The sequence below is a fragment of the Streptomyces sp. NPDC059743 genome, assembly GCF_042732975.1.
GTDB lineage: Bacteria > Actinomycetota > Actinomycetes > Streptomycetales > Streptomycetaceae > Streptomyces.
Genome location: NZ_JBHWGS010000029.1, coordinates 1 through 54,926 on the forward strand (window position 1 = coordinate 1; position 54,926 = coordinate 54,926).

General features: G+C 68.9%; 54 protein-coding genes and 1 pseudogene. 22 read left to right on the forward strand and 33 right to left on the reverse strand.

The annotated features are described in order from the left end of the window. The first annotated feature begins 186 nt into the window (after positions 1-186). Positions 187-744, forward strand: coding sequence for a GNAT family N-acetyltransferase (locus ACFV6H_RS36050; RefSeq protein ID WP_385550892.1), 558 nt, complete (start codon positions 187-189; stop codon positions 742-744). Positions 745-784: 40 nt separating this feature from the next. Here ACFV6H_RS36050 and ACFV6H_RS36055 read toward each other — a convergent pair whose 3' ends face one another. After that, positions 785-1,384 (reverse strand): NADPH-dependent FMN reductase, encoded by a 600-nt coding sequence (locus ACFV6H_RS36055; RefSeq protein WP_385550894.1) that lies wholly within the window; start codon positions 1,382-1,384, stop codon positions 785-787. A gap of 128 nt (positions 1,385-1,512) precedes the next feature. Between ACFV6H_RS36055 and ACFV6H_RS36060 the strand changes: the two genes are divergently transcribed. After that, the gene (locus ACFV6H_RS36060) at positions 1,513-2,187 is read left to right on the forward strand and encodes a TetR/AcrR family transcriptional regulator (RefSeq protein ID WP_385550896.1); all 675 of its coding nucleotides are present in this window, start codon (positions 1,513-1,515) and stop codon (positions 2,185-2,187) included. A gap of 57 nt (positions 2,188-2,244) precedes the next feature. Here ACFV6H_RS36060 and ACFV6H_RS36065 read toward each other — a convergent pair whose 3' ends face one another. The 6 genes from ACFV6H_RS36065 to ACFV6H_RS36090 form a co-directional block, all read right to left on the reverse strand. Continuing rightward, a complete protein-coding gene (locus tag ACFV6H_RS36065; protein WP_385550898.1) occupies positions 2,245-3,915 on the reverse strand; it encodes a type IV secretory system conjugative DNA transfer family protein in 1,671 nt (556 codons plus the stop codon). 1 nt (position 3,916) lies between these two features. Next, a complete protein-coding gene (locus ACFV6H_RS36070; protein WP_093600758.1) occupies positions 3,917-5,368 on the reverse strand; it encodes an ATP-binding protein in 1,452 nt (483 codons plus the stop codon). Between the two features lie 131 nt (positions 5,369-5,499). Beyond that, positions 5,500-7,053 (reverse strand): SCO6880 family protein, encoded by a 1,554-nt coding sequence (locus ACFV6H_RS36075; protein WP_385550901.1) that lies wholly within the window; start codon positions 7,051-7,053, stop codon positions 5,500-5,502. Continuing rightward, complete coding sequence (locus ACFV6H_RS36080; protein WP_385550904.1) at positions 7,050-8,429, reverse strand: hypothetical protein; 1,380 nt, start codon at positions 8,427-8,429, stop codon at positions 7,050-7,052. Before ACFV6H_RS36080 ends, ACFV6H_RS36075 begins: the two co-directional genes overlap by 4 nt. Continuing rightward, positions 8,419-9,273: a hypothetical protein gene (locus tag ACFV6H_RS36085; RefSeq protein WP_384792746.1), complete on the reverse strand. Its 855-nt coding sequence runs from the start codon at positions 9,271-9,273 to the stop codon at positions 8,419-8,421. The genes ACFV6H_RS36080 and ACFV6H_RS36085 overlap by 11 nt, the downstream gene beginning before the upstream one ends. A gap of 242 nt (positions 9,274-9,515) precedes the next feature. Then, a complete protein-coding gene (locus ACFV6H_RS36090; protein ID WP_003985768.1) occupies positions 9,516-9,824 on the reverse strand; it encodes a hypothetical protein in 309 nt (102 codons plus the stop codon). Between the two features lie 537 nt (positions 9,825-10,361). On the opposite strand from ACFV6H_RS36090, the gene ACFV6H_RS36095 reads away from it, so the two are divergent. The 5 genes from ACFV6H_RS36095 to ACFV6H_RS36115 all read left to right on the forward strand — a co-directional run bounded on the left by ACFV6H_RS36095 (position 10,362) and on the right by ACFV6H_RS36115 (position 15,480). After that, complete coding sequence (locus ACFV6H_RS36095) at positions 10,362-10,838, forward strand: hypothetical protein (RefSeq protein WP_385550906.1); 477 nt, start codon at positions 10,362-10,364, stop codon at positions 10,836-10,838. A gap of 104 nt (positions 10,839-10,942) precedes the next feature. Continuing rightward, positions 10,943-12,772 carry an alpha/beta hydrolase gene (locus tag ACFV6H_RS36100; protein WP_385550908.1) on the forward strand — a complete coding sequence of 610 codons (1,830 nt, stop codon included), beginning with the start codon at positions 10,943-10,945 and terminating at the stop codon, positions 12,770-12,772. Then, complete coding sequence (locus tag ACFV6H_RS36105; RefSeq protein WP_385550910.1) at positions 12,769-13,383, forward strand: hypothetical protein; 615 nt, start codon at positions 12,769-12,771, stop codon at positions 13,381-13,383. Before ACFV6H_RS36100 ends, ACFV6H_RS36105 begins: the two co-directional genes overlap by 4 nt. A gap of 107 nt (positions 13,384-13,490) precedes the next feature. Beyond that, positions 13,491-14,462 (forward strand): bifunctional lytic transglycosylase/C40 family peptidase, encoded by a 972-nt coding sequence (locus ACFV6H_RS36110; RefSeq protein ID WP_093596712.1) that lies wholly within the window; start codon positions 13,491-13,493, stop codon positions 14,460-14,462. Positions 14,463-14,751: 289 nt separating this feature from the next. Next, the gene (locus ACFV6H_RS36115) at positions 14,752-15,480 is read left to right on the forward strand and encodes a phosphatase PAP2 family protein (RefSeq protein ID WP_384792758.1); all 729 of its coding nucleotides are present in this window, start codon (positions 14,752-14,754) and stop codon (positions 15,478-15,480) included. 17 nt (positions 15,481-15,497) lie between these two features. Here ACFV6H_RS36115 and ACFV6H_RS36120 read toward each other — a convergent pair whose 3' ends face one another. The 4 genes from ACFV6H_RS36120 to ACFV6H_RS36135 all read right to left on the reverse strand — a co-directional run bounded on the left by ACFV6H_RS36120 (position 15,498) and on the right by ACFV6H_RS36135 (position 19,490). Next, positions 15,498-16,136 (reverse strand): sortase domain-bontaining protein, encoded by a 639-nt coding sequence (locus ACFV6H_RS36120; RefSeq protein ID WP_385550913.1) that lies wholly within the window; start codon positions 16,134-16,136, stop codon positions 15,498-15,500. An 89-nt stretch (positions 16,137-16,225) separates the two neighbouring features. Beyond that, positions 16,226-17,320: a hypothetical protein gene (locus ACFV6H_RS36125; protein ID WP_385550915.1), complete on the reverse strand. Its 1,095-nt coding sequence runs from the start codon at positions 17,318-17,320 to the stop codon at positions 16,226-16,228. A 175-nt stretch (positions 17,321-17,495) separates the two neighbouring features. Further along, positions 17,496-19,160, reverse strand: a complete 1,665-nt coding sequence (locus ACFV6H_RS36130; RefSeq protein WP_385550917.1) for an FAD-binding oxidoreductase — start codon at positions 19,158-19,160, stop codon at positions 17,496-17,498. Positions 19,161-19,241: 81 nt separating this feature from the next. Beyond that, complete coding sequence (locus ACFV6H_RS36135) at positions 19,242-19,490, reverse strand: hypothetical protein (protein ID WP_385550919.1); 249 nt, start codon at positions 19,488-19,490, stop codon at positions 19,242-19,244. A 176-nt stretch (positions 19,491-19,666) separates the two neighbouring features. On the opposite strand from ACFV6H_RS36135, the gene ACFV6H_RS36140 reads away from it, so the two are divergent. Both ACFV6H_RS36140 and ACFV6H_RS36145 read left to right on the forward strand, forming a co-directional pair. After that, positions 19,667-20,494, forward strand: a complete 828-nt coding sequence (locus tag ACFV6H_RS36140; protein WP_385550921.1) for a hypothetical protein — start codon at positions 19,667-19,669, stop codon at positions 20,492-20,494. A gap of 214 nt (positions 20,495-20,708) precedes the next feature. Beyond that, complete coding sequence (locus ACFV6H_RS36145; RefSeq protein ID WP_385550923.1) at positions 20,709-20,942, forward strand: hypothetical protein; 234 nt, start codon at positions 20,709-20,711, stop codon at positions 20,940-20,942. A gap of 145 nt (positions 20,943-21,087) precedes the next feature. Here the strand turns inward: ACFV6H_RS36145 and ACFV6H_RS36150 are convergent, their stop codons facing one another. Then, entirely contained in the window at positions 21,088-21,441 is a 354-nt protein-coding gene (locus tag ACFV6H_RS36150; RefSeq protein ID WP_093601902.1) for a metal-sensitive transcriptional regulator, read from the reverse strand. A 252-nt stretch (positions 21,442-21,693) separates the two neighbouring features. Between ACFV6H_RS36150 and ACFV6H_RS36155 the strand changes: the two genes are divergently transcribed. Together ACFV6H_RS36155 and ACFV6H_RS36160 are read left to right on the forward strand one after the other, a co-directional pair. Further along, positions 21,694-22,314, forward strand: coding sequence for a DUF47 domain-containing protein (locus tag ACFV6H_RS36155; RefSeq protein WP_066946263.1), 621 nt, complete (start codon positions 21,694-21,696; stop codon positions 22,312-22,314). 5 nt (positions 22,315-22,319) lie between these two features. After that, on the forward strand, positions 22,320-23,318 hold the full coding sequence (locus tag ACFV6H_RS36160; RefSeq protein WP_385550925.1) for an anion permease: 999 nt from the start codon (positions 22,320-22,322) through the stop codon (positions 23,316-23,318). Positions 23,319-23,413: 95 nt separating this feature from the next. Here ACFV6H_RS36160 and pstB read toward each other — a convergent pair whose 3' ends face one another. The 8 genes from pstB to mshD form a co-directional block, all read right to left on the reverse strand. Then, positions 23,414-24,190, reverse strand: a complete 777-nt coding sequence (gene pstB, locus ACFV6H_RS36165; RefSeq protein ID WP_093601908.1) for a phosphate ABC transporter ATP-binding protein PstB — start codon at positions 24,188-24,190, stop codon at positions 23,414-23,416. 52 nt (positions 24,191-24,242) lie between these two features. Further along, positions 24,243-25,322: a phosphate ABC transporter permease PstA gene (gene pstA / locus ACFV6H_RS36170; RefSeq protein ID WP_385550927.1), complete on the reverse strand. Its 1,080-nt coding sequence runs from the start codon at positions 25,320-25,322 to the stop codon at positions 24,243-24,245. Next, the gene (gene pstC, locus ACFV6H_RS36175) at positions 25,319-26,311 is read right to left on the reverse strand and encodes a phosphate ABC transporter permease subunit PstC (RefSeq protein WP_384792785.1); all 993 of its coding nucleotides are present in this window, start codon (positions 26,309-26,311) and stop codon (positions 25,319-25,321) included. The genes pstA and pstC overlap by 4 nt, the downstream gene beginning before the upstream one ends. Before the next feature lie 121 nt (positions 26,312-26,432). After that, positions 26,433-27,563: a phosphate ABC transporter substrate-binding protein PstS gene (pstS, locus tag ACFV6H_RS36180; protein ID WP_093601914.1), complete on the reverse strand. Its 1,131-nt coding sequence runs from the start codon at positions 27,561-27,563 to the stop codon at positions 26,433-26,435. Between the two features lie 282 nt (positions 27,564-27,845). Further along, positions 27,846-28,283: an NUDIX hydrolase gene (locus ACFV6H_RS36185; RefSeq protein WP_385551023.1), complete on the reverse strand. Its 438-nt coding sequence runs from the start codon at positions 28,281-28,283 to the stop codon at positions 27,846-27,848. Between the two features lie 116 nt (positions 28,284-28,399). Further along, complete coding sequence (locus ACFV6H_RS36190) at positions 28,400-29,500, reverse strand: CHAD domain-containing protein (protein ID WP_385550930.1); 1,101 nt, start codon at positions 29,498-29,500, stop codon at positions 28,400-28,402. Further along, a complete protein-coding gene (locus ACFV6H_RS36195) occupies positions 29,487-31,712 on the reverse strand; it encodes an RNA degradosome polyphosphate kinase (protein WP_385550932.1) in 2,226 nt (741 codons plus the stop codon). The genes ACFV6H_RS36190 and ACFV6H_RS36195 overlap by 14 nt, the downstream gene beginning before the upstream one ends. Positions 31,713-32,114: 402 nt before the next feature. Further along, the gene (mshD, locus tag ACFV6H_RS36200; protein ID WP_385550934.1) at positions 32,115-33,035 is read right to left on the reverse strand and encodes a mycothiol synthase; all 921 of its coding nucleotides are present in this window, start codon (positions 33,033-33,035) and stop codon (positions 32,115-32,117) included. Between the two features lie 247 nt (positions 33,036-33,282). Here mshD and ACFV6H_RS36205 point away from each other — a divergent pair, with 247 nt between their 5' ends. The 3 genes from ACFV6H_RS36205 (at position 33,283) to hemC (ending at position 37,225) form a co-directional block, all read left to right on the forward strand. Then, positions 33,283-35,094, forward strand: coding sequence for a bifunctional metallophosphatase/5'-nucleotidase (locus ACFV6H_RS36205; protein ID WP_385550936.1), 1,812 nt, complete (start codon positions 33,283-33,285; stop codon positions 35,092-35,094). A gap of 204 nt (positions 35,095-35,298) precedes the next feature. Beyond that, positions 35,299-36,186: a phosphatidylinositol-specific phospholipase C gene (locus ACFV6H_RS36210; protein WP_385550938.1), complete on the forward strand. Its 888-nt coding sequence runs from the start codon at positions 35,299-35,301 to the stop codon at positions 36,184-36,186. 103 nt (positions 36,187-36,289) lie between these two features. After that, entirely contained in the window at positions 36,290-37,225 is a 936-nt protein-coding gene (gene hemC, locus ACFV6H_RS36215) for a hydroxymethylbilane synthase (RefSeq protein ID WP_384983045.1), read from the forward strand. Positions 37,226-37,301: 76 nt separating this feature from the next. On the opposite strand, the gene ACFV6H_RS36220 is transcribed toward hemC, so the two are convergent. Continuing rightward, positions 37,302-39,275, reverse strand: a complete 1,974-nt coding sequence (locus tag ACFV6H_RS36220) for an Ig-like domain repeat protein (RefSeq protein ID WP_385550940.1) — start codon at positions 39,273-39,275, stop codon at positions 37,302-37,304. A 1,572-nt stretch (positions 39,276-40,847) separates the two neighbouring features. Here ACFV6H_RS36220 and ACFV6H_RS36225 point away from each other — a divergent pair. Beyond that, positions 40,848-41,381, forward strand: coding sequence for a hypothetical protein (locus ACFV6H_RS36225; protein WP_385550942.1), 534 nt, complete (start codon positions 40,848-40,850; stop codon positions 41,379-41,381). 81 nt (positions 41,382-41,462) lie between these two features. On the opposite strand, the gene ACFV6H_RS36230 is transcribed toward ACFV6H_RS36225, so the two are convergent. Together ACFV6H_RS36230 and ACFV6H_RS36235 are read right to left on the reverse strand one after the other, a co-directional pair. Further along, positions 41,463-41,678 (reverse strand): hypothetical protein, encoded by a 216-nt coding sequence (locus ACFV6H_RS36230; RefSeq protein ID WP_385550944.1) that lies wholly within the window; start codon positions 41,676-41,678, stop codon positions 41,463-41,465. A gap of 8 nt (positions 41,679-41,686) precedes the next feature. After that, entirely contained in the window at positions 41,687-42,067 is a 381-nt protein-coding gene (locus tag ACFV6H_RS36235; RefSeq protein WP_385550946.1) for an ATP-binding protein, read from the reverse strand. 323 nt (positions 42,068-42,390) lie between these two features. Here ACFV6H_RS36235 and ACFV6H_RS36240 point away from each other — a divergent pair, with 323 nt between their 5' ends. From ACFV6H_RS36240 to ACFV6H_RS36250, 3 genes are all read left to right on the forward strand, one after another. Continuing rightward, on the forward strand, positions 42,391-43,242 hold the full coding sequence (locus tag ACFV6H_RS36240; protein WP_385550948.1) for a helix-turn-helix domain-containing protein: 852 nt from the start codon (positions 42,391-42,393) through the stop codon (positions 43,240-43,242). A gap of 14 nt (positions 43,243-43,256) precedes the next feature. Continuing rightward, complete coding sequence (locus ACFV6H_RS36245) at positions 43,257-43,451, forward strand: DUF397 domain-containing protein (protein ID WP_385550950.1); 195 nt, start codon at positions 43,257-43,259, stop codon at positions 43,449-43,451. Positions 43,452-43,552: 101 nt separating this feature from the next. Then, a complete protein-coding gene (locus ACFV6H_RS36250) occupies positions 43,553-43,747 on the forward strand; it encodes a DUF397 domain-containing protein (RefSeq protein WP_385550952.1) in 195 nt (64 codons plus the stop codon). A 19-nt stretch (positions 43,748-43,766) separates the two neighbouring features. Here ACFV6H_RS36250 and ACFV6H_RS36255 read toward each other — a convergent pair. Both ACFV6H_RS36255 and ACFV6H_RS36260 read right to left on the reverse strand, forming a co-directional pair. Next, positions 43,767-43,901: pseudogene (locus ACFV6H_RS36255) on the reverse strand (ISL3 family transposase); the annotation flags it as partial. Between the two features lie 69 nt (positions 43,902-43,970). After that, entirely contained in the window at positions 43,971-44,339 is a 369-nt protein-coding gene (locus ACFV6H_RS36260; RefSeq protein WP_384983022.1) for a VOC family protein, read from the reverse strand. A gap of 63 nt (positions 44,340-44,402) precedes the next feature. On the opposite strand from ACFV6H_RS36260, the gene ACFV6H_RS36265 reads away from it, so the two are divergent. Then, entirely contained in the window at positions 44,403-44,855 is a 453-nt protein-coding gene (locus ACFV6H_RS36265) for a MarR family winged helix-turn-helix transcriptional regulator (protein ID WP_385550954.1), read from the forward strand. Between the two features lie 74 nt (positions 44,856-44,929). Here ACFV6H_RS36265 and ACFV6H_RS36270 read toward each other — a convergent pair whose 3' ends face one another. Both ACFV6H_RS36270 and ACFV6H_RS36275 read right to left on the reverse strand, forming a co-directional pair. Further along, complete coding sequence (locus tag ACFV6H_RS36270; protein WP_385550956.1) at positions 44,930-46,465, reverse strand: esterase; 1,536 nt, start codon at positions 46,463-46,465, stop codon at positions 44,930-44,932. Positions 46,466-46,685: 220 nt separating this feature from the next. Continuing rightward, positions 46,686-47,264 carry a DUF4328 domain-containing protein gene (locus ACFV6H_RS36275; protein ID WP_385550958.1) on the reverse strand — a complete coding sequence of 193 codons (579 nt, stop codon included), beginning with the start codon at positions 47,262-47,264 and terminating at the stop codon, positions 46,686-46,688. Between the two features lie 104 nt (positions 47,265-47,368). Between ACFV6H_RS36275 and ACFV6H_RS36280 the strand changes: the two genes are divergently transcribed. From ACFV6H_RS36280 to ACFV6H_RS36290, 3 genes are all read left to right on the forward strand, one after another. Beyond that, positions 47,369-47,593, forward strand: a complete 225-nt coding sequence (locus tag ACFV6H_RS36280; RefSeq protein WP_385550960.1) for a hypothetical protein — start codon at positions 47,369-47,371, stop codon at positions 47,591-47,593. 161 nt (positions 47,594-47,754) lie between these two features. After that, positions 47,755-48,156: a hypothetical protein gene (locus ACFV6H_RS36285; RefSeq protein WP_385550962.1), complete on the forward strand. Its 402-nt coding sequence runs from the start codon at positions 47,755-47,757 to the stop codon at positions 48,154-48,156. Between the two features lie 54 nt (positions 48,157-48,210). Beyond that, a complete protein-coding gene (locus ACFV6H_RS36290) occupies positions 48,211-48,729 on the forward strand; it encodes a hypothetical protein (protein ID WP_385550964.1) in 519 nt (172 codons plus the stop codon). Between the two features lie 39 nt (positions 48,730-48,768). Here the strand turns inward: ACFV6H_RS36290 and ACFV6H_RS36295 are convergent, their stop codons facing one another. The 6 genes from ACFV6H_RS36295 to ACFV6H_RS36320 form a co-directional block, all read right to left on the reverse strand. Further along, positions 48,769-50,190 carry a sensor histidine kinase gene (locus tag ACFV6H_RS36295; protein ID WP_385550966.1) on the reverse strand — a complete coding sequence of 474 codons (1,422 nt, stop codon included), beginning with the start codon at positions 50,188-50,190 and terminating at the stop codon, positions 48,769-48,771. Beyond that, positions 50,187-50,999, reverse strand: coding sequence for a response regulator transcription factor (locus ACFV6H_RS36300; RefSeq protein WP_385550968.1), 813 nt, complete (start codon positions 50,997-50,999; stop codon positions 50,187-50,189). Before ACFV6H_RS36300 ends, ACFV6H_RS36295 begins: the two co-directional genes overlap by 4 nt. Before the next feature lie 86 nt (positions 51,000-51,085). Continuing rightward, positions 51,086-51,403 (reverse strand): hypothetical protein, encoded by a 318-nt coding sequence (locus tag ACFV6H_RS36305; protein WP_385550970.1) that lies wholly within the window; start codon positions 51,401-51,403, stop codon positions 51,086-51,088. Positions 51,404-51,429: 26 nt separating this feature from the next. Next, complete coding sequence (locus ACFV6H_RS36310; RefSeq protein ID WP_385550972.1) at positions 51,430-52,473, reverse strand: S1C family serine protease; 1,044 nt, start codon at positions 52,471-52,473, stop codon at positions 51,430-51,432. Positions 52,474-52,597: 124 nt separating this feature from the next. Then, positions 52,598-53,620, reverse strand: coding sequence for a LacI family DNA-binding transcriptional regulator (locus ACFV6H_RS36315; protein WP_093594895.1), 1,023 nt, complete (start codon positions 53,618-53,620; stop codon positions 52,598-52,600). Between the two features lie 24 nt (positions 53,621-53,644). After that, positions 53,645-54,535 (reverse strand): response regulator transcription factor, encoded by an 891-nt coding sequence (locus ACFV6H_RS36320; protein WP_385550974.1) that lies wholly within the window; start codon positions 54,533-54,535, stop codon positions 53,645-53,647. Between the last annotated feature and the right edge of the window lie 391 nt (positions 54,536-54,926).

A 54,926-nucleotide genomic window follows, 5' to 3' on the forward strand; every position in this document is an offset into this window, starting at 1 on the left:
CCCGGAAGCTAAGCCTCACAGCGCCGATGGTACTGCAGGGGGGACCCTGTGGGAGAGTAGGACGCCGCCGAACAATCTTTGACGGGAATGCCCTGTGCCAGGTATCTGGTACAGGGCATTTCTGCGTTTACGACCCCTCGCGAAAACCGCCTTGCGAGTGGTGGCCCGCGCGCGGAGTATCGGTGCATGAACCATGTGATACGGGCCGTACAGCCCGACGAATGGGCCAAGGCCAAGGAGATCCGGCTCGCCGCGCTCAAGGATCCGGCCGCGCCGGTGGCGTTTCTGGAGACGTACGAGCAAGGGCTCGCGCACCCCGACTCGTTCTGGCAGCAGCGTACCGCCGACGCCTCGCCCCGGAACGGCGCCCGCTCGGGACAGTTCATCGCCGAGGCCCCGGACGGAAGCTGGTCCGGTTCTGTGGCCGTGCTGATCGAGGAGGCCGGCGGCAGCGACTTCTTCGGCTCCGCCATCACCCAGGCACAGGGACATCTCGTAGGTGTCTATGTGCGTCCCGAGCAGCGTGGCAGCGGGCTGCTCGGAGCGCTGGTCGCGGAGGCGCTCGACTGGGCGTGGTCGCGGCAGGAGCCACAGCTGTCCCGAGTACGGCTCTATGTCCATGAGGACAACCCACGGGCGCGAGCGGCCTATCGCAAGCTCGGCTTCGTGCCGACCGGGACCGTCGTACCGTTCGAGCTCGATCCGCTCGCCAAGGAGCTGGAGATGGCCATCGAACGCCCTTAGCCGCGCAGGTTCCTGAACGTTCTTCGGCTGCCGGGCCTTTTTATCCGTACGGGTGCGCCGCGCGGGCCGTCCGTAGTGCGTGGGCCCACCAGCCGAGCTGGTCGAGCATGGTCTTGGCGGCGCCGGCCGCGCCTTCCGTGTCGTATGCGGGGCCGTCGGCGGCGAAGACCTCTGCGGTGACCTTGTGGAAGCTGACGGTCTCGCGCACGGTCGCGCAGTGCAGCTCGGCGAAGACCAGCCTGAGCTGTTCGACGGCCCGCAGTCCGCCGCCGACGCCGCCGTACGAGACGAAGCCGACCGGCTTGGCCTGCCACTCCTCGCGGTGCAGATCGATGAAGTGCTTCAGGACGGCGGGAAAGCTGTGGTTGTACTCCGGTGTCACGACCACGAACGCGTCCGCGGCGCCGATCCGGGCGGTCAGCGCGGCGAGGGCCGGCGTCGGCTCCGTACCCCAGTCGGGGTGGACGGCGGGCAGTTCGGCGTCGGCGAGGTCGATCAGGTCGACCTCCGTGTTGCCGTGGGCCGAGGCCAGGGCGGTGAACCAGCCGCCCACGGTGGAGCCGAGACGGCCTTCCCTGGTGCTGCCGATGATGACGGCGAGGCGTATCGGGTCCGTGGACATGATCGGGGCGGTGGACATGGCGGACTCCTCAGGCGAGTTCATCCCGTGAGAGGGCTTCGGCGGCACCTGTACCCGTCGGGCATACGGGTAAAGTACAACGTGCATGGCAATGATTGCAACGATCGTTGTAGTTTCTGGGAGGTGCGATGCAGGAGCGAGGCGCGGTGCGGACGGGCGGTACGGCAGAGAAGCCGCCGCGCAAAGGGCTGCTGGAGAAACGGCGGGCCATCGAGCGAGGCGCGCGTACGGTCTTCGGTCAGGAGGGCTATACGCGGGCGAGCATCGACGCGATCGCCGCCGCCGCCGGTGTCTCCACGCGCACCATCTACAACCACTTCACCGACAAGGAAGAGCTGTTCCGTACGGTCTTCCTGGAGAGCGCCGCTTCTGTGACAGCGGGGCTGGGCGAATTGTTCGCGCAGCACTTCCGGCGCTTCAGGACGACGGCCGACATCGAGTCGGAGCTGCTCGCTCTTGCGCGTGAGTGGGCGGAGCACACCGTCCAGCACCCTGAACACTTCGCCCTCGTACGGCAGATCATCACCGAAGCGCCGCGGATGCCGGCCGATGTGATCGAGGAGTGGCAGCGCGTCGGGCCTCGGGCGGTGCGCGCGGAGCTGGCGGAGTGGCTGCGTACGCTCGCGCGGCAAGGGCTGCTGGACATCGACGACGCGGATGTGGCGGCACGGCATTTCAGCCTGCTCGTCGGCAGCATCACGCTGGAGTCGTTCTTCGGTGCCGTACCGGTGAGCGCGGACGAGGCGGAGAGCCTTGTGGTGAGCGGAGCTCGGGCGTTTCTGAAGCTGTACGGGGCGTCCTGAGGGAGATTCAGGGAGTTTCGCTCCGTCCGGCCCGGGAAGGCGCCCGCTATGCCTCGGCTATGCCTCGTCCGACAGGCTCTGGATGTCGGCGTCGGGCCAGCGGGCCCGGCCCTGTTGCCGTGAGCGGAGCAGGACCAGAGTCGGCAGTCCCTGGTCCTGACCGGTGGCCAGCAGCTCCGGGAGCTGAGGGAGCGGGGCCACGGCGGCGACGTCATCGAGGACGAGCGTCATTGGTGGGTCGAGCCGACCGTCAGATGACCGTGCGGCCATGCGGCGGCCGTGCTCGACCACGCTTGAGGTGAGTGCGGTGAGCAGAGGCATCGCACCCGGGCGGGAGCGCGGATCTTCGATCGGCTCTCCCACCACATACAGAGTGCCCCCCTCGTTCACAAAAGAATCCAGCGTGAGCGTATCGGTTCGGTTCGGTGTGCAGGCGTCCCGGATATGGACCGAGGAGAGGGCGGCCAGCGCACGGGCCGTCAACTGCTGGGCCACTTCCCGGCGTTCGGGATGCGCGGTGAGCGCGGACTCCAGGAGGCCGGCGAGGCCCGAGGTGGCCTTGGGGTGGGTACGGAGGATCCGTACCGCCTCGTGCGCGCTGCCGCCCTGCGCCCAGCGGTGCACCTGTTTGAACGGCCGCCCGTCGACGGCCGCGGCGTGCAGCCAGCACCGCAGGAGCGTTTCCGCCGTGTCCGCCATGGCGGCGTCGAGCAGGGCGTGCGGGCGTACGGGCGCGAGCAGCGCGGTCGCGCGGGCGGCGGCGGTGGCCGCGTCCTCGCATCCGGCGGTGGGAGACCAGTGGAGACGGGCCGGAGTGTCGCAGAGATGGCCCGGGTCGTAGAGCAGGACGGGACCGAGCTTGGCCCGCGTGTCCTTCGTCTCCGCCCATACCGTCGGGTCGGAGGTGACGACGAGCGCGGGACCTTCGGCGTCCAGGACGGCCTGCACGGAGATGGGCCGACGGGTGAGCGGATCGCCGTACCGTACGCGCGGCGCGGTACGTGGGCCGGGCACGACACCGGCGGACGCGGACGCGAGGGTGGTGTCGGAGGCGACGGGCGTGGGTACGGCCATGGGCGCAGCAGCCGGGGCCGGTCCCTGGGCGGCGGCGGTCCACCTCTGCGCCCGGGCGTGGGCCTCGACCTGGGGCTGGGGCTGGGGCTGGGCGTGAGCCTGTGTCTCGGCGGCCGTCGGTACGGAAGGTCCTGGACCGGGCCCTGGACCCGGTCCGGCCATCGCGGCGACGCCTGGCCGGACCTCCTTGGCGAGCATGTCGCGCGCGTCGCGGCTGCCTGCGGCCTGTTCCCGCTCGTCACGCAGCTGTTCGCGCCGACGTGCTCGTACCACTCGGTACCGCGCCGTCACTCCCAGGACGAACACCGCGAGGACGGTCAGCACCATGAGCTGGCTTATCAGCAGTCCCCAGAACAGCCCGTACCCGGAGAGCTGCGACGACGGCGTGTCCGGCCAGGCGCCCGCCACATCGTGCGGTGCGGAGGCGAGCTGACGCATCGCCAGCGGCGTACGGCCGTAGGTCACTCCGTCCGGCCAGGCGCCGTGCGTGAAGAGACCGGCCAGCCCGGTGGCCGTCCAGACCAGCAGCGACAGTCCCAGCACGAAGCCCAGCAGGCCGAGCAGCAGTCCGTCGGGGATTCCGCCCCGGCCGCCCTGGGCCTGCCCGTAACCCTGTCCCTGCCCTTGCCTTTGCCCGTCGTGGTGGCGCGGCATCTCACGCCACCGTCGACTCGGAGGACTCGTTGAACTGCCGTTGCCGCTCAAGGAGGATCGCCCGCTGCTCGGCCTCCCACTCCGCCGCCTGCATGTCCGCGGGCAGTCCCGCGGCCAGGGCATCGGCGGCGTCGGCCGCGTTCGACGCCTGGGAGTTCTCCGTCATGGCCCGGTCGGTGAAGACCAGCGGCCGTTCGGCCTCCGTCACGAGATGTTTGACGACCTGGACATTGCCGTTGACGTCCCAGACCGCGATTCCCGGTGTGAGCGTCGGGATGATCTCCACCGCCCAGCGCGGCAGTCCGAGCACCCGGCCGGTCGCTCTCGCCTCGTCGGCCTTCTGGGCGTAGATCGTCCGCGTCGAGGCCATCTTGAGGATGGCCGCGGCCTCGCGGGCCGCCGCGCCGTCGACCACGTCCGAGAGATGGTGGACCACGGCGACGAAGGAGAGCCCGAGCCGCCGGCCGAACTTGAGCAGCCGCTGGAAGAGCTGGGCGACGAAGGGCGAGTTGATGATGTGCCAGGCCTCCTCGACCAGGAAGATGCGCTTCCTGCGGTCGGGGCGGATCCAGGTGTGCTCCAGCCAGACGCCCACGATCGCCATCAGGATCGGCATCGCGATCGAGTTGCGGTCGATGTGCGAGAGGTCGAAGACGATCAGCGGCGCGTCGAGATCGATCCCGACGGTCGTCGGCCCGTCGAACATGCCCCGGAGGTCACCGTCGACCAGCCGGTCCAGGACCAGCGCCACATCCAGGCCCCAGGCCCGTACATCGTCCAGGTCGACATTCATCGCCTCGGCCGACTCGGGCTCTGGATGGCGCAGTTGCTCCACGATGTCCATCAGGACGGGCTGGCGCTCGACGATGGTTTCGTTGACGTAGGCGTGCGCGACCTTGAGCGCGAAGCCGGAGCGCTCGTCCAGGCCGTGGCCCATCGCCACTTCGATGATCGTACGGAGCAGGGCGAGCTGACCGGTCGTGGTGATCGACGGATCGAGCGGATTGAGCCGGATTCCGCCGTCGAGCGCCGCCATCGGGTCCAGCCGGATGGGAGTTATTCCCAGCTCCTGGGCGATGAGGTTCCACTCGCCGACGCCGTCCTCGCCCTGGGCGTCCAGGACGACGACCTGGCGGTCGCGGAAGCGGAGTTGGCGCAGGACGTAGGTCTTCTCCAGCGCCGACTTGCCGTTGCCGGACTCGCCGAGTACCAGCCAGTGCGGCGCCGGGAGCTGCTGGCCGTAGAGCTGGAACGGATCGTAGATATAGCCCTTGCCGCTGTAGACCTCGCGGCCGATGATCACGCCCGAGTCGCCGAGGCCGGGGGCCGCGGTGGGCAGATAGACGGCCTGGGCCTGGCCCGTGGACGTACGGACCGGCAGCCTGGTCGTCTCCACCTTCCCGAAGAGGAAGCTGGTGAAGGCATCCGTGAGGACGGACAGCGGATCTCGCACCACAGGCCCCTTTCGGCTCGTCGGTTGTCAGCGGTTCTGAGCGGTTGTCAGCGCTTGTCGGCGCTTCTCGTCGGTGGTGTCGGCAGGTCGGTGTTTGGCAAGGCGGGACGGTCGGACGGCCGGCCGGGCGGTCAGCGGCGGATGCCGGTCGCGAACGGCAGGGTGTTCACAAAGGCCCGGTGATGCTCGCGGTCGCACCACTCCAGCTTCAGATACGACTTGCCGGCCGAGGCTCTGATCGTCCGCTTGTCCCTGGCCAGCGCCTCGGGCGTCCTGGACGACACTGTGATGTACCCGACGAGGTTGACGCCCGCCGCCCCGCTGGCGAGATCTTCACCCCGCTGGTCCAGCCGCCCGTGCGCGGCGATGTCGCGCGGGTCGACGGTGCGGTTCATCTTGGCGGCGCGGCTCGCCTCCGCCTCGTCGTTGGTCTTCTCCGTCAGCATCCGCTCGATGGCGATCTCGGTCGGTTCGAGATCCATGGTGACCGAGACCGTGCGGATCACATCGGGTGTGTGGACGAGCAGAGGCGCGAGGAAGTTCACACCGACCGGAGTCATGGGCCATTCCTTGACCCAGGCGGTGGAGTGGCACCAGGGCGCGCGGGTGGACGACTCCCTGGTCTTGGCCTGGAGATATGTCGGTTCCATCGCGTCCAGCTCGGCCGGCCAGGCGTTTCGTTTCGTCATGGCCTGGATGTGGTCGATGGGATGGTCCGGGTCGTACATGGAGTGCACGAGGGACGCGAGACGGCTCTGTCCGAGAGGCTGGCGTACGCGGATGTCGGCCTCGGCGAGCCGGGCGCAGATGTCGGTCAGCTCGCGGGCCATGACGACGGCGAGGCCCGCGTCCCGGTCGAGTTTCTTCGCACCGGCGGCCTGGCGGGCGGCGCGGGCCATGGCCTGGCCCTCGGCGGCCAGTTCACGGGTGTAGTGCATACAGGCGACCAGATAGGCGCGGTGCTGCTCGCTGGAGGTGGAGACCATCGACTGGAGCTGCTCGTAGGAGTTCTGGAGCCAGTCGGGCGAGGAGGAATCGCCGCGCTGGGCCACGTCCTTGGCGTGCGCGTCGGGGTCGGCGGGCAGCGTACGGGCGAGCATCTGGAGGCGGGTGACGAAGCCGTCCCCGTTGGCGACATGCTTGAGGAGCGTGCCGAAGCGGTCGACGAGTGCTTCCTGGTCCTCGCTGTCGCGCAGTCCGACGCCGGGGCCCTCGATCTCGATGGCGGCGGTGACGGTGCGGCGGTCGGCGTGCAGGAGCACGGCGATCTCGTCGGGGCCGAAGGGCGCGGCCAGCCAGTTGATACGGCCGATGCCGGGAGGCGGGCCGATCTCGACCTCGCGGCCGTCGAGGGAGGTGCCGGCCTCCATGGCGGCGGAGCGGTAGACCGTGCCGCCGCGCAGCGTGCGCTTGTAGCTGCGGTTGATCTCGTACCACTTGTAGAACGTGCGCTGTTTGTACGGTACGTAGACGGCGGCCAGCGCGATGAGCGGGAATCCGGCGAGCGTCACGATCCGCAGCGGCAGGACGGGCACGAGCAGCCCGCACATCATGCCGATGAAGGCGCCGGCGATGATCAGGGCGATCTCGCCGGTCTCGCGGTTCTTGCCGACGATCGCGTTCGGCCGGGCGCGGCCGATGAGATACGTACGACGGGGCGCGATCGGGTGGGCCTGGGTCGTCAACGCCCTCCACCTCCAGTGCTGTTGTTGCCGGTGCCGGTGTTACGTGAGCCGTGGGGAGTGCCGCTGGTGGGGCCTCCGCTGCGGGGCGGGGGCGCGGCGGGGGGAAGGCTGCCGGTGCCCCCTCCTCCTCCGCCGCCTGTGCTTCCGCCGGTGTTGCGCGAGCTGTGCGCGGCGACGCCTCCGGAGACGGGATTGGCGGGCCGTCCGCCGCTTCCGCCGCCGCTGTTGCCCTGCTGCTGGTGGCTGCGGCTGCTGTGGGTCTTGATGCCCTGGGAGACGAGGGCGGCGGGCGAGCTGATGAGGGCGGCGGCCTGGGCGCCGTCGGTGGCCTGCTTCCGGTTGGTGCGGGAGGAGGCGACCTCGTCGCCGAAGCCGGGCACGAAGCGGTAGATCATCGCGGAGGCGAAGATCGCGAGCAGGATGATGGCGAGGCCGGAGACGACGGCGGAGAACGCGTCGGGGCCCTCGTCGGCGGAGAGCGCGCCCGCGAGACCGAGGACGATCATGATCACGGGTTTGACCATGATGACGGCGATCATGATGCCGGCCCAGCGGCGGACATGGCCCCACATGTTCTTGTCGACGAGCCCGGCGTAGACGACGGTGCCGAGCAGGGCGCCGACGTAGAGGAGCGCGGCTCTGATGACCAGTTCCAGCCAGAGGACGCCGGCGGCGAGGATCGACACGAGGGCGACGACGATCAGCATGATCGGGCCGCCGCCGATGTCGTCGCCCTTCTTGAGGGCTTCGGCGAAGCCGCCGAAGAAGACATCGGTCTGGCCGCCGGTGGAGGTGGCGATGACCTCGGTGACGCCGTCGGTCGCGGAGACGACCGTATAGAGGATGAGCGGCGTGAAGGCGGAGGCGAGGACGGTCAGCCAGAGGAAACCGATGGCCTCGGAGAGCGCGGTGGTCAGCGGGACGCCGCGGATGGCGCGCTTGGCGACGGCGAGAAGCCAGATGACGAGGGTGAGGACGGTGGAGGCGGCGAAGATGACGGCGTACTGACGCAGGAAGGCGGCGTTGGTGAAGTCGACGTTGGCGGTCTCGTTGACGGCGTCACTGAGCTTGCCGACGATCCAGGCGGCGGCGTCGGCGCAGCCTTTGGCCAGGGAGGAGAGGGGGTCGAGGGCGTCGGGCGTGCTGGGAGGACCGGACCGGGCGGTGCCGGTGTCGCCGTTCTCGCAGTACTCCTTGACGAGTCCCTTGAGCAGGTCGCAGTCGCCCTGGCTGCCCGTCGACGACGGGGTGGGTGTGGGCGTAGGCGTGGGTGACGGTGCCGCCGTGGCACGCGCCGCGAACACGAGGAGCGCGGCTTGAACACCCGTCAGGGCGGCGACGACCGAGCGAGCGCGGTGTCGGGAGCTACCTGGCATACGTGAAGCCTCCGTACTGCTCGACAGCCTTGCTGATCTCGTCCGCGGTGGAGGCCGCCACGTCGCCGGGGACAGGGGCCGGCCCGTCCTTCTGCGATTCCGCGGCGATCCTCCAGTCGTTCTCCATCCACCGCAGATCGAAGGTCCAGGTCTTCCAGGTCGTGCTGACCGGGTCTGTCGAGTCGGGACCGGACATCCCGATCAGGCCCGTGTACCAGACGGACACTTTCGCGCTGTCACCGCTGAGACTCTCGACGCTGGTGCCCACCGGGATCGTCCGGGAGACGAAGGTGCTGCCCTGCGGAGGACTGCCATTGGCGTCCAGGCCGAGCTTCTCCAGGAACTCCGTGGTGTACGCGGCATCCAGTGACTCCTTGAGCCTGCCCGCCGCGTCCGGCGTATAGACCGTGTCGAGGATGCTGTGCCGGCTGTCCTGGCTGAACATGCCGTCGGAGCCGAGTGCCACCGCGTAGTTGGCTGCCGCGCTTGCCGCGCCCTGTTCGTTCTGGGCGAAGCCTGATGGGATTGTGCCGTTCTTGCCCGTGACCGGCTTGACGCCCGATGCCGCCGTCGGGTCGGCGGCCGTGCCTCCTGTGCCCTTGCCGCCTTCGGCGGACTTGTCGCCGCCGCGGTTGGCGAAGGCGATGGCCGCGATGAGGAGGACGACCACGCCGACCACGGTGATCAGGGAGCGGGAGCCGCGGGCCGGGCGGCGGGCGCCGCCGCCGTACATGTCGCCGCTTCTGCCGTCGGGCAGGCGCGTACGCGTCTGGCCCGTGCCGCCGAAACCGTCGTCCGTACGGCCCGAGTCGCCGCCGTAGCCGTGCTCGTCGCCGAAGCTCATGCCGCGTACGTCCCCTCAGCCGTTTGCGGTTCCGCGTGGTCCGCGTAGTACGACGGTAGCCGTGCTGGTTGCCGCGCGGGCGCGGTGTGGTGACTCGACATCAGGGAGACGCAACCTCAGCCGGTGGGTGCGACGGACAGGTGGTGTTGAAGGTGGTCCGGGCACGCCCGGTACGGACTGTTGGGACGGGACTGGGCTCGGGTCGGAGACAGGGCTCGGGGACAGGGACTTGGGGACGGCGGCTAGACGGCCATCCCGTACACGATGGTGAAAAGCGTGCCCAGCGAGCCGATGATGAAGACACCGGTCAGCCCGGCGACGATCAGGCCCTTGCCCTGTTCCGCGCTGAACGTGTCCCTGAGCGCGGTCGCTCCGATCCGCTGTTTGGCCGCGCCCCAGATCGCGATGCCGAGGCAGAGCAGGATGGCCACGGCCATCACTACCTCGATCATGACGCGGGCCTCGTTCCCCAGAGTCCCGAAAGGCCCCCAGTTCGGGGCGATGCCACCGATGATGGTGGTGATGTCGCCCTTCTCGGCCGCCAGGTACATGTAACTCACCGCCCCTGTTGGGTTGTTCACGCCCACGCCCCCATGGCATGGGTCACGCTCTATCTTCGCTGATGGAACCGCTCTCGTATGCCGCTTGGCGGCTCTCTTTACCCGATCCCCGCACATATGACCGATCATGCCGTCCTGGCCTGGCGTAGATCGGCCATGCGTATACGCGCATGGTTACTCTGTGTATCACGGGCCGTGACTGCGGGCAATGACTGTCGTTGTTACACCTTTACGGTCACGTCCCGCGCGGGCCCAGGTGCTGAGGCGGTCGTGGGCGGCGAGTTGAGGATGCCGCCGCGCCGCGCCAACCGTACGGGTGAACTTGGCGCCCGCGCCGAGCCGTACGGCCGACGGGCCGCTGCCCATGGATGCCCAGGACTGCCCGGGGCCACGGGCGGCTCGGCCGTATGTGCCTGCTCCCGCGCCCTGTTTACGGGCGGGCCGACGATGCGTCCGCCTTTGGGACAGTGCCGTCGGCATCCCGGGTGAGGAACAGGATCCCGGGTGAGGAGCAGAGGCGAGAGCGGCATGGCGGGGTTTGTGGGGCAGAGCCAGGGGCAGGGCGAGCAGGGCTGGCAGGGTCCGACGCAGGGCCCGGCGCAAGGCGGGCAGGGCCAGGACGGCCGGCAGCGTTTGATCGACATGGCCGGTGGCGTTGGCGTACCGGCTCCGCGCACCGGCGGGCTGCGGCACGGTGGAGAGCTGCGGCACAGCGGCGGTCCCTGGACACGGGCGGCCGGGGCGGCCGAGGCACTGCGTACGCACATGGGCCTGGTACGGGGCGAGTTCGCCGCCGCGCATGAGGGCGTGGCGGCCGGTACGGAGGGTCTGGGCGCCGCGGCGGTGCTGCGAACGGTGCGTATGTCGTGGGAGCGGCGCATCGAGATCGCGATGGGGGAGTGCGAGAGCCTGGCGGTTCATCTGCGGGCGGTCGCCCGGGAGCAGGGCGAGAACGAGGCGGCGATCAGGGCGTCGTTCGCGCGGGCGGGTGGCGGTGCGCGTTGAACGGGTTCGGTGGTGGCGGTGATGGTGGTGCTGGTGGTTGGGGTGGCGGCCGGCACGGTGGCGGCGGCCGTGGTGGCTGGAGCGGGGCGCTGACATGGACGCAGTTGCGTGAGCTGAAGTGCTCCGAACTGGAGAGCGCGGCCGACGGCTGGGGCAAGGTGAGCAACCGTGCGGACGCGGCACGGGACCGCATCGACAAGCAGCTTCTCGCGGGCCTTGAGGCCACGCAGGAGGGCGAGGCGGTGGAGGCGGCGAGCGCGCGGCTGGAGGAGCTGAGCCGTAACTTCCAGTACGTCTATATGGAATGCGGTCTGGTCCGTACGACTCTGAACAGCCTCGCCCAGGAGCTGAGAGAGGCTCAGCGCAGGCTGCGGGCGGCGCTGGACGACGCGGATGGCTTGAAGTTCACGGTCCACGCGGACGGTTCGGTGAGCTATCCGGCGGCGGGCGAGCAGATCGTCACACAGGACAAGCTCCCGGGCGGCACGGCCGAGGGCAGCCCGTTGCCGAGGCTGCTGTCCCCGCCGCCGGCCCTGACGGCCCCGAATCCTCATGCGGCGAAGGCCCAGGAGATCGCCGACGCGATCGCGTGCGCGGTCGGCGAGGCGAACCGGATCGACGCGCGCTACACGGCCACGCTCCTGAAGCTGACGGCTCCCCGGGACGGCCTGCTGACCTCCGACGCGCTCTGGGCGGACGCGCACGGAGACGCGACGGTGGTGCGGAGGCTGGCGGACGAGTATCTGAAGGACTCCATCCCGACGGAGAAGTCCCCGGCGGAGCGCAGGGCGTGGTGGGACGGTCTGACGCAGGAGCGGCGGGAGGAGTATCTGGCGGTCTACCCGGACGAGATCGGCAACCTGGACGGAATCCCGGCGGAGGTACGGGACGCGGCGAACCGGGACAACCTGGCGCTGCTGATCGGAAAGCTGGAGGGACGGGTGGGCGACGAGGAAGCGCAGACGCGGCTGGCGGGCCTGAGGGCGATCGACGAGCAGTTGCGGTCGGGCGGCCATCCGCCGATGTTTCTGCTGGGGCTCGGGGAGCAGGGAAACGGCCGGGCGATCGTCTCCTACGGGAATCCGGACGCGGCGAGGAATGTCTCGGTGTATGTGCCGGGGCTGGGGACGGCGCTGGACGAGGAATTCGCGAGGAACGACTTGAAGCGGGCGCGGGACACGGCGGTGGGAGCGCGTGAGTACGACGCGTCCAGCGCCTCGATCGTATGGCTGGGATACGACGCGCCTCAGCTCTCCGCCGCCGATGTCGCGGGGAATACGGATGTGATATTCGCTGATCAGGCGCGGGTGGGAGCGGTCGCGTACAACGAATTCATGTCCGGTGTCTCGGCGACGAACCGGAACGGGGATCCGCATGTGACGGCCATCGGGCATTCGTACGGTTCGCTGACGGTCGGCCAGGCCGCGCAGCGGCAGGGCGGGATTCCGGGCGCCGACGACATCGTGCTGCTGGGCAGCCCGGGAACGGGTGCGGCTTCGGCCGATGAGTTGGGGGTGGGGCGGAGGCATGTGTTCGTGGGCGCGGCGGAGAACGACCCGGTGACGGCGATGCCGGCCAGGATCGAGGCGCGCGGTATGGCGACCGGCGCGGTCAGCGGAGCGGTGGTGGGAGGCGCGGTGGGCGGCCCTGTGGGAGCGGTGGTGGGAGGACTGGGCGGAGGCACGGCGGCGTTCTTCGCGCAGGACGCGCAGGCGGACGACCGAGAAATCTGGTTCGGCACGGATCCGGCGCACGAGGCATTCGGCGCCCGCCGATTCCGGGTCGATGACGGGCCGCGTCCTCTGGGGGACCTGGGCGGGTTTACGGCGCACACCAACTATTTCAATCCGGACGAGGACGAAGAGTCTGCGGACAATATCGCCTTGATTGTTGCCGGCCGGAGCCACGAGATCAGCACCCAGGAGCGCCGATGACCAACCTGCGTCTCTTATTCGCCCTGTTCGTGCTTGCGATGGCGGCTGGATGCGGCACTCGTGCCGATACTTATGCCCCGGAAGGGAAGACGTCCGACATGAATATGCGGCAGGCTGCCGCCAAGGCTGATGCGATCATGCAGCGAACGCTGTCGGCCATCAGGCCAGAATTACGATGGAATCACGGTCCTTCGAACCACAGAATCTGCACCGACTCCAAGAACGATTCCCTGGGAGCTGGTTCAGTGAAGCGCCGAATCGCGGTCATGACCATCGTCTCCAAGGAGCGACGTGGAAGTTTGCTGGGTGTCGTGGAACGCGACTGGACTGCCCGCGGGTATCGGATCACCAGTGTGCGGGCGAGTGGCGAAGTCCCCGCCATGTATGCGTCGACACCGGACAACTTCCGGATAAGGGTCGCCGTCGGCGGCGAAGGACAGTTCTTCTTTTCCATCACCACCCCGTGTTTCACGGAATCCGCCGTGCCGGATCCGGCGACCGAGCCGAACACCCCGCAGCGCGCGGGCGAGTACCCCACGCGGCCCGATGTGTACGACGACTTCTGGTCATCCGGCGGGGGCGGTTCGGTGGCGGGGGTTGGGATCTCCTGAATCGGGGCTTCGCGACCTAGACTGGGGCGGGACTGTGGCCCTGACGCGGAGGGTGTTTGACGGTGCGTAAGGCATGGCTGGTCGTGGCCGCTGTCGGTGGGGTCGGGATGAGTTTTGTGGCGTTGCTCGTCGTGGGGACCTACTCCGCCGCCGCCGGACTGGTCGGCGGCGGGCGGGCCGTGGGGCTGGCCAAGGGGGCCGTGCCCGCCGCGTATCAGCCGCTCGTGCAGAAGTGGGGCAACTACTGTCCCGCCATCAACCCGGCTCTGCTCGCCGCGCAGTTGTACCAGGAGAGCGGGTGGAACCCCAGCGCCCAGAGTCCCGCCGACGCCAGAGGCATCGGGCAGTTCATCCCCGGGACCTGGCAGGCGCACGGGATCGACGGGGACGGCGACGGGGACCGGGACATCTGGGATCCCGCCGACGCGATTCCCTCCGCCGCCTCCTACGACTGCGAATTGGCCGGATACGTCAAGGACGTGCCCGGCGACCCGACCGACAACATGCTCGCGGCGTACAACGCGGGGGCCTACGCCGTCATCAAGTACCGAGGCGTGCCGCCGTACCGGGAGACCCAGAACTACGTCAAGGTCATCCGGACACTGGAGAAGAGCTTCGCCCGGCCCGTCGGGCGGGTCGCGCCGTCGCAGCAGGCCGCCGCCGCCATCTACTTCGCGCAGCAGAAGCTCGGTACGCCCTATCTCTGGGGCGGGAACGGTACGGCCGAGCAGGGCGGGCGGTTCGACTGTTCCGGGCTGACTCAGGCCGCGTACCGGACCGTCGGGATCGAGCTGCCGCGAGTCGCCAATGACCAGTACAACGCCGGGGAGCATCCCTCGCGCGACGAGCTGCTCCCCGGAGACCTCGTCTTCTTCTCGGACGATCTGACGAACTCACGGACCATCCGGCACGTGGGGCTGTACGTGGGCGGCGGATACATGATCAACGCGCCGTACACCGGAGCCGTGATCCGGTTCGACAAGATCGACACGCCGGACTACTTCGGCGCCACCCGCGTCACCGAGGACGGCGCGAAATCCCTGCCCACCGATCTTCCGGAGAGCCGGCCGGCCGTCTGACCGGACTGACCGGAGGTCCTCACCACCGGGCCGGCGGACCTCCGCATGGCCGGAACTCTCCCTCCCGAGGCCCTTCTGAACTGGGACGACGTATCACTCTTCGATAACGTCATGGTGATCGTTCGGTGGAGAGCGGAACGTAGACGGTGAGCAGGCCGTTCCCTGGACAGCAGCCGGGTATTGATCACCTTGATCGCGCGGCATGTTCCGTACCGACCACGGGGGTTGGTAAGAGGCAGCGCGCACGGAGATGCGGCGCGCCGGGCGACAAGGCAAGGGGCCGCAGCAGATGGCTGGACTCGCACTGGATGGGTCGAACCCCGATGTCAGCCTGCTCTATGACATCAATGGGCTGGCCAAGGGCGCACCGCCGTGGTTCGACCGCGTCATGGAGTTCGTCGGCGAGTACGGGATCATGGCCGCGCTGGTGCTCATCCTGCTCTGGAGCTGGTGGAGCGTGCGCAGGAGCGGATCGGCGGAGGACTCCGTCACCGCCGTCGTCGGGCTCCTCTGGGCGCCGCTGGCCGCCGCGGTCGCGCTGCTGGTCAATATCCCCATCCGGGGCTTCGTGGAACGGCCGAGACCGTTCCTGGACCACAAGGGCCTGGAAGTCCTGGTGGCGGGCAAGACGGACTACTCCTTCGTCAGTGACCACGCCACCATGGCGATGGCCATCGGCGTGGGCATCTTCATCGCGCACCGCGGGCTCGGTCTGGCCGCGATCGGGCTGGCGCTGTTCGAAGGCTTCTGCCGGGTCTACATGGGCGTCCACTACCCGACCGATGTGATCGGCGGCTTCGCGCTCGGTACGGCCGTCGCCCTGCTGCTCACCCCGCTCGCGCTCGCTCTGCTGACGCCGCTGGTGTCCGCGGTCTCCCGTTCGCAGCGGGCCGGCTGGGCCGTACGGTCACGGGCCGCGCGCGAGGCCGACCGCGCGGCGGGCTGCGGCGCCGTGGGCGGGACGCGGCCTCTCGGTATCCCCGAGCCGCGCCCCGACGACAACAACCTCGCCGCGTGACCACAGGTCCGGACGGCTTACGACGCGCCCCCGCCCGAGGCCACCGCGCTGACCACCACGTTCGAATCCCAGTGGCCCTGCGCGTCGATGACCCCGCCGCAGGTGATCAGCCGTAGCTGCGAGTTCGGCACCGCTCCGTAGACCACGTCCGTCGGGAACTTCTTCGTCGGGTACGTGTCCACCCTCGTCACCCGGAACGGCAGCCGCCGCCCGTCGCCCAGCTCCGTCTCGACCAGATCGCCCGGGAGCAGCCGGCCGAGCTTGGCGAAGACGGCGTTCTTGATGTTGTCGCGGCCGTTCCGCACCGGGACGCTGCCCGGATTGGCCGGTGCGTCCCGGTGGCCGACGAGGACGGCCGGGCCCTGTTCTCCCGGGCGCGGGCCCAGGGCGTACCAGCCGACCTTCATCGCGTTGCGGAATCCCGGCGCGTCCAGCGCGCCGTTGTCGTCCACGCCGAGCGGCAGTACGTCCGCGGTCACGCCGAGCACCGGGATACGCAGCCGTACGGGAGCGGAGGGCGGGTCCGTGACCTTGACCAGGCGGGGCTCGGCGGTGCCGGTCGCGGGTGCCTGCCGCTGCGGGAGCAGATGCAGCAGGACACCGGCCACGGCGCACAGGACCGCGAGGACGAAGAGGACCATGAGCAGCCTGTCCACCCTGTCCAGCCTGTGCGCCGTGCGCGCTGTACGTGCCGTACGCGCCTTACGCGTTCTGCGGTCCGGGCCCGACGGCCCCGCCGTTCCGGTCAGTGGTGGTCACCCGTGGCGCGGCGCGTGTGACGGCGCACCACGAGGATCGTGCCGAGGGCCGCCGCCGCGGTGGCGCCGATGGCGAGAGTGAGTTCGGGCGCGCCGGTCGTGCGTACCGAGTCGGTGGCGATCAGATGATCCGCGCCGCCTCGGGCCGCGCCGGACGGCGTGATCTGGAGCGCTCCTACGGAGGGCCCGGGGACGGTGTCCTTGCCGGTGCTCGTCCCCGCCGTACTGGTTCCCGTGCCAGTCCCCGTACCTGTGCCAGTCCCTGTCCCCGTACCTGTACCTGTACCAGTCCCCGTACCCGTGCTCGCGCTTCCGCGAGCCGACGGCTGTACGGGCGCCACAGGCGCCACAGGCGCGACCGGCGGCACAGGCGCGACCGGCGGCACCGGCTTGGCTGCCGGGGCCCGGGTGCTGGTCGCCGCAGGGGCCTGCGGGACGCTCCCGGTCGGCGGACGAGGAGTGATCCGCGGCGGGGTCCGCGTGGGAGCAGGAGTGCTCCGAGGTCCGGGCACGCGGTCGCCTGCCGAGGTCGCGGGTGTGGGCGGCTTCGGCGGCTTCGGGACCTTCGGCGTCTTCGAGGCCGAGGGCTTCGCCTTCGACGGAACCGGCAGCGGCGCGGTCGCCGCCGACTTGCTCCGGTCCGTCACCGCCTTGCCGTCCGCGGAGACCAGGCTGAAGCCGTCCACGTTCTGCCCTTGCGGCTGGTTCGGCCGGTCGTTCTTGTAGTAGTACAGCGGGTGCGTGTTGTAGATGACGTGCGGCTGGTCGCTGTTGGCCGCGTTCAGCGGAGTCTGCGCGGTCTCACCGACGACGCCCGTCGCCTTTGTCGGGAAGCCGACCGCCGCGGGCCAGGTGATGGCGCACTCGCCGGCGCACTCGGGTCGGTCCGGTTTGTCGGCCAGCCGCAGATAGAGCGGATTGCCGTTCTCGTCGGCCAGTACCTGGCCCACGCCCGTGTTGATGAGTGTCAGTTCGCTCGGCTCCTTCGGCTTGTCCACCGCCGTGGCGGCGGCGCCGCCGAGTGCGACGAGCAGAACGGTGGCCGTCGTGAGCGTGGCTATCCGGGGTCCTTGTCGGTCCATGGGTACGCCCTTGGGAGTCGGGGATGCCGGGTGTGCCCCCTCTTGCTGTCTGCTTGCTATCTACAGAGCAGCGCCCGGCGGACCGTACGGCCACCTCGGTGGGCCGTACGGGCGACAGCGGCCGGCCGCTACCGACCTGCGCGCCGGGTCGGTCAGAGAGCCCGCGCCCGGTCGGTCAGAGCGCCTGCGGGAAGTCGAGGAGCCGGTCCGGGTCGTACTGCTTCTTCAGCCGTGTCAGCCGGTCCGCGGCGGGACCGAAGTAGGCCGTACGCCAGTCCGTCAGCGTCGGGTCCGTGTAGTTCTGGTACGCCGCGCCCGACGCGTACCGGCGCAGCGACGCATGGGTGGTTTTCAGCCATGCGCGCTGTGCGGAACCGGAGGTGCCCGGCTGCCAGGCGGCGATGTACTGAGCCAGGATCCGCGAGCGCCGGTGGACGAAGGACGTGGCGAGCGGATCGACACGGTTGACCGCGCCGCCGAGCGCGGTGAGCGCGAGAGAGCCGCCGCTGCCGCTACTTCCGCCACTGCCTCCGCTGCCGCTCCCGCCGCCGTTCCCGCTCCCGTCCGGTGGCAGTCGGGTGAAGGCCTCGGCGGCCGAGACGAGGGCGCGCACCGCGGCGGGCGAGAGGGAGCGGTCGTAGAAGTCGGAGGCCGCGGCGTACGTCTCGCGCTGGAGCGCGCCTCGCGCACTGCGGCCGGGCGTCGTGCCGGGCAGATGGCACTGCTCCTCGTCGAGCCCGGAGCAGCCTCCGTATACGAGCATCGCGTCTCCGTAACCGCGCTGACGCAGCGATATGGAGCTCGCCGGGCCGGGACCGCCCGGGCCGTCGGCGAGCCGGTCGAGCGCGTTCTTCAGATCGTCCTCGTCACCGAGGGAGAAGGCGGACAGGGAGACGGTGGGAGCGGCGCCGCCGGGACCCGCGGAGAGATGGAGCGAGGACCAGATCTCGTCCGGCTGGTCCGGGCCCCAGCGCTGCCAGGCGGCGAGCAGTGTCCCGGCCTTCGACCAGGGCCAGCTCAGATAGGCGGAGATGCTCGCGGGTGCGGGATGCGTACGGAAGCGCAGCTCGGTGACGACGCCGAAGTTGCCGTTGCCCGCGCCGCGCAGCGCCCAGAAGAGGTCCGTGTTCTGTTCGGCATCGGCGGTCAGCCGTCGGCCGTCGGCGGTGATGAGCGTGGCGGAGGTGAGGCTGTCGCAGGTCAGACCGTATGCGCGGGCGGCCACGCCGTGTCCGCCGCCGAGCGTGAGGCCGGAGACGCCGACGGTGGGACAGGAGCCCGCGGGGATCGTGAGGCCCTGTTCGGCGAGAGTGCGGTAGACGTCGCCCAGCCGGGCGCCCGCACCGACGATCCCGTCCGTGACCGCGTGGTCGAGCGAGTCGAGCTTCGATATGTCGATGACGAGCCGGCCGTTGCCGCTGGACCAGCCCGCGTAGGAGTGGCCGCCGCTGCGGATCGAGACGGGAGTGCCATGGGCCCTGGCGAAGGCGAGGCACTCCTTGATGTCGTCCTCGCCGGCGGCGTACGCGACGGCCGCGGGCTTCAGGGAGTCGAACCGGGTGTTGTAGAGCTGGCGGGCCGTCGGGTACGCCGTGTCCTGCGGGCGTACGAGATCTCCGTCGAGCCCTTCCGCCAGCGCGGCCCAGTCCGGCGCGCCGGCCGGAGGCTTTCCCGTACCGCCGGTGGCCTGGCCCGTACCGCCGGGCGGTCCGCCCTTGTCACCGCCCGCGCCCGTGCCGCCCGTACCGCCGGGCCGATCGTGGCCGCCGCCGGAACACGCGGACGCGGCAGCCGCCGTGAGGGCGACCGCCGCCGCGGCGAGCACTGTGCGCCGTTCCATATGACGACCTCCTGAGGAGGGAAGTGTGCCTCAGGCGCCGACGGTTCCGGAATGGGAGATTCCGGATCGTAAGGTTCCGTTTCAGCTCTGTGGCGTGTGGGACGCCGCGTCCGTACGGGCGCGGTCACGGGATCTGCGGGCAGGGCCGGACCAGCCGCACGAGCAGCGGGCCAGACAGAACGAACCGCGTTCCACGGTCGAGGTGATGTGCGGTGATATGGGTTGGAATAAGGAGCCGGAGGGCGAGGTGGGGGATGAAGTGGCGGTGGGGGGACCGGAGGTGTCTTGCTCGCACACGAACTCCACGGTACCGAGGTGCTCGTGCCTCATGACAGGGCCCTGGCGCGGGGCCCGGCGTACGGCATGACAAGGCCCGGCGCAGGGCCCGGCGCCGCCCGGCACGGGGCTCGGCACACGGCCTGGCGTGACGGGGAACGCGGGGCGTCGTTATCCGGAACGGGTGGGCTTCGGACAAGCGACGGCCAGGCGTTGGGGGTTGGCAGGCGATGGTGGTGCAGCAGCACAGACGCAGGAACGTGGCGTTCGCCGTCGTGGCCGTGGCAGGCGTCGTCGCCACGACCGCCGGCTGCTCGGGAAGCGGCGGTGCCATGGCCGACGACCGGCCGGCCCAGGATCCGGGAGCGGTGCTCAGGGCGGCCGACGTGCTGCTGGCGGCGGGCAGTTCGAAGGCCCGTACGTCCATGGAGATGGCGGCCGGCGGGACGCGCGTGACCATCCGGGGCGAGGGCGGATACGACTTCGCGCGGCGGATGGGACGGCTCAGAGTCGTGCTGCCGAAGGATCCCGCGGGCGTGAACCGGCACCGGCCCATCACCGAACTGCTCTCGCCCGCCGCCCTGTATATGAAGAACCGCGGCGCCGGCGTGCCCGCCGACAAATGGGTCAGAGTGGATTCGACCACGCTGGAGGACGGAAATCTGGTCACGGGCGGCGCGACCGATCCGCTGACCGCGGCTGAACTGCTGCGCGCTGCCCGGAATGTGGCCTTTGTCGGGGAGAAGGATCTGGCGGGCACCCGTGTCTGGCACTACCGGGGCACCACCTATATCGGTGGAGCCGCGAAATCGGCGGCGCCGTACGCGCGCGGCGCGCTGGCCGCCGCGGCCAAGGGATTCGGCGAGGACGCGGTGCCGTTCGACGCGTATCTGGACGAGGACGGACGGCTGCGCAAGGTCAGGCACCAGTTCAGCTATGTCAATCAGGGACATACGGTCGATGTCGCGTCGACCACACTGCTGTATGCGTTCGGAGTCGCGGTCTCGGTGGCGCTGCCTCCGTCCGACGATATTTTCGCCGGTGAGATCAAGGCCTGAGTGCGGGCTCTTCGTGCGTTCCTCGCGCGTTCCTCGCGTATTCCCCGCGGAGCATGAGCCGGGCGGCCGGACTGCGGATCGGCAAGATCGGCAAGAGTGGATCCAGCCGTAACCATCGAGGACCAAGGCGGAAATGGTCCGGACGTGCCATGCGCGGTCCGTATCACGCTCCCTACGCTAGGAAGTCGACACCGGCAGGAAGAGGTGATAGCACGTGGCTCTGTTGCGTACGCCGACCGTCCAGGACCACGTGGCCCTCGCCGAGATCGAGTTGTGCGGTGAGTTGATGATCGCGGCGTCCGCCGCGGACGAGGACCGGCTCAGCCCGGACCGTATCGACGAGGTGCTGAACGTAACGGCCGAGCGGGCCCTCCTGGAGGAGTCCGAGCGGGCGCTGCTCGGAGAGTCCGGCGAGCGGGCGCTGTTCGGGAATTCTCCCTGGGAGTGAAGCCCGCAGCGGGGCGCGGTCCCGCCGCGCCCCGGCCGTTACGTCCGTTCACCTCGCGCCAGCTGTGACATCGGGCACAAAGGTGACGTCCGGTGCGAAGGTGATGTCGGGCACAGATACGGGCGTCGGATGGCGTGAGTTGGCCTCAGGTGCGGAGCAGCCGGGCGATCGCCTTGGTCGCTTCCTCCACCTTCGCGTCGATTTCTTCCCCGCCCTTGACCGCGGCATCGGCCACGCAGTGGCGCAGATGCTCCTCCAGGAGCTGGAGCGCGAAGGACTGGAGCGCCTTGGTCGAGGCGGAGACCTGGGTCAGTATGTCGATGCAGTAGACGTCCTCGTCGACCAGCCGCTGAAGGCCCCGGATCTGCCCTTCGATCCTGCGCAGCCGCTTGAGATGCTCGTCCTTCTGCTTGTGGTAGCCGTGCACACCGCGGTCGTGGTCGGTGATGGCGGAGGGCGCGTCGCTCGTCGCCGCGCCGGCCGCCTCGGTGGTCGTCATCGCGTCCTCCTGCTGTGTATCCGCTGTGTTTCAGCGGTTTTTCGGTCCGCTGTCGGCGGTCCGCCGCAGCTTGTCCGAAAAGGGTTGATATACCCCTCGTGGGTATATGGTACCTGTCTGTGTGCCTTGGGGCAGGGCCCTGTGCTTATCACCTTGTCTGATGGGCGACACTTGGGACCGGCCGCTTAGCAGTGGCCGGATGATGCGCCTAGCATCACCCTGACCGAATTCCATGTAACCCGAGGACCCCAGGTGCGCTTTCGTCTGACCCCCAGGGAGACGAGCTTCTATGACATGTTCGCCGCGTCCGCGGACAACATCGTCACGGGCTCGAAACTCCTGATGGAACTCCTCGGGGCGGATTCCTCCGCCCGGGCCGAGATCGCGGAGCGGATGCGGGCGGCGGAGCACGCGGGCGACGACGCGACTCACGCGATCTTCCATCAGCTCAACTCCTCCTTCATCACGCCCTTCGACCGCGAGGACATCTACAATCTCGCGTCCTCTCTCGACGACATCATGGACTTCATGGAGGAGGCCGTCGACCTGGTCGTCCTCTACAACATCGAAGAGCTGCCCAAGGGCGTGGAGCAGCAGATCGAGGTACTGGCCAGGGCCGCCGAGCTGACCGCGGAGGCCATGCCGCATCTGCGGACGATGAACAACCTCACCGAGTACTGGATCGAGGTCAACCGGCTGGAGAACCAGGCCGACCAGATCCACCGCAAACTGCTGGCCCATCTCTTCAACGGCAAGTACGACGCGATGGAGGTGCTCAAGCTCAAGCAGGTCGTCGACGTGCTGGAAGAGGCCGCCGACGCGTTCGAGCACGTCGCGAACACGGTGGAGACCATCGCGGTCAAGGAGTCCTGAACCACGTGGACACCTTCGCACTGATCGTGACCATTGGTGTCGCGCTCGGCTTCACCTACACCAACGGTTTCCACGACTCCGCGAACGCCATCGCGACCTCGGTGTCCACCCGGGCCCTGACCCCGCGCGCCGCTCTGGTGATGGCCGCGGTGATGAATCTCGCGGGCGCGTTCCTGGGCCAGGGAGTCGCGAAGACTGTCAGCGAGGGTCTGATCGCGACACCTCATGGATCGAGGGGGATGGGCATCCTCTTCGCCGCGCTGGTCGGTGCGATCGTCTGGAATCTGGTCACCTGGTACTACGGGCTTCCTTCCTCGTCCTCCCACGCGCTCTTCGGCGGCATCGTCGGCGCGGCGCTGGCCGGCGGCACCGATGTGATCTGGTCCGGTGTGCTGGAGAAGGTCGTCGTGCCGATGTTCGTGTCGCCGGTCGTCGGTCTGGTCGTCGGTTATCTGGTGATGGTCGGCATCCTGTGGATATTCCGTAGCTCCAACCCGCACAAGGCCAAGCGCGGCTTCCGGATAGCCCAGACCGTGTCCGCGGCCGGCATGGCGCTCGGACACGGTTTGCAGGACGCGCAGAAGACGATGGGCATAGTGGTGATGGCCCTGGTCATCGCCGATGTGGAGGACTCGGGGGACTCGATCCCGATCTGGGTGAAGATCGTATGCGCCGTCATGCTCTCGCTGGGTACGTACGCGGGCGGCTGGCGCATCATGCGAACGCTGGGCCGGAAGATCATCGAGCTGGACCCGCCGCAGGGATTCGCGGCGGAGACGACCGGCGCGTCGATCATGTTCGGCTCGGCGTTCCTGTTTCAGGCGCCGATCTCGACGACACATGTCATCACCTCGGCGATCATGGGCGCCGGCGCGACGAAGCGGGTGAACGCGGTGCGCTGGGGCGTCGCGAAGAACATCGTTCTCGGCTGGTTCATCACCATGCCGGCCGCGGCACTGGTGGCCGCGCTGAGCTTCTGGGCTGTGGACCTGGTCTTCGGCTGAGCCGAAAGAAGTGGGCCCGCCCCCCTGGGAGAGGAGGCGGGCCCTTCGCCGTGCGGTGGCACCGCCATGCAGCACCGCACGACGGTCCTTGCGACCTATCCGAAGCGGCCCGAGATGTAGTCCTCGGTGGCCTGCACGGACGGGTTGGAGAAGATGCGCTCGGTCTCGTCGATCTCGATGAGCTTGCCGGGCTGGCCGACGGCGGCCAGGTTGAAGAACGCCGTACGGTCCGACACGCGCGCCGCCTGCTGCATGTTGTGCGTCACGATGACGATCGTGAAGCGCTCCTTCAGCTCGCCGATCAGATCCTCGATGGCCAGCGTCGATATCGGGTCGAGCGCCGAGCACGGCTCGTCCATCAGCAGCACGTCCGGCTCGACCGCGATCGCGCGGGCGATGCACAGACGCTGCTGCTGACCGCCGGAGAGACCCGAGCCGGGCTTGTTCAGCCGGTCCTTGACCTCGTTCCAGAGGTTGGCGCCCTTGAGGGAGCGCTCCACGACCTCGGGCAGCTCGCTCTTGCGTACCGTGCCGTTCAGCCGCAGCCCGGCCGCGACATTGTCGAAGATCGACATCGTCGGGAACGGGTTGGGCCGCTGGAAGACCATGCCGACCGTGCGGCGCACGGCGACCGGGTCGACGTTCGGGCCGTACAGGTTCTCGTCGTCCAGGAGCACCTTGCCCTCGACGCGACCGCCGGGAGTGACCTCGTGCATCCGGTTGAGCGTGCGCAGGAAGGTGGACTTGCCGCAGCCGGACGGGCCGATGAAGGCCGTCACGGAGCGGGGCTCGACGGTCATCGAGATGTCGTCGATCGCCCGGTGGGAGCCGTAGTAGGCGGAGAGTCCGCTGACGTCGATTCGCTTGGCCATGTCAATCACTGCTTCTTTCGTGGCCCCGCGCGGCGGAGCCGGATATCGGGCCTCAGCGGCCGGTCTTCGGGGCCTTCCAGCGGGCGATGCCGCGCGCCACCAGGTTGAGGATCATGACGAACGCGATCAGCACCAGGGCCGCGGCCCAGGCACGGTCGATCGCGGCGACCTCGCCGGCTCTGTACTGGTCGTAAATGTAGAAGGGCAGCGACGTCTGAGCACCGTCGAACGGGTTCGGGTTGATGAGCTGGCTGCCGAAGACGAGCAGGATGATCGGCGCGGTCTCACCGGCGATACGCGCGATGGCCAGCATCACACCGGTGGTGATTCCGCCGATCGCGGTCGGCAGGACGACCTTGAGGATGGTGCGCCACTTCGGTACGCCGAGGGCCAGCGAGGCCTCGCGCAGCTCGTTCGGTACGAGCTTGAGCATCTCCTCGGTGGAGCGGACCACGACCGGGATCATCAGGATCGTGAGGGCGAGCGAGCCCATCAGACCGGACGGCGGGATGTCGGCCATCAGCATGAGCGACAGGATGAACAGACCGGCGACGATGGACGGGATGCCCGTCATGACATCCACGAAGAACGTCACGGCCCTGGCCAGCGCGCCCTTGCCGTACTCCACCAGATAGACGGCGGTCAGCAGACCGATCGGCGTGGCGATCACGGTGGCGATGCCGACCTGCTCCAGCGTGCCGATCAGCGCGTGGTAGACACCGCCGCCCGGCTGGGCGCTGGGGACACCGGCCATGGAGTGGCTGAGGAAGTACCCGTCGAGGACCTTCACACCACGGCTGATGGTGGTCCACAACAGCGAGAACAGCGGGATGACGGCGAGGATGAAGCACACCCAGACGATGCTGGTGGCGAGACGGTCCTTGGCCTGGCGCTGGTTCTCGACCACCGTGGTGGTGACGTACGAGATGATGAGGAAGGCGATGACGGCGATCAGGCCCCACTGGACCTTGCTGTCGAGGCCGGCGGCGGCTCCGATGCCCACGCCGACGAGGATGCCGAGGACGGCGAATCCGGCCGGTGCCCAGTTGGGGAGGCCACGGCTGCTGAGGCTCTGCCCGCCGGCCGAGGGCGGCAGCGGAGTCGGTGTGTCCTGTATGGCTGCGTGGCTCATGCGTTGGCCCCCGAGTACTCCTTGCGGCGGGCGATGATCAGCCGGGCCGCGCCGTTCACCAGCAGAGTCAGGACGAAGAGGACCAGGCCGGAGGCGATCAGGGCGTCACGCCCGACCTCATTGGCCTCACCGAACTTCGCCGCGATGTTCTGGGCGAACGTACCGCCGCCCGGGTCGAGCAGATGGAGCGACATCAGATAGCTGGGCGACAGGACCGTGGCGACGGCCATCGTCTCGCCGAGCGCGCGGCCGAGGCCCAGCATCGAGGCGGAGATGACACCGGAGCGTCCGAACGGCAGGACGGAGAGCCGGATGACCTCCCAGCGCGTGGCGCCCAGGGCGAGGGCCGCCTCTTCGTTCATCCGCGGGACCTGGAGGAATACCTCCCGGCTGACGCTGGTCACGATCGGCAGGATCATGATCGCCAGCAGGATGCCGACGGTCAGCATGTTGCGGGCGACGCCGGGCTGGGTCTGGTCGAAGATGTACGTCCACGCGAAGTACTGGTCGAGCCAGAGGTTGAGGCCCCCGAGATACGGCACCAGGACGATGGCGCCCCAGAGGCCGTAGATGATGCTCGGCACGGCGGCGAGCAGATCCACGATGTACGCGATGGGCGCGGCCAGCCGGCGCGGCGCGTAGTGCGAGATGAAGAGCGCGATACCGACGGCGATCGGGACGGCGATGACCATCGCGATGATCGAGCTGACGATCGTACCGACGAGGAGGACCGCGATTCCGAAGACCGGCGGGTCCGCGGAGGCGTTCCAGTCGAAGGTGGTGAGGAAGTTGCCCTCGTCCAAGGAGATGGCGTTGGCGGCGCGGTAGGTCAGGAACCCCGCGATCGACGCCATGATGACGAGCAGCAGAATGCCCGAGCCCTTGGAGAGGCCCGAGAAGATCTTGTCGCCCGCGCGCCCTGTGGAGGTGCCCGACCTGGGGCTGAGCGGCGGGGCCGGTGGAGTGTCTGTGGGTGTGGTGGAAGCCATGATCTTTCCGGTCTGTGTGGGGGAGGGATGGCTCCCCTGGCGGCGGTGCACCGGATGGGTGGACGACCGCCGGCCCGGAGCGTTGCGCCGGGCCGACGGCCGTCACCTGCTGTGCCGGGGACTACGAGAGGGAGGCGACCGTCTCGCGGACCTTGGCGTTGATCTCGGCGGGGATCGGCGCGTAGCCGGCCTCGGAGAGGACCTTCTGGCCCTCGTCGCTGGCGGTGTAGGTCAGGAAGGACTTGACCGTGGGCAGCGTCTCGGCCTTGTTGCCCGTGTCACAGGCGATCTCGTACGTCACGAGGACGATCGGGTAGGCACCCTCGGCCTTGGTGGCGTAGTCCAGCTCCAGGGCCAGGTCCTTGCCGGTGCCCTTGATCGTGGCGGCGGCGATGGCCTTGGAGGCGTTGTCGGAGGAGGCCTCCACGGGAGCGCTGGCACCCGTGTCGATCTTGACGGTGGAGATCTGCTGCGAGGTGGCGTAGGAGAGCTCGAAGTAACCGATCGCGCCGTCGACCTGCTTCACCTGGGTGGCGACACCGGAGGAACCGGACGCCGACTGGCCGCCGGGCGCGGGCCACTTCTTCTCGGCCTCGTACTTCCAGTCGTCGGCGGCGGTGGCGTTCAGGTACTTGCCGAGGTTCTGCGTGGTGCCGGAGTCCTCGGAGCGGTGGAAGGCCTGGATGGGCTTCTTCGGGAGCTTGGCGTCGGGGTTCAGCTTGGCGATGGCCGCGTCGTCCCAGCTCTTGATCTTGCTGTCGAAGATCTTGGCGAGCGTGGGCGCGTCGAGGACGAGGCTGTCGACACCCTCCAGGTGGTAACCGATCGCGATCGGACCGCCGACCATGGGCAGGTTGATGCCCTGGCCGCCCTCACAGATCTTCTTCGAGTCGGCGACCTCTTCGGGCTTGAGCGCCGAGTCGGAGCCGGCGAAGCCGACGGTGCCCTGGTTGAAGGCGACGATGCCCTCACCGGAGGAGGAGCTGTTGTAGTTGACCTCCACACCGGGACAGGTGGCCATGTAGTTCTTGACCCAGAGGTCCATGGCGTTCTTCTGCGCGCTGGAACCGGACGCGAGAAGCTGGCCCGTAGCACCCTCACAGACAGCCGCCGCCGAGGCGGCGGGCTTCGACGACGCGTCGCTCGGCTTGGAGTTGTCGTCCGATCCACACGCCGTGAGAACCAGGGCGCCGGAGACGGCGAGGGCACCGAGCGCGGTGGCACGCAGCCCGTTCTTGCGCTGAAGCTTCACTTCGGGTGTTCCTTCCAAGAGCCGCCGGTCCATACGAGTTGACGGCGGCGTGTGTCGGGGTGGTTGGTGGGGCACTGAGACCGTCACCGTGTAAGCCCGAAATTAGGCAGATGAGATGAAGCCACCGACGGGGAAGGGTGAACGGAAAGTGAACCGTGACATACAGCCCGGTGCCGGCCTTTCTTTTGAAGGGCTCGGTCGGTCTCCGGGGCGCTTTCTATCGCTGCTGACGGCTGATCATGCTTGAAATCACCCGTCGGTCCGTCGGCCGTCAGAACGGGATCAGGTCGCGTGCAGCGCGTCCAGCAGCGCGTCCACCAGGATGCGGTCGCGAGGCTGGGTGAGCCGGTCCCGGGCCGCCGCCGGAGCGAGCCAGGCTATTCGGTCGACCTCGGTGTTCGGCGTGAAGGCGCCGTCCGTCACCTCCGCCGCCCAGTAACTGACCAGCTTGGGACGGCCCTGGGCCAGATAGCTGACCGTGCCGAGCCGGGCGCCGGGCACGCAGTGGTGGCCGGTCTCCTCGTACACCTCGCGCAGGGCGCCCTCCAGGGTGTCCTCCGCGCGCTTGAGCTTGCCCTTCGGGTGCGACCAGTCGTCGTACTTCGGCCGGTGTACGAGACAGATCTCGGGCCCGCCGGCTCCCTCGCGCGGGCGGCGCCACAGGACACAGCCGGCCGCGAGCACGGTGTCGTCCGGCCTGCCGTGCCCGACGCCCGCCATATGGTCGCCTCCGTCGCTGTCGCTTGCGCTGTCCCCGTGTTCGTACGTGTACGTGGGCGTGGACGCGTAGGCATCCTCGCCCTCGCGGTCCTGGCCGTACTCGTGCCCGTGGCCGGTCATGGCGCGGTCGCCGCCATCGGCATCTGTTGCCACACCTGCTGGAAGGCGAAACGCGCCGCCTCCACCTCAAGGCGCTGATCCGCGTGCAGCACGCCCAGGGCGTACGCCGTCGCCGGAGCGATCCGCGGAGTGCGGGCCGCGTTCGCAGCCGCCGCAGCCGCCTCGGCCGCGTCCCGGTGCCGGTCCAGCGCCTGGCCCGCGCCGAGCAGCATCGGATCCGGCGCGCCGCCCGCGCACCAGACCTCCTGCCCGTACCGGTGCAGCCGCAGCAACTGCCGTACCTGATGCCAGGGCGCGTCCTGCGCCTCGCCCTCCGACGCCGTCGCGAGACCGTGGACCAGGGCCTCCGCGTTGTACGGATGCGCCGCGCGCGCCAGCGGCAGCGCGGCCACCGCGTCCAGCAACTGCCGTGCCGTGGTCTCACCGGGCTCCGCCAGCACCTCCACGGCGGGCGCCGCGGCCAGCGGCCCGAGCGGCACCTCCGAGGCCAGTACGGCCACCGCGTCCGCCACCGCGTGGAAGCGCGAGGAGCCGAGCGCCTGGAGCGCCGCCGAGTGGGCGCGCGTCCTGGCGAGAGTGAGCTGACGGTCCAGCAGCGCTCCCGCGCGGGACGCGCCGACCGTGAGCGTGCCCGGGCCTGACGGCACGCCCTCGGGCTGGTCCTCCGCACGCGAGATCGCCGTGGCCGACGAGACCGACACGGCCGGCACCGTGGCCTGCACCGCCGACGCCGCCGTCGCGCCCGAGAGCCGGGCCAGCGCGCCGAGCAGCCGGTGCAGCCTGCTCGTACACGCGTGTTCCTGGGCCAGGGTGCCGGAGAGCCAGCCCAGTTCCGTACGGAGCTGATCGGCCCAGGTGGGATCGAGCAGCGGCCGGTATGTGTGCAGCCCGCCGCCGATCCTGCGCGCCGCGCCGCGCAACGTACGGGCCGCGGCCTCGGCCGCCGCCGTGTCCGAGCCGCTCTCGCCGTACATCCGCAGCCCGCGCAGGAAGTCTCCCGCGCGCGCGTGCAGATATCCGGCCAGGACCTCGCCCGCCGTCAGGCGGTCGGTGTCGCCCGCGGTAAAGGGTTCGATGTCCACTTCATGGTGCTGCACGCCGGCGCCTCCGGGCGTCTATGAGCATTTCCTGTACGTTCCGCAGCGGCCGGCCGTCCTGGTCCGTGGCATGCCGGGTCCAGTTGCCGTCCGCGCCGAGGTGCCAGGAGGAGGTGTCGTCGGACATCCCGGTCTCCAGCAGCCGGGTGAGTGCCGCGCGGTGGGCCGGATCGGTGACCCGGACCAGTGCTTCGATACGCCGGTCGAGATTGCGGTGCATCATGTCCGCGCTGCCGAGCCAGACCTCCGGCTCCCCGCCGTTGCCGAAGGCGAAGATCCGGGAGTGCTCCAGGAAGCGGCCCAGGATCGAGCGCACCCGGATGTTCTCGGAGAGCCCGGCGACGCCGGGACGCAGGGCACAGATGCCCCGGACCCAGACATCGACCGGCACGCCCGCCTGCGAGGCCCGGTAACAGGCGTCGATGATGGCTTCGTCGACCATCGAGTTGACCTTGAAGCGGACATAGGCCGGCCGTCCCGCCCGGTGGTGTGCGACTTCCTTGTTGATCCGGGCGATCAGTCCGTCGCGCAGCGACTTCGGAGCGACCAGCAGCCGGCGGTAGGTCTCCCGGCGCGAGTAGCCCGAGAGCCGGTTGAACAGGTCGGACAGATCCGCGCCGACCTGCGGGTCCGCGGTGAGCAGCCCGAGGTCCTCGTACAGCCGCGCCGTCTTCGGGTGGTAGTTGCCCGTGCCGACATGGCTGTACCGGCGCAGGGTGTCGCCCTCCTGCCGTACCACCAGCGAGAGCTTGCAGTGCGTCTTCAGCCCGACCAGGCCGTACACCACATGGCAGCCGGACTCCTCCAGCTTCCGCGCCCATTTGATGTTCGCCTGCTCGTCGAAGCGCGCCTTGATCTCGACCAGGACGAGGACCTGCTTGCCGGACTCGGCCGCGTCTATCAGCGCGTCCACGATCGGCGAGTCGCCGGAGGTCCGGTACAGCGTCTGCTTGATGGCCAGCACGTCCGGATCGGCCGCGGCCTGCTCCAGGAAGGCCTGGACGGAGGTCGAGAACGAGTCGTACGGGTGGTGCAGCAGCACGTCGCGCTCGCGCAGCGCGGCGAAGATGTCCGGCGCGGACGCCGACTCCACCTCGGCGAGATCGCGGTGCGTGCCCGCTATGAACTTGGGGTACTTCAGCTCGGGCCGGTCCAGCCGCGAGATCCCGAAGAGCGCCGTCAGATCCAGCGGTCCCGGCAGCGGATAGACCTCGGCGTCGGACACCTTCAGCTCGCGGACCAGCAGATCGAGGATGTACGGGTCGATCGACTCCTCGACCTCCAGCCGGACCGGCGGGCCGAAGCGGCGCCGCATCAGTTCCTTCTCCAGCGCCTTGAGGAGGTTCTCGGCGTCGTCCTCCTCCACCTCCAGGTCCTCGTTACGAGTCACCCGGAACATATGGTGCGCCAACACCTCCATCCCGGGGAACAGCTCCTCCAGGTGTGCGGCGATCACATCCTCCAGCGGTACATACCGCTGCGGCGAGGCCTCCAGGAAGCGGGAGAGCAGCGGCGGCACCTTGACGCGCGCGAAGTGGCGGTGCCCGCTGACGGGATTGCGGACGACCACGGCCAGATTGAGCGAGAGCCCGGAGATGTACGGGAAGGGATGCGCCGGGTCCACGGCCAGCGGTGTGAGGACCGGGAAGATCTGCTGTCGGAAAAGTGTGAACAGACGCGCCTGTTCCTTGTCGGTCAGCTCGGGCCAGCGGATGATGTGGATGCCCTCGTCGGCCAGGGCGGGCGCGATGTCCTGCTGGTAGCAGGCGGCGTGCCGGGCCATGAGCTCACGCGAGCGGGTCCAGATCAGATCGAGGACCTCACGGGGCTGGAGGCCGGACGCGGAGCGGGTGGCGACGCCGGTCGCGATGCGCCGCTTGAGACCGGCCACCCTGACCATGAAGAACTCGTCCAGGTTGGACGCGAAGATGGCGAGGAAGTTGGCCCGTTCGAGCAGCGGAGTCGCGGGATCCTCGGCGAGCTCCAGGACGCGCTCGTTGAAGGCGAGCCAGCTGCGCTCACGGTCGAGGAACCGGCCGTGGGGCAGCTCGCCCTCCTGGTCGCCGTCCTCCTCGTACACATCGAGATCGGAGTCCAGATCGGGTTCGAGGCCGGACGAGGCCGTGGCGACCGTGTGAGGGCGGTGGGCGGTGATGAAACCTACGGACGGCTGGGTCTGCTGTACCGGTACCTCGGCGGGCTGCTGGCTCATGTCCCCATTCTTCCGCGCAGAGGGGACGACCGGCGCGTCGGAGAGAGCAGGGGCGAGGCGGATCCTGCCGTTCGGTGTGGGGGGCAGAGCGGGCTGCATTGAGAGAGAGTCGCAAGACCGTCTGAATGGCCGGTAACGGTGACATGACGTGAAGGAAAGCGGGACGGGGCTCCCCGGGGGCTTTCCGAGGCGGATCGGGGGCGCTCGGGCGCGGTGGTGGCGTGGGCGCGCCGGAGTGCGCGCTGTTACGGGCCGTGCGCGCGGGATTACGGGACGGTCCCGGCCGGTCGGGCGGGGCGGCCGGGACCGTCGGGCGGGCTGACCGGGACGGGCCGTCGGCCAGGGCTCCGGGACCGCCGGTCAGGGTGGCCGGCCCCTCGGCCAGGACTCCGGGACCCTCGGTCAGGACTCCGTGCGGTACATCAGGTCCACCTCGTGCGTACGGAAGCCGAGCCGCTCGTACACCGTCACCGCCGCCGCGTTGTCCGCGTCCACGTACAGCATCGCGGTCGGCAGACCTTGCGCCGCGAGATGGCGCAGTCCGATGACGGTGAGCGCCTTGCCGAGACCGCCGCCCTGCGCGTCGGGCCTGATGCCGAGGACGTACACCTCACCGATCCGGTCCTCGGCGTGCACCTTGGTCCAGTGGAACCCGATCAGGTCGCCGCCGTGCTCGGCCAGGAAGAAGCCCTTCGGGTCGAACCACGGCTCGGCCATACGGTCCTCCAGGTCACGCTGGGTCAGCGCGCCCTGTTCCGGGTGGTGCGCGAAGGCCGCGGCGTTGAGCGCGAGCCAGGCGGCGTCGTCCTGTCCCGGTACGAACGTACGGACGGTGACGCCGGCGGGCAGCGCCGCCTCCGGGAGGCCCGGCGGGCCCAACGGGCGCCGTAGCTGGCGCAGTTCGCGGAAGAGCGTCAGCCCGAGCACCTGGGCGAGATGCCGGGCGGCCGACTTGCCGCCGTGCGCCCACACCCGCAGCCGCTTGCCGGACGCGCCCAGCAGCGCGGCGCCCAGCGCCCGGCCATGGCCCTGACCGCGGCAGCCGGGCCGTACGACCAGTTCGGCGGCCGGCGCCTCGACGGGATCGGTGTCCTCCAACTGCGCGTAGCCGACGAGTCCGCCCTCGACGCTGAGCAGGAAGTGCCGTACGCCCTCGCGGTGTCCACCGCGCAACTGGAGCCTGCCCTGCTCCGAGATGGCCTGTACGCCGTCCGAGGCGACCGCGTCGGCCAGCAGGTCGAGGACGTCCTCGGCCTGCTCCGTGGTCAGCGCGTCAAGTGTCTGGATCTGCCGGCCGGGCTCGCGGGCTGCTGCGTCAGTCATGGATCGAGAGTACGGCGACGGCGGCCCCGCAACGTAGATCCGCCCGTCCCCCGACAGCCTCTCCACCCGCAAAATCAACCAGCTCGTAACCCGGTACCCCCTGTCGCGCTACGCGCGTTGACTCTAGGCTGCCGTCGCAGTCTTCATAGACTCCGGACTTTTCATGATTCTCAACGCTCTCAACACCCTCAAAAACCTGAATACCCTCAAGAATCTTCAGGCATACGTTCGATCCACAAGGGGACCGATGTCAGCGAGACCGCAGAAGAAGCGCGCGACACGGCGGGTACTCGCCGCTGCCGCGGGCCTGGCCACCGTCGGAGCGCTCGTCGCCGCGATGCCGGCCGTGGCGAGCCAGGACAGTGAGAAGAACAAGGGCCACCACAAGGACGACTTGGTCCAGGTGCAGCTCCTTTCCTTCAACGACCTGCACGGAAACCTGGAGCCGCCCGCCGGTTCGTCCGGGAACGTCAACGAGAAGCAGGCCGACGGTACGACCAAGGCGATTCCCGCCGGCGGTGTCGAGTACCTGGCGACCTCGCTGCGCAAGGCGCGCGAGGGCAACAAGTTCTCCATCACCGCGGCGGCCGGTGACATGGTCGGTGCCAGCCCGCTGCTGTCCGGCCTCTTCCACGACGAGCCCACCATCGAGGCGCTCAACAAGCTCGACCTCGATGTGACGGGCGTCGGCAACCACGAGTTCGACGAAGGCGCCGTCGAGCTGGCCCGTCTCCAGAAGGGCGGCTGTCACCCGATCGACGGCTGCTACGAGAAGGGCAAGAAGTTCAAGGGCGCCGACTTCCCGTACCTCGCGGCGAATGTGACGTCGGAGAAGACCGGCAAGCCGATCCTCGCGCCGTACGAGATCTGGAAGAGCCACGGCATCAAGATCGGCTTCATCGGTGTCACCCTGGAGGGCACGCCGAACATCGTGACCGCCGAGGGCGTCAAGGGACTCAAGTTCCACGACGAGATCGAGACGGTCAACAAGTACGCCAAGGAGCTGGAGAAGCAGGGCGTCAACTCGATCGTCGCGCTGATTCACGAGGGCGGCTCGCCGGCCTCTTCCGCGTACAACTACGACTGTGACAGCCCGGCGCCCGGCGGTGGGATCTCCGGTCCGATCGTCGACATCGCCAAGGGCATCTCGCCGCAGGTCGACGCGCTGGTCACCGGCCACACGCACAACGCGTACGCCTGCACGATCCCGGACCCGGCCGGCAACCCGCGGCTGGTCACGTCGGCCGCGTCGTTCGGCAGGCTGTACACGGACACCACGCTCACCTACGACCGTCGTACCGACGACATCGTGCGCACGAGCGTGAAGTCGGCGAACCACATCGTCAGCCGTGACCAGCCCAAGGCCCAGGACATGACGGACCTGATCGCGCGCTGGAACAAGGTGGCCGCGCCGATCTCCAACACCCCGCAGGGCTATATCTCCGCGGACATCAACGGCCGCGGCTCCACGAGCCCGGAGTCCCCGCTCGGTGATGTGATCGCGGACGCCCAGCTCGCGGGCACGGCACCGGCCGACAAGGGCGGCGCGCAGCTCGCCTTCATGAACCCGGGCGGCATCAGGGCCGACCTGGTCTACAAGGCGTCGGCGGCCGAGGGCGACGGTGTGGTGACCTACGGCGAGGCCTTCACGGTCCAGCCGTTCACCAACATGATGAACGTCTTCGACCTGACGGGTGCGCAGATCGTCACCGCGCTCCAGCAGCAGGTCAGCGGCGCCAACGCGGCTTCTCCGAAGATCCTCCAGATCTCGAAGGGCCTCACCTACACCCTGGACATGACGAAGACGGGCGCGGACCGCATCGTCACCGACTCGGTGAAGCTGAACGGTGAGGCGATCGACCCGGCGAAGACCTACCGCGTCGCGATGAACGAGTTCCTCGGCGGCGGCGGCGACGGCTTCGCGGTGCTCGCCCAGGGCAAGAACAAGCTGGTCGGTCCCTCGGACCTGGACCTGCTGAACGCGTACCTCGCGGCGAACTCGTCGGCCCAGTCCCCGCTGGCCCCGCCGGCGGCGGACCGGATCACGATCATCCGGTAGTTCGCGGTACGACGTGTAGTCAGCGGTACGACGTACGGAGGGCGGTGGGCTTCGGCTCGCCGCCCTTTGTGCTGCGCTCCGTTGATTCCGCTTGTGCTGCGCTCCGTTCCTTTCGCCGCCGTTCATTCCGCCCTGTTCCGCGTGTGACGTGTACCGGACATAATCCGAGGGCTGACCCCCCACAGCAGACGGAGGCACCTTCGTATGAGCACACATACCGGTACGCGCCGCGGCTTTCTGGCCGGCGCGCTCGCTGTGTCCGCCACCGCCCTCATCGGCGCGGCGCCCGCCGTCGCCGCGTCGCGACGGGCGCTCGCGCCACAGGACTGGATGGGCGGCTTCGGTGACGCCACGCCCCTACAGCGGCTGACGATTCCCGGTACGCACAACTCCGGCGCGCAGGTCGGCGGATTGTGGGTGGCGTGCCAGAACACCACCATCGCCGCGCAGCTGAACAGCGGAATCCGCTTCCTGGACGTACGCTGCCGCGCCTTCGACAACGCGTTCAGCATCCACCACGCCGCGTTCTACCAGAACCTCAACTTCGATGATGTGCTCGGCGCCTGCCGGGACTTCCTGCGCGACCATCCCTCCGAGACCGTGCTGATGCGGCTCAAGCAGGAGTACTCCGAGGAGAGCGACGCCGAGTTCCGGCGGATCTTCGACACCTATCTCGACGGCAAGGGCTGGCGCTCCCTCTTCCGGCTCGACGGCGGTCTGCCCACGCTCGGCGAGGCGCGCGGCCGGGTCGTGCTGCTCGCGGACAACGGCGGGCTGCCCGGTGTGCGGTACGGCGACGGCGGGCTGTTCGACATCCAGGACGACTACCAGGCCGAGCCCTTCGCCAAGTACCCCAAGATCGAGGCCCACTTCCGCAAGGCCGTCCAGCAGCCCGGCAAGCTGTTCGTCAACTACGTCAGCACGGCGGCCCTGCTGCCGCCACGCTGGAACTCCGACCGGCTCAATCCGCAGGTACATACGTTCCTCGACGGCGCGGAGGCGACCGGCTGGCGCGGGCTCGGGATCGTACCGCTGGACTTTCCCGCGACCCGCTCCGGCCTGGTGGAATCCCTGATCCGGCACAACGGCTGACCGCCTGAGGCGTCGACGTACGGTTTCGTCGGCCCGCGCCGCCTCTCCGGCGGCCGGGCGGGCGGGCCGCGTGGGCGCGGGCACGACGGTCTATCGTGGGCGCATGTCCGTGCCTGAGCTGATCCGTATCGTCTCCCGCGACTCGCCCATGGCCCTCGCCCAGGTGGCGCGCGTCCGCACCGAGCTGGCCGCGCTCCACCCGGGGATCGCGACCGAGGTCATCCCGGTGAAGACCACCGGCGACAAGTGGATGGGCGACCTGAGCAAGGTCGAGGGCAAGGGCGCCTTCACCAAAGAGGTCGACGCCGCGCTGCTGTCCGGCGAGGCGGACCTCGCCGTCCACTGCGTCAAGGACATTCCCGCGGACCGCCCGCTGCCCGCGGGCACGACCTTCGCCGCCTTCCTCAAGCGCGACGACATCCGCGACGCCCTTGTCCACCCGGGCGGTCTCACTCTCGGCGAACTCCCGGACGGCACCAGGATCGGCACCTCCTCGGTGCGCCGTGTCGCCCAGCTCGCCGCCTCGCATCCGCATCTGGAGTGCGTCCCGTTCCGCGGCAACGCCAACCGCCGGCTGGAGAAGCTCGCCGCGGGCGAGGCGGACGCCATCCTCCTGGCCGTCTCGGGCCTCGAACGCATCGGCCGCGCGGATGTGATCAGCGAGATCCTCTCGCCCGAGACGATGTGCCCGCCGATCGGCGCGGGCGTCCTCGCTCTCCAGTGCCGCGAGGACGACACCGTCCTGATAGACACCGTCAGCGGCCTCGGGGATCCCGGCACCTACCGTGAGACGACGGCGGAACGGATGTTCCTCCATGTCCTCCAGGGCCACTGCAACTCACCGATCGCCGGATACGCCCAGGCCCAGCGCAACGGTGACCTCTCGCTGCGCGCCTGTGTTTTCACGCCCGACGGCAAGACCGTACTCAACGCCCACGAGTGGGCGGGCCCGCTCGATCCGGCGACTCTGGGCACGTCCGTGGCCGTCTCGCTGCTGCGGCAGGGAGCGCGCGAACTGATCGACAGCATCGCGCACTAGGTCCTACGGCCGGTGCCCGTAACGCCCGTGAGGCCGGGTCCCGTATGCGGGACCCGGCCTCACGGCATCGAAGGGCTTACTTCGTGAAGTACATGTACTTCCACGCACCGTGCGTGGTCGAGTTCACGGTGTCGCCCGAGGACGCGTTGATGTACGAGGAGCGCATACGGGCGCGGATCCCGGCCTCGCCGGGCGCTCCGAGCTGGACCGCCGACTTCCCGTTGGTGGCCAGGGCGAAGTACTCGGAGCCCGAGTCGTACCACGTGCCCTGGTAGTAGACCTGGAGCTGGAAGCGCTGCGCACGGCCCTTGTAGTACGTCATCGACGTCGTCAGGAGCGGATCGGTGTTCTTGTGGAACCAGTAGTACGACGTGGAGCCGATCTTGCCCGTCTTGTAGTGCCTGGAGACGGCTGTGGAGACCTTCACCTTGGCGAACGCGCTCGACTTCACCGTCTTGGGACCTGAGCGCGTGTCGCCCGCGTAGACGGCGGTGACCGAGGTGTCCCGGGTCATGTCCACGGTGGCGGACAGATTGCCCTTGGAGTTGACCTTGCCCCTCTTCAGCAGCTTCTTGGGCTTGTCGCTGCCGGCCGGGTCGGCCCAGATCTCGACGACGCGGTTCGAGAACGTCTTGCCGAGGTGGGCGGTGAAGGAGACATCGGCGCCGTAGGAGTAGACGGCGCCGTTGTGGTTGAGCGAGAGGGCGGTGGCCGTACGCGAGACGGCGACCGTGTCCTTGCCCGACGCGGGCGCGTGCGTGGCGTCGCCCGCGTACTGCGCGGTGTAGACGACACTGCCGCCGGCCGGCGGTGCGTCGGTGAAGGAGAACGTGCCGGCGGAAGTGACCGTCTTCGTACCGAGCGACCGGCCCTTGGGCGAGGCGATGTCGGTGCGGACGACGGTGACCTTCGTGCCCGCCGGGAACGCCTTGGCGGAGGCCAGCTTGCCGGTGACGGTGATCTTCTTGGCGCGCGTGGCCTTCGAGGGCGCGGCGACGCTCACCGCCGACGGATAGCGGGCGGCGTTCTCCAGGACGCGCAGATAGTGCTTGCTGTACCCGGAGGCGATGGCGAACAGCCTGCTGCTGTCCGGGGCCCAGGCCAGCCCCTGGGTGGCGATGGTGTCGCCGCCGGTCGCGGTCTGGGCGTATGTGTAGGTGCGGTACGGCTTGGTCGTACCGGGCTTGTAGACGTAGATGTCCTTGTCGTACCAGGAGTACGTGGACACGGCGACCGTGCCGTCCGGAGCGATCGCGGCGGAGGTGGGGTTGCCGGCCTCGGTGGGATAGCCGCCGGTACGGGTGAGGTCCTCGGCGTTGATCGCGGTGGCCGCGTACGGGGACTCGCCCGACGCGGCGACGATCTTCTTGCCGTCGGCGCTCAGCGCGAAGTCGTTCATACCGCTCGTGGCCTCGGGCGGCATTCCCTCCTTGCTCAGGACCGGGACGCCGGTGGACACGTCGTACACGGCCAGGCCCGACCAGGTGCTGTGGGTGCCGAACACCAGGGTGTTCCCGGTGGACTCCATCTCGGGCGCGTCGTGCCACGGCCGGTCGGGGAGCTGGTCGAGAACGACCTCGGGGGTGCTCGCGGCCGGATCGAACGAGCCCAGGTGGTGCGAGGGCTCCTGCCCGTACGCGAACCACACCCGGCCGCCGGCCACGGCGAGAGTCTGCGGATCGGTGTTCTCGCCGATCGCGTACCGGGTCGCCTCGGTCGCGGTGGCGGTCGCGATGGCCACGACGCTGTCGTCGCCCGGGACGGCCGCGTAGACGGTGGTGGAGTCGGGAGTGATCGCCAGATCCCGTACACCGGGGAGACCGGTGACGGTCGTCACGAGCTTGCCCGCGTAGTCGGTGACGACGACCTTGTTGCCGCTCGGGTCGCTGATGTAGACCCGCTTGTGGACACCGTCCACGGCGAGATCGCCGTACGAGTTGATCGGCAGGGCCGTGGCGGAGTCGGCGGTGGCCGAGCCCGCGGTGCCGACGGCGAGCGCCGACGAGCTGATGAGGACCGCGAGCGCGGTCGACAGGGTGCGCGTACGCACGTTGATTCGTACCCCCACAAAGAGACCCGGTGGATGGGCCGGGTGCTGAGCCGGGCCGCGCGGCTTCCGAACACCGTTGATGAGAAACGCCGATGAGGAGATGAGGAGCTGAGAACGGTACGCGGGGCGCGGCCACTACTGTGCGCAGCGTATGCCACGGCTGTGACAGTGGGGCAAGTGAATTGTTGGGGCGGTGGGGCGGTGGGATGGGGGCGGGTGCGGGTCGGTGCGCGGGGTGCGCGGGAGTGGAGTGGGGCTTCTGGGCTCGGTTTAGCGGCGAACGGCCGGTGGGTGGCTGGGGTTCAGGACCGCTGTGAGGGTGGGGCCGTTGTCTGCGGGTCACGACCGAGAGGTAGTCGTGGTGGGCCGGTTGGTTTGGTGTGGCGTGGGGGCCGCCCCTCTGTTTTTGATTGTGGCGGGGTCGTGCCGGGCGTCAAGGGCGCTCCTTCGTCGCGTCGGCTGCGCCGATTGCGCTGCGCTCCACCCTTGACACCCGTCCCGTCCCCGCTGAAGGAAGGTGGGAGGGGCGGCCCGGGGGAGGGGTCCCCGGGGGCTCAGTGGGAGGTCCCTGTTTCTTCCCGGCCTGCGGGCCGGTGGGTGGTCTGCGCACCAGTGGAATGGGGCGGTGGCGCGTCGGCTCAGCGTCTGGCCACCGTCCGTTTGCTGAGGTTCAAGACCGCTGCTGGGGTGTGTGGGTGGTGGAGTGGGTGGGGCTGTTCGGAAGGACAGTGGGCCTGTGCGGGCCGTCGATACGTCCTGAGGACGGCTTATCGCTACTGAGGACACAAGACCGCCCGCTGGGACCCTCAACGGGCGGCCAAACAGGGGCATATGGGGCATCGATTGAAGTCCGCCATGCACTCATCCCGACCTGAGGGCCGTCCGACGGTCTCTTGTGTCCTGCGGACGTGAGGAGTGGACGGACACCGGCCTGTCGCTCCACCGGCCCCTGGCCAGGCGGATGGAATGGCCTGATGCCCGGGGTGCCATGCGGTCACGGATCTCAGACACGGGACTGAACCTCGGCAAGCAGCGGACGGTTTGTCGCTGAGCCGGTGCCGGGCCGCCCCATTCCACTGCTGCGCACTCCACCCGCCGGGCCGCAGGCCGGAAAGAGACCGGCACCCATATCTGAGCTCCCCGGGGACCCCTCCCCCGGGCCGCCCCTCCCACCTGCACTTCAGCGGGATCGTGCCGGGTGTCAAGGGTGGGCGCAGCCCATCGCGCAGCGACGCGACGAAGGAGCGCCCTTGACGCCCGGCACGACCCCGCCACAATCAAAACCAGAGGGGCGGCCCCCACGTCACACCAAACCACCCGGCCCACCCCAACTACCTCTTGGGTTTGACCCGCACCCGAAAACCCCACCCTCACAGCGGTCCTGAACCCCAGCCACTCACCGGCCGTTCGCCGCTGAGCCAAGCCCAGAAGCCCCATTCCACTCCTGCGCACCCTGTCCCAGCCGTCGGTCAAAGTTCCGGTTGGATCAGACGGTTTCCAGTTTGTCGGCATGATCGTTCTCCCGGCGGCCACCGCGTTCGCGGTCGGTGACTCCCACAGGAGGGGAACGACATGAGGAAAGCGCACGCCATGTTCCGGGCCGTCGTCAGTACGGCGGTGCTTGCTTTGGCTGCTCTGGCAATCCCGGGCGCAGGTCCGGCGGCGGCGGCCCCGCAGCATCCGGAGCCGGGCAACTACTGCACGCCGAAGGAGGAGTTCTACGGTTCCGGTGGATACATCTTCACTGACGCATGGGTGTGTCTGAAGGTCTACGACACGGGTCTCGTGCAGGCGTGGCTGGAGACGGACCGGAACACCTACTACTGGGGAGCCAGTTGGTGGAACAGCACGCCCGGCTACCCGTCCTCGGTCCGGGCCACCGGGACAGTGAGCAAGCAGGGAGAGAAGGTATTCGACTACGAAGCGTCGGCTCAGCAGGAGTCTCGGGCTGCACAGCACTTTGGTGGTTCAGGTGAGCTGAACGAGTGCGGCGCCTACACCGTCACGTTCAACTACTACCAGGTCGGCGCATACCACGGCAGCGACCGCGCGATCGACGCTGCTGAGCGTACGTACCAAGTCCAGGTCAACTGCGCTGCCAACTAACGGCATCCGCAGGGCAGAAACGTTCCCGACGCGGCCGTCGCCTCCAAGAGGCCACGGCCGCCCGGCTTGGAGAAACTGCCCTTACTGCCACGGCCGTCTGTCGACGGGAGGCCGGACCGTAACGCGTATGGGATCGCGGTAGCAGTGGCAGGTGTATGTGAAGCCCTTCTCGCCGTCGGCCGGTACGGGCGGATCGGCCTCGTTCGAGGCCGCCATCGACGCGTAGAGCACGCCCACCGCCATGATGGTCGCACTGACGACGATGGACACGACTGCCCACAGAACAGGATCGGTCACGGGCTCCACTACGTGCCCGCCGCGCCCTCGGCCAGCGTGAACCAGACGGTCTTCGCCACGGGCGAGCGGCCTCCGTACACCGTCGAACCCCACTGCGCGGCGAGGTTCTCCACGAGGAGCAAGCCACGGCCGTGTTCCTGCTGGGTGTCGCTGTTGCCCGGTACGGGCAGGGCGTACGGCTTGTCGTCCTTGACGTACACCGTCACCTCTCGCTGACGAACCGTCACATCGACCTGGATCTGCCATGAGTCGGTGTGGCGGTGGGAGTTGGTGACGACTTCGGTCACGCAGAGGCGGGCGTCGTCGGCGAGGGCGGGATGGTCGGTGATACGGAGTAACGACCCGACGAAGTCCCGCGCGATCCTCGGCGCACACGCCGAATTCGGCACAACCAGCCGGTAACAGTTGCCTCTTGGCCCGTCCGGAGTTGGTTGAGGTGGAGGAACCGGTGCACTCACAGAGGTCATGTCTCGTCTCCCAACGCGGTGTGTACCCGCGATGCCCGCCATGCGTGGCAATAGCCGCCGAAGCCTGAGCACGCCTCAAGGCACGCCCGTGCGGCTGCACTTCGGTCTTACTGACGTGCGACGCGGTGCTATGACGACAGTACCCTCTGCTCATCACTAGTGGTACCCGCTTCGATATTGTGGGTGACGAAGTGGATTGTGGTTTGGGTACGGGCCACACTGAGACCTGACAAGAGGAGAGGTCGATGGCGCCGAGGAAGGCACTCACCGCGCGACAGCGCCGACTGGGTTCCGAGCTACGCAAGATCCGGGAGCACACCGGCCTCTCGATTGCCCAGGCGGCGGCCCTGCTCGGCGCGGACCGGACCACCATCAGCAACACCGAGTCGGGACGGTTCGGTGTCAGCCCCGCGCGGGTACGGGCATGGGCCAGCCACTACAAGTGCCCTGACGTGGCGTACATCGATGCCTTGGCCGACATGGCTGGGGAGCGCATAAACGGCTGGTGGGAGGACTATCGCGGCGACTTGTCCAGTGCCGCACTCGATCTCGCCGAGCTGGAGCACCATGCCGTCGGCATCCGATCGGTGGAGATCATGCACTTCCCGGGCCTGCTCCAGACCGAGGACTATGCACGCGCGGTGTTCGCGGAGACTGTGCCGCCGCCGAACCCCGCGTACCTACGGCGCTTGCTGTCGCACCGGCTGAAGCGACGCGACGTTCTCGACCGAACGGACCCACCCGCTTGTACGTTCCTGATTCACGAGGCCGCACTCCGGATGACGTACGGAGGGACCAAGGTGACGAAGGGTCAACTTGACCACCTGCTCAAGGAGTCGGAACGCGACAACGTCACCGTGCGCGTGATCCCGTTCGCGGCGGGCGGTTTCCCGCACGCGAGCAGTTCGGCACACTACGTGTACGGCCCCGTTCCGCAGCTCGACACCGTACAGACGGATCCCACGACTGGATCGGCTTTCCTGGATGCCGAAACGGGTCTTGAGAACTGGCGAGTCGCGCTGGACCGGACCGAGGAGAAGTCGCTCGACCCGGAGAGCTCGCGGGGCTTCATCCGCGAGATCGCACAACAAGTCTGAAGGCGTGAGAATTTATGGAAATCCAGTGGCGCAAGTCCTCAAAGTCCTCGAACGCCGACGGTAGCAACTGCCTCGAACTAGCCGACCACAACGGCGAGATCCTCATGCGTGAGAGCGATAACCCGGACGTCATCATCCGCACCACCCGTACCAAGCTCCGCGCTTTCCTCGGTGGCGCCAAGGAAGGCGAGTTCGACGACCTGGCCTGAACAGCCGGTGTCACTCCCCCTTCGGGCGGTCCCCATCGGCGCAGGCGGGGGCCGCCCGTTTCGTTCCCGAGTTGTCACAACAGCAGAAGGGTTTGAAAACGATGGATGTTCAGTGGCGCAGGTCCTCAAAATCGGCGGACGCCGACGGTGACAACTGCCTCGAACTAGCCGAGTACGACGGCGAGATCCTCATGCGTGAGAGCGACAACCCGGACGTCGTCATCCGCACCACCCGTGCCAAGCTCCGCGCCTTCCTTGGCGGCGCCAAGGAAGGCGAGTTCGACGACCTGGCCTGAACGGCCGGCATCGCTTCCGGGTTTTGAGCACCTGCTTGGATCGGCCTTCGACCATGTTCAGCAGTCTCGACGGTCCGGTGCCGTCGCGGACCGGGGTGAGGTCGATGATGCCGGTGACGAACGTGTCCCCGCGGCGGGTGTGGCGCCACGCGTGCGTCGCGCACGAGCCCAGGGCGCAACCGCGGTCTTCGGGGATCGTGATCGTCCGGTGGCGTTCGGCCGGTCAGGCGCGGTCGTGGAGAGTGACCTGGTAGCCGTCGGGGTCGGCGAAGGTGAATGTCCGGCCGAAGGGGCCGTCGATCGGTGCGGAGACGATGGTGTGACCGTCGGCGGCGAGAGCATCGTGGATGGCCTGGACGTCTGTGGCGTGGAGCCAGATCGCGGCACCGATGCCGGGCTGGGCAACGGACGCGAGATCGGTGCCGGGAACGATGTCGCGGAGTGCGAACGTGATCGGCTTCGTCTCGAAGACGACGGCGTGCGGAGGTCCGGCCTGCGAGCGGACGAGGCCGAGGTACTGCTCGTAGAACGCCTGCGAAGCGTCGAGGTCGCGCGCTTGGAGCGAGATGAAGTCGGGGCCGGTGGCGGGCATGGTGATGCTCCTTCTTTTCGTGTCAGCTTTCTGACACAGGTCAATGTATGTCAGACTTCTGACATGAATCAAGACGGTGTCGACCTGGAGACGTCGCTGGGCTACCTGCTGAAAGAGGCGTCGAGCGTCCTGCGCTCAGCCATGGAGGAGGTGCTGCGGCCGCTCGGGATGAGCGTGACGCACTACTCCTGCCTCGAACTGCTGGCTCAACGGCCGGGCTTGTCGAACTCCGAGCTCGCGCGGGGCGCGTTCGTGACACGGCAGTCGATGAACGTGCTGCTCCAGGCCCTGGAACGAGAGGGCTACGTGACCAGGCCCGCGGAGGCACCCGTTGGGAAGGTTCTTCCCACGCGGCTCACGCCTCGCGGCCGACGGAGCCTGGAGAAGGCGACCGTAGCGGTCCGGTCCGTCGAGGTCAGAATGCTGGCCGGCATGACCGAGACCGAGCAGTCAGACGCGTTCCGGATCCTGCGGAGCATGATCCATTCCCTGCGCGACGGCAACGACGGTGCATAGCGGAAGGCGAGTTCGCCGACCTGGTCTGAGGTCCCCCTGCCCCTGCGCCCAGTGCCCCCGTCCCGGAGTCGCCCCTACGGGGCGAGGGTCTCCCCGAAGCGGGCGTCGGGGGAAGGCGCGCTGAGCGTGGCGCCGTTGAAGGACCATGATCCCTTGGCGGTGGGGCCGTTGCTCGTGCCGGGGAAGACCCAGGCGGCGCCGTCGTTGGTGTTTTTGCCGGGCGCGGAGGCGATCAGTTCGGCCTTGCCGTCCTGGTTGGCGTCGATGAGCCGGAGGGCGCCGCCGAACCGGTCGTGGTTCTCGTTGTCACCGGGGACGGACGGCGTGCTCTGGCTGAAGCTGGACAGGTCTCTCGGGGTGAGCCCACGGGCGGTACCACGCATCACCCACACGGTGCCCGGGTCGGTGAGGTTCTTGATGTCGTTGGCCGGGGCGCTGATCGCGGCGTCGGCGTAGCCGTCGCCGTTGACGTCGCCCACGGTGACGGCACCGCCGAAGCGGTCACCGGTCTTGTCGTCGCCGGAGGCGCCGATGGTGGTCTGGCTCCAGTGCTGGTCGGCGTCCAGACCTTTCGGGCCGCTGGGCCCGCCGAAGAAGACGTCGACGGTGCCTCCGTCGAGCAGCCACTCGTTGAGGTCGTCGCTGTCGGCGGGGGAGCCGAAGACGAGGTCGGTGTAGCCGTCGTTGTTGATGTCACCGGAGGCGCCGACCGGGCCGCCGCGGAGTCCGTGGCTGTACGTCAGCCCGTTGCGGCCACCGGGAAAGTAACTGGCCGCTCCGACGGTCTCGACGGGATTGAGCGATTCGTAGGTGGTGATGGTGCCGAGCAGGACCAGGTCGTCGGCGCCGCTGTTGTTGTAGTCGCCCGAGGTGAGGCCGGTGGGTGTGAATTCCTCCCACCACTTCCAGGCCATCGGGGCGCCCTCCGAGGTGTGCCCGCCGTCGGCCGTGGCCTCGAAGCCGTATGTCCACAGGGCTTTCTTGGACAAGAGCGCAAGCTCGACGCCGGAGCCCGTGAACCGGCCGGTGGCCAGTCCCGTCCCGAAACGGCCGCCGGCCGTCGGAGCGGTGTCCTGGAGCCAGAGAGGGCTGGTGGCCCGCAGCCCGTTCGCGGAGCCCCACAGCACGACCGCGGCCCCCGCGTCGGTGGCGGTGCCGATGTCTCTGCCGGGCATGCCGATGACGAGATCGGCGTAGCCGTTGCCGTCCAGGTCGCCGGAGGCGGTGGTCTGTCCGAAGCCGTCGCCGGGCTGGGCGAGACCCGGTATGCCGGGGGTGCTCATGCTGAACGTCGCCCGACGGGAGGTGGAGAGGCCGCTCGCGGAGCCGTACAGCACGGCGACGTAGCCGGCGCCCTTCTGGGCGCTGACGGTGCCGCCGGGAGCGGAGACGACGAGGTCGGGATATCCGTCGCCGTTGAAGTCGTCGTGGGCCGCCTCCAGGGCCGTGGGGGCGGCGACGGCGGGAGAGGCCGTCGCGGTGATCGTGGCGCCGATCGTCAGCATCACGGTCGCCACGGCCGTACCGGACATCCGGCTCGTTCGGCTTCCGGTGCTTCTGGCGGTCCCGGTGCTTCTGGCGGTTCCGGTGGTGGAACGCGTGCTGCGCATGTCGTGGCTCCTGGGATCTCGGCATGGTGAGGCCGGGCATGGAGTCGCGGGAGGCACTGCGAGGGCCCGTTCCCCGCCGTCGTGATGTTGGACCACGGACCGGACAGAAGGGTTGTGCCAGGTGAGGGAACTGGTCTGCGGAGGGAGGCGTGACCGGTTCTCCGGGCACGCCGCCATCAGCTCTGCCGGGCCGGCGCTCCGGACTCGTTGTCTTGTGTGCTCATGCCGCCTGGGCCGGTGTTTGGGCTGTGGTGAAGCGTTGGATGATCACGATGACGAGTACCGCGGCGATCAGATACAGGGCCTGGGCGGTGATCGACAGAGGGAGCGAGGTGGTGGTGGCCGAGGTGGCCATCAGGGCTGTGGCCGTGTGGCCGATCCATGTTGCCCACCAGGCGTTGATGAGGGTGACGGTGTTGTCCGGGGCGGAGTTGTGGGTGAGAGCCCGGTGGATGTCTAGGGCGATGCGGCGCGGGCGCCAGAACATCAGGATCGGGGTGAACCAGGCGCCTACGGCCCAGCCTGGTGAGTAGGCGAAGGAGCCGGGCGACAGGAGCTCGGCGTTGTGGCGGCATCGCCGGAACCAGAGCACGAAAACGATGATCGCCACGAGCCCGAGGGTTGAGGAGACTTGCATGTAGCGGCCGTAGAGCTCCCCGCGCTCCCCTTGCTCGGCGTCGGTGAAGAGCGTCGGACGCAGAGGATCGAGCAGTGCGAAGAGCGCGACGAAGATCTGTGCGGCCCGTGCCAGGCTGCGGGAATCGCGAGGTGCCGTAGCGACTGACGTGGGTATGGACACGAGCGGTGACGGTACCTCAGCGGTGGCCGGAAAGTGGCGCCCCTGAGCTCCGCTGTGAACGGCCGGTATGAACCGTAGGACCGTACGGAAGGAACGCACGCACCATGACGGACAAGACACGCTGGTTGCCCCTGGCTCGTTCGCTCCTCATGTGGTGGGTGGTCGTCACCCTCATCCTGTGGCTTCTGGGCAAGGCACTCGGCCAGTCCGCAGGCCTCGCGGCCTGCGCCGCGTCCGCCGTCCTGCTGGTCGCGATCGGGGAAACCGGCGACTGGCTGCGTCGCCGCTGGACCGCGTACCGCCTCAGGACTCCGTCTGAAAGGCCGTAGTTATCTGAAAGGCCGTAGTCACTACACGGTCGTATTCAGTACCTCCAAGGTTCTCTCAAGGTTTACTCAAAGCCCGCCCGGCACAGTGGTGACCGGTCAAGGGCACCCTGCCCTCACCGCCCGAATCCGGGCTCACACACCGTGCTTGGGGGCCGCACACCATGAGGATCCGTACACGTCGTCTTACCGCAGGCCTGTTCTCGGCCGCGCTCGTCGGGAGCGCGCTCGCCATCGCTCCGACCGCTCAGGCCCAGGCGCCCGTGGCGGCGGCGTCCTGCTACGACTTCGCAAATCCCTACACCAAGGCCGCCGGAGACGTCGACCTTCCGGCCGGCCGCCTCTTCTCCACCTCGACCGCCTGCGCGGACATCAACATCAAGCCCAACACCAACCGCTACATCAAGGTCTGCTTCGAGACCCAGGGCCGGCTGGACTGCCAGGCGAACTACACCCTCGCCTACGCGGGCCAGTGGAACACGATCGCGACGAACGTCCGGGACGGCGCCCTGTTCGTGTTCTCCTTCCGCTCCGACGCCCGCTCCACCGGCAGCTGGGCCGCCTGACCTACCGCTACGAGACGAGACACGAGTAGTACGAGACGAGAGAGAGGCTCCTTCATGAAGAGCAAGAAGAGCAAGCAGAGCAAGTCGAGCAAGCAGAGCTCCGGGCGCAACTGGGTGAGAAGCACGCTGCTCACGGCCGCCGTCGCGCTGGTCACTCCGATCGCGGTGGCCACCTCCGCCCAGGCGGCGGACTACGAGTACGACTGGGGCACGCTCACCACACAGGAGGGCTGCGGGGACGTCATCCGTCTGGGCGTCGGCCCCGACAGCGGATGGGGATGCTTCGAGCGCTACGGCGACCGGTTCCTGGTGTACGCGGGCGACACCGTCGACGGAACGCCTCGCGTCTACTGGACCAACCAGCTCAAGGACAGCTCCGGCGCCTGGAAGACCTACCGCGAGGGCGTCTGCTACGGCGAGTACTACCGGGGCTCGACGGTCGTCTGCAACAAGGACTTCTACGAGAACAGCACCTCGCCCAACAAGCTGGGCGGCCAAGGGAGCCGCATCACGTTCCGGTACTACGATGCCGCCGGTTCGACGGCCAACTTCACCGTCCTCAACAACCAGTAGCGCACCAGCAGCGGTTTCTCCAACCGGGTCCCCACGCCCTCACGGAGTCTCCGGCGGCGGCGTGGGCGCGCCCGGGATGCGGATGGCCGCTACCGTGCCGCCGCCCGCCGCGTGGCGGAGGGCCACCTCGCCGCCCGTCTGGTGGATCGTACGGGCGACGATCGACAGGCCGAGGCCCGAGCCGGGAAGGGCGCGGGCGGACGGCGAGCGCCAGAAGCGTTCGAAGACGTACGGGAGTTCGTCGGCCGGGATGCCCGGACCGTGGTCGCGTACGGTCAGTTCGCCGCCTTCGCTCAGGGCGACCTCCACCGAGCCGCCCGGCGGGCTGAACTTCACCGCGTTGTCGAGGACGTTCACCAGCGCGCGTTCGAGCGCGGCCGGTTCGGCCCGTACGTACCAGGAGCGCAGATCCGCGGTGATGGTCAGCTCCGGGCCGCGCAGCCGGGCCCGTTCCAGCGCGCTCTCCACGATGTCGTGGAGCGCGACGACCTGGAGAGGGCCGGGATCGGTCGCGTCCGGGCGCGAGAGCTCCTGGAGGTCGCCGATGAGGGAGGCCAGCTCGGTCATCTGCGCCTTGACGGAGGCCATCAGCGCCATGCGGTCGTCGGGCGGGATCGCGCGGCCGGTCTCCTCGCTGCGGGCGAGCAGTTCGACGTTCGTACGGAGCGAGGTCAGCGGGGTCCGCAGTTCGTGCCCGGCGTCGGCGATGAGCTGGGACTGCCGGTCACGGGAGGACGCGAGGGCGGCGGTCATCGAGTTGAAGGAACGGGAGAGCCGGGCGATCTCGTCCTCGCCCTCGACCGGGATACGGACGGTCAGGTCCTCCGTACGGGCCACATGCTCGACCGCGCGAGTCAGCCCGTCGACCGGCCGCAGGCCCGCCCTGGCGACCCAGAGGCCTGCCGCGCCCGCGCCGACGACACCGATGCCGGCGACGGCGGTGAGCAGCAGGGCGAGCCGGTTCAGGGCGGAGTTGATCTCGGTGAGAGGGCGCGCCACGGAGACGGCGATCGGAGCGCTGATCGCGTTGCCGGAGCGTAGGCGCTGTGTGAAGACACGGACCTCGGTGCCGCTGTCGGTGGTGCTGTCGTGCAGGGAGGTGTGCTCGGTGCCGTCGGCGACCGCGAGATCCTGCGGTTGCACCTTCACCGCCTGCGAGTCCGGGGCCACGCACCGCGTGCCGTCGGCCAGGACCACCTGGATATAGGCGAAGCCGGATGATCCGCTCGTGGTCTCGGGCGGGAGGCCGCTGTTGCAGTTGTTCAGCGCGTTCTGCACGGTGCTGGGCGGCGCGGAGGTGTTCTCCAGGGAGGTGTCCAGCTCGCTCGGCAACTGCGTACGGGTGAGCAGCCAGCAGGTCACGGCCACCGCGGCGACGGCGACGGCGACGGCCGTGGCGACCAGCAGCGCGAGCCGGGAGCGCAGCGGCAGTGACTGGAACCGGCGGACCAGAGCCCTCACTCCGCGCCACCGCTTCCGCCGCCGGCCGACGAGCTGCCGGGCGCCGTGGTGGCTCCCGTACCGCTTCCCGCACCGCCCGTTCCGCCGCCCGTACTGTCCGCACGCAGCGCGTATCCCACACCACGCACCGTATGCACCAGCCTCGGTTCGCCGCCGCTCTCCGTCTTGCGGCGCAGATACATCACGTACACGTCCAGCGAGTTGGAACTCGGCTCGAAGTCGAAGCCCCAGACGGCCTTCAGGATCTGCTCGCGGGTGAGCACCTGCCGCGGGTGCGCCAGGAACATCTCCATCAGCGTGAATTCGGTACGCGTCAGCTCCACCCGCCGACTGCCGCGCGTGACCTCGCGGGTGGTCAGGTCCATCCGCAGATCGGCGAAGGCGAGCACGTCGTTGCCGGGCAGCTCGCCGGTCGTCGTCGCGTACGAGCTGCGGCGCAGCAGGGCGCGGATACGGGCGAACAGCTCGTCCAGCTCGAAAGGCTTGACCAGATAGTCGTCGGCGCCCGCGTCCAGTCCCGTGACGCGGTCGCCGACCGTGTCGCGGGCGGTCAGCATCAGGATCGGCACCTTCGAGCCGCCGGCCCGGAGCCGACGGGCGGCGGTCAGGCCGTCCATACGAGGCATCTGGATGTCGAGGACGATCAGGTCCGGTGCGTACGCGGTGGCCTTGGCGAGGGCGTCGACACCGTCGACGGCGACCTCGGTCCCGTACCCGTCGAACGCGAGGCTCCGCTGGAGGGCCTCGCGTACGGCGGGTTCGTCGTCGACGATCAGGATTCTCTGGGGATCGCCTTCGGCGGGACTCATATCGCTTCTACCTCGTCGGTCTCGTCGGTCTCGTCGGTCTCGTCGGTCGGGCCGGTCTTGCCGTCTTGTCGGCTCTGCCGCTCCTATCAGCGTCGCACGGCCGCGGTGCGCCTACGTGCCGCCCGCCTCTTACGGTCGCGGTCACCGCGTTCCCTGCGGTCACCCCGTTCGCCGCGAGCCGAGCCGTGCGCCGCACCACGAGTGGCGTCCGCCTGCCCGGCCGCTTCCTCACGGCGTGCGGAGGCCTGGACAAGATCATGGACGAGGGCGAGCGGAAGGGCCAGATCGGCCGGTCCGACGGCCAGGGCGCGGGTGACGTTGTGCTGAGTGTTCTGAGTGTTGTGCGTGCTTCGGGTCTTCTCGGTGTCGGTGTTCTCGGTGTCGGTGTTCTCCGTGGTTGGCATGGTGGCTCCTGTTCCGGTGGAACCGATCAGTTCGTTCCTCCGTCGCGCAGCGCGGCGAGGTCCGACTTGACCGTATTGATCGGGATGGCGAAGCCCAGGCCCACGCTCCCGGCGCCCGAACTGCCGTCGACCGAGGACGAACTCGGTGCGTACATCGCCGAGTTGATGCCGATGATCTCGCCGTTCATATTGATCAGCGCGCCACCGGAGTTGCCCGGGTTGAGCGAGGCGTCGGTCTGGAGCGCCTTGTACGTGGTCTTCGAGGACCCGGTGTCGCCGTTGAACTGCTGGCCGCCGAACTCGAACGGCCAGTTCCCGCCGCCCCACTGCTGTCCCTGCCCTTGGCCCTGATCCTGGCCCTGGTCCTTGGCGACGGTGACATCGCGGTTGAGCGCCGAGATGATGCCGCTGGTGACCGTGCCGGTCAGGCCCTCGGGCGAGCCGATCGCCACGACCTCGTCGCCCACCCGTACCTGGTCGGAGTTGCCGAGCGCGGCCGTCTTGAGGCCGCTCGCGCCGTCCAGCTTGATGAGCGCGAGGTCCTTGTCGGCGTCGGTGCCCACGACCTGGGCGTTGTACGTCTTGCCGTCGCTGAGCTGGACCTTCACCGTCGAGGCGCCGGAGATGACATGGTTGTTGGTGATGATCTCGCCATCGGATGTGATGATCACGCCGGAGCCGGTGGACTGCCCGGAGTTCGAGCTGGCGGTGATCTCCACGATCGTGGGCGACACGGCCTGGGCGACACCGGCGACCGTGCCCTTGCTGCTCTGCGAGACGGTGGTCCCGCTCACGATCGTCTCACCGCTGCTCGTACCGCCGCCGGAGTACCGTCCGACCAGGGTCGCCGTGCCGCCGCCGATGATCGCGGCGGCGATCGCCACGGCCGCGAGGACCGCGACCGGCGCCTTGGCCCGGCCCCGGTGGTGGGCGGGCGGTGCGGTGGGACCGTACGCGGGCGGTGGCGGATACGCCGGGCCCTGGACCCCCGCGGAAGACCCTGAGGACCCTACGGAGGGCTGCTGCTGCGTGCTGTCTGCGTCGCCGCTGCTGCGGTAGTAGTCGGTCATGGAATCGACTGTCGGCGCGCGAGATGAGAAGCGGCTGAGGACGTCCTGAGAAGCCCAACAAAACCGTGTATGCCCCATATAAACAGGGTGGGCAGCGGTTGAACAGGCGCCCGAACGGGCGTCCCTAGTCGCAGCCGCAGGAACGCCGCACGATCAGCGCCGACGGGAACTGCTTCACCCGTTCCCGCCGCGACCCGGCCACCCGCAGCCCGTCGTCCAGCACCAGATCCACCGCCGCCCGCGCCATCGCCGGCCGGTCCGAGGAGACCGTCGTCAGCGGCGGATCGGTGAGCGCCGCTTCCTTCACATCGTCGAAGCCCGCCACCGCCAGCTCGCCCGGGACATCGAGCCGCAGCTCGCGCGCGGCCCGCAGCACACCGATGGCCTGGTCGTCCGTGGCGCAGAAGATCGCCGGAGGTCTCTCCGGGCCGGAGAGCAGCTCCAGCGCGACCACATAGGCGTCGTAACGGTTGTACGGAGCCTTGAAGAGGCGTCCCTCCACCGACCGGCCGGACTCCAGCATCGCCCGCCGCCAGCCCTCGACGTGGTCGGTCACCGGGTCGCCGACGACCGGTGTGGACTCGACGCCGCCGAGACACGCCACGTACTCGTAGCCGTGCTCCAGCAGATGGCGGGTGGCGAGCTGGGCGCCGCCGATGTCGTCCGTGACGACCGCCACGTCGTCAATGCCCTCGGGCCGCTCGTGCAGCAGCACCACCCGCGCGTCCCAGGCCTCGATCTCGGCGGCGGCGCGCTCGCTCGGGCCCTGGCTGACCAGGATCAGCCCGGACACCCGCATCCCGAGGAAGGCCCGCAGATAGTGGACCTCACGCTCGTCGCGGTAGTCGGAATTGCCGACCAGCACCATCTTCCCGCGCTCGGCCGCGGCCTGTTCCACCGCGTGCGCCATCTCCGCGAAGAAGGGCTGCCGGGCGTCCGGCACGACCATCCCTATCAAGTCGGTCCGCCGCGAGGCCATGGCCTGGGCGACCCGGTCGGGGCGGTAGCCCAGCTCTTGGATCGCGGCGACCACCCGCTCGCGCGTGGCCGGGGCGACCGGCCGGGGTCCGTTGTTGATGACGTAGCTGACGACCGCGGTCGACGTCCCCGCCAGTCTTGCCACATCGTCCCGCGTCACCTTGGCCACGCGCGGCAGTCTACGCGGGGTGACCTACCGCTTGGCAGGCCGTACGGCAGGTTCCTGCACCGGCGCCTGCTCGGTGGCCGAAACCGTACGCTCACGCTCCTCCGCGTTCTCGTGCCGCGGCTCGGCGCGAGAGTCGTGGTGAAGGCCGTTACGGAGGTCGCCACGAGTGGGGTCGCGCGGCTCGTCACGGGAGGATTCGGGAGCTGTCGCCCTCGCCTTGGCCTCCTCGGCGGCCCGCTCGACCTTCTCCGGTGTGACGAAGCGGTAGCCCACGTTCCGTACGGTCCCGATCAGGGACTCGTGCTCCGGGCCGAGCTTGGCGCGCAGTCGCCGTACATGTACGTCGACCGTGCGCGTACCGCCGAAGTAGTCGTAGCCCCAGACCTCCTGGAGGAGCTGGGCGCGGGTGAAGACGCGGCCGGGGTGCTGCGCGAGGTACTTGAGCAGCTCGAACTCCTTGAAGGTCAGGTCCAGGACCCGGCCCTTGAGCTTCGCGCTGTACGTGGCCTCGTCCACCGACAGATCGCCGTTGCGGATCTCCATCGGCGAGTCGTCCGACGAGATCTGCTGGCGGCCCATCGCGAGCCTCAGCCGCGCCTCGACCTCGGCCGGACCCGCCGTGTCGAGCAGTACATCGTCAATTCCCCAGTCCGCCGTGACGGCGGCGAGCCCGCCCTCGGTCACGACGAGGATCAGCGGGCAGCCGGGTCCGGTGGAGCGCAGAAGCTGGCAGAGCGACCTGACCTGCGGAAGGTCGCGCCGGCCGTCGATCAGGATGACGTCGGCACCAGGAGTGTCGACAAGCGCGGGCCCTTCGGCCGGAGCGACCCGCACATTGTGAAGCAGGAGCCCGAGTGCCGGCAGCACCTCCGTCGAGGGCTGGAGCGCGTTGGTCAGGAGCAGCAGAGAGCTCATCGCCGCTCACCTGCCCAGGTCGGTCCGGTGGTCGGAGCGGCGGCCGGTGCGGTCGTCGGCCCGGCCGCCGGCCCTGCGGCTGGTCCGGCCGGCTCGGTCGGACTGTGGTCGTACGTTGTTTGCTTGCCCATTACGTCGGTTCCTCCTCGGTCCCTGCGAGGACGTATGCGGCACTGCTCGGTAGTGCCGTAGCGCGGTGCTCGCGCACCGCACTGCTCAGTACTACCGCTTGGTACTGCCCGGTACCGCTGTGTCATCTGTCTGTAACAACGGACCGGAAACACAAAAGGACCCGGGGGCTACGTTGCCCGGATCCTCTTCGCAGCAGAATAACCCACATGTGTACCGCGTGATCTGGTCAATCCCGCAGATCATCTGATTCATCTACTGC

Excerpts from the sequence above, each read along its gene's own strand:
- ACFV6H_RS36050 (WP_385550892.1), top strand. The coding sequence starts at position 187 with ATGAACCATGTGATACGGGCCGTACAGCCCGACGAATGGGCCAAGGCC.
- ACFV6H_RS36055 (WP_385550894.1), bottom strand. The coding sequence starts at position 1,384 with ATGTCCACCGCCCCGATCATGTCCACGGACCCGATACGCCTCGCCGTC.
- ACFV6H_RS36060 (WP_385550896.1), top strand. The coding sequence starts at position 1,513 with ATGCAGGAGCGAGGCGCGGTGCGGACGGGCGGTACGGCAGAGAAGCCG.
- ACFV6H_RS36065 (WP_385550898.1), bottom strand. The coding sequence starts at position 3,915 with ATGCCGCGCCACCACGACGGGCAAAGGCAAGGGCAGGGACAGGGTTAC.
- ACFV6H_RS36080 (WP_385550904.1), bottom strand. The coding sequence starts at position 8,429 with ATGCCAGGTAGCTCCCGACACCGCGCTCGCTCGGTCGTCGCCGCCCTG.
- ACFV6H_RS36085 (WP_384792746.1), bottom strand. The coding sequence starts at position 9,273 with ATGAGCTTCGGCGACGAGCACGGCTACGGCGGCGACTCGGGCCGTACG.
- ACFV6H_RS36090 (WP_003985768.1), bottom strand. The coding sequence starts at position 9,824 with ATGTACCTGGCGGCCGAGAAGGGCGACATCACCACCATCATCGGTGGC.
- ACFV6H_RS36095 (WP_385550906.1), top strand. The coding sequence starts at position 10,362 with ATGGCGGGGTTTGTGGGGCAGAGCCAGGGGCAGGGCGAGCAGGGCTGG.
- ACFV6H_RS36105 (WP_385550910.1), top strand. The coding sequence starts at position 12,769 with ATGACCAACCTGCGTCTCTTATTCGCCCTGTTCGTGCTTGCGATGGCG.
- ACFV6H_RS36110 (WP_093596712.1), top strand. The coding sequence starts at position 13,491 with ATGAGTTTTGTGGCGTTGCTCGTCGTGGGGACCTACTCCGCCGCCGCC.
- ACFV6H_RS36115 (WP_384792758.1), top strand. The coding sequence starts at position 14,752 with ATGGCTGGACTCGCACTGGATGGGTCGAACCCCGATGTCAGCCTGCTC.
- ACFV6H_RS36125 (WP_385550915.1), bottom strand. The coding sequence starts at position 17,320 with ATGGACCGACAAGGACCCCGGATAGCCACGCTCACGACGGCCACCGTT.
- ACFV6H_RS36130 (WP_385550917.1), bottom strand. The coding sequence starts at position 19,160 with ATGGAACGGCGCACAGTGCTCGCCGCGGCGGCGGTCGCCCTCACGGCG.
- ACFV6H_RS36135 (WP_385550919.1), bottom strand. The coding sequence starts at position 19,490 with ATGAGGCACGAGCACCTCGGTACCGTGGAGTTCGTGTGCGAGCAAGAC.
- ACFV6H_RS36140 (WP_385550921.1), top strand. The coding sequence starts at position 19,667 with ATGGTGGTGCAGCAGCACAGACGCAGGAACGTGGCGTTCGCCGTCGTG.
- ACFV6H_RS36150 (WP_093601902.1), bottom strand. The coding sequence starts at position 21,441 with ATGACGACCACCGAGGCGGCCGGCGCGGCGACGAGCGACGCGCCCTCC.
- pstB (WP_093601908.1), bottom strand. The coding sequence starts at position 24,190 with ATGGCCAAGCGAATCGACGTCAGCGGACTCTCCGCCTACTACGGCTCC.
- pstA (WP_385550927.1), bottom strand. The coding sequence starts at position 25,322 with ATGAGCCACGCAGCCATACAGGACACACCGACTCCGCTGCCGCCCTCG.
- pstC (WP_384792785.1), bottom strand. The coding sequence starts at position 26,311 with ATGGCTTCCACCACACCCACAGACACTCCACCGGCCCCGCCGCTCAGC.
- ACFV6H_RS36185 (WP_385551023.1), bottom strand. The coding sequence starts at position 28,283 with ATGGCGGGCGTCGGGCACGGCAGGCCGGACGACACCGTGCTCGCGGCC.
- ACFV6H_RS36195 (WP_385550932.1), bottom strand. The coding sequence starts at position 31,712 with ATGAGCCAGCAGCCCGCCGAGGTACCGGTACAGCAGACCCAGCCGTCC.
- mshD (WP_385550934.1), bottom strand. The coding sequence starts at position 33,035 with ATGACTGACGCAGCAGCCCGCGAGCCCGGCCGGCAGATCCAGACACTT.
- ACFV6H_RS36205 (WP_385550936.1), top strand. The coding sequence starts at position 33,283 with ATGTCAGCGAGACCGCAGAAGAAGCGCGCGACACGGCGGGTACTCGCC.
- ACFV6H_RS36210 (WP_385550938.1), top strand. The coding sequence starts at position 35,299 with ATGAGCACACATACCGGTACGCGCCGCGGCTTTCTGGCCGGCGCGCTC.
- hemC (WP_384983045.1), top strand. The coding sequence starts at position 36,290 with ATGTCCGTGCCTGAGCTGATCCGTATCGTCTCCCGCGACTCGCCCATG.
- ACFV6H_RS36225 (WP_385550942.1), top strand. The coding sequence starts at position 40,848 with ATGAGGAAAGCGCACGCCATGTTCCGGGCCGTCGTCAGTACGGCGGTG.
- ACFV6H_RS36240 (WP_385550948.1), top strand. The coding sequence starts at position 42,391 with ATGGCGCCGAGGAAGGCACTCACCGCGCGACAGCGCCGACTGGGTTCC.
- ACFV6H_RS36245 (WP_385550950.1), top strand. The coding sequence starts at position 43,257 with ATGGAAATCCAGTGGCGCAAGTCCTCAAAGTCCTCGAACGCCGACGGT.
- ACFV6H_RS36250 (WP_385550952.1), top strand. The coding sequence starts at position 43,553 with ATGGATGTTCAGTGGCGCAGGTCCTCAAAATCGGCGGACGCCGACGGT.
- ACFV6H_RS36260 (WP_384983022.1), bottom strand. The coding sequence starts at position 44,339 with ATGCCCGCCACCGGCCCCGACTTCATCTCGCTCCAAGCGCGCGACCTC.
- ACFV6H_RS36265 (WP_385550954.1), top strand. The coding sequence starts at position 44,403 with ATGAATCAAGACGGTGTCGACCTGGAGACGTCGCTGGGCTACCTGCTG.
- ACFV6H_RS36270 (WP_385550956.1), bottom strand. The coding sequence starts at position 46,465 with ATGCGCAGCACGCGTTCCACCACCGGAACCGCCAGAAGCACCGGGACC.
- ACFV6H_RS36280 (WP_385550960.1), top strand. The coding sequence starts at position 47,369 with ATGACGGACAAGACACGCTGGTTGCCCCTGGCTCGTTCGCTCCTCATG.
- ACFV6H_RS36285 (WP_385550962.1), top strand. The coding sequence starts at position 47,755 with ATGAGGATCCGTACACGTCGTCTTACCGCAGGCCTGTTCTCGGCCGCG.
- ACFV6H_RS36290 (WP_385550964.1), top strand. The coding sequence starts at position 48,211 with ATGAAGAGCAAGAAGAGCAAGCAGAGCAAGTCGAGCAAGCAGAGCTCC.
- ACFV6H_RS36300 (WP_385550968.1), bottom strand. The coding sequence starts at position 50,999 with ATGAGTCCCGCCGAAGGCGATCCCCAGAGAATCCTGATCGTCGACGAC.
- ACFV6H_RS36305 (WP_385550970.1), bottom strand. The coding sequence starts at position 51,403 with ATGCCAACCACGGAGAACACCGACACCGAGAACACCGACACCGAGAAG.
- ACFV6H_RS36310 (WP_385550972.1), bottom strand. The coding sequence starts at position 52,473 with ATGACCGACTACTACCGCAGCAGCGGCGACGCAGACAGCACGCAGCAG.
- ACFV6H_RS36320 (WP_385550974.1), bottom strand. The coding sequence starts at position 54,535 with ATGAGCTCTCTGCTGCTCCTGACCAACGCGCTCCAGCCCTCGACGGAG.